The following is a 57671-nucleotide window of genomic DNA, read 5'->3' as shown; positions in this document are numbered from 1 at the left end:
CGAACGACGCGGGCTGCCATTCGGGGTCCGAATAGACCATGTTGCGGAAGAATTCGCCGGCGAAGATGCCGTGCTGGGCCTTGGGGCCGGTGAGCCACAGGTCCCAGGCGCCGGGAACGGCCTCGGCGCCGGGCATGTAGCCGGGGAAGAATTTCCTGCCCTTGGCATCGAAGGTGCCGCGATACAGCGCGCGCGCCGCGGTGACCTGGCCGGCGGTGAGGCAGGAGGGGCCGTCGCCGGCCTTGCACTGGAGCACGGCCGGATCGAATCCGCACTGGCGCGGATCGTCGAGCACGCCGTCCTTCACGCCATCCTTCGCATCGCACTGGGCGAGCGCGGCGTCCTGGAGCAGCTTGAGCTTCGCGTTGGGGATCAGCGTCTCGGGGCGGGCGAACACCGCGCGATCGGTGGCCATGAACGAGGTCATCAGCCGGCTCCAGGCATTGGCCGGCGCACCCGCGACGATCGCGTCATAATCCTCGGGATAGCGCTGCGCCTCCATCAGCGCCTCGCGGCCGCCATCGGAACAACCCTGGAAATAGGACGCCTTGGGCGCATTGCCGTAATAAGCGGCGATGACGGCCTTGCCGACGCCGGAGGCAAGATGGTTGGCGCGGTGGCCGAAATCGACGATCTTCTCGGGCTGGTTCAGCGCCCATTTGGCGTCGGTGTCGGCAGTGCCGACATGGCCCATGTCGGTGCCCACCGTGGCATAGCCCTTGCCCAGCGCACCCTGCATGGTCAGCTGGGGGAGCAGCATCGAGCCGCCATAGCCGCCATTGCCGGCGCCCAGCAGCTTGCCGTTCCAGGCAGTGGGTGCGGGCAGCCACACCTCGACCTTGATCTCGGAGCGCGGGGTGGGGGCGAGCACCGCATAGACGCGGCAGAAGCCGGCCTGGGCGGGGAGACCGGGCGTACCCTCCTTGGTGTTGACCATGCCGCCCTTGGCGACTTCCTCGGCCTTCACGACCTTGCCGTCGGCGAGCGCCAGGCCGGTGAGCGCGGTGCAGGCGCCGGTGGGCGGGGTCGCCGCGACGGGTTCGGGATTGCCGCCCGAGACGAGCAGCGCGGTGGCGACGGCGCCCAGTGCGCCGAAATGGGCTATCCGGTTCATTTGTTGAGCAACCCCTTGGCCTGGAACCATTTCTGCGCGTGCTCGGGCCAGGCGTCCGATGCCTTGCCGCTCTTGGTGATGCCGAAGCCGTGGCCGCCCTTGGGGAAAGTCACCAGGGTCGCGTCGGCGCCCGCCGCCTTCCAGGCATCGACCAGCCGGCCGGCTTCGGGGCGGACGATGGGATCGTCCTCGGCGACCATCGCGAGCAGCGGCGGCGCCTTGGCCGGGACGGTCAGCGGATTGCCGACCAGGCCGGGATACATGGCGACGATGAAGTCCGGGCGGCTGGCCGGCTTCGCGCCGAGCACCGTCCACATCGTCACCGCGCCGCCGGCCGAGAAGCCCATCATGCCGATGCGGTTCTGCTTCACGCCGAACCTGGCCGCATTGGCGCGGACATAGCGCATCGCTTCCTCGCCATCGGCGGTGGCGAGCGGACGGAGCGGGACGATCGCGGCCTCGAGCGACTTGAAGTTCATCAGCCGGCGGATCATCACCATGCCGAAATCGTCGCCAGTGGGAAGCAGGCGGTAGCGCAGCACGAAGGCGGTGATGCCCTGACTGTTGAGCCACCTGGCCACGCCGTCGCCTTCATTGCCGATCGAGAGCAGATGGAAGCCGCCGCCCGGCGCGACGATCACCGCGGTGCCGTTGGCGATCTTCGGATCGGGGCGGAACACCGTGAGCGTCGGCTCGGAGACGTTGCGGGTGATCAAGCCGTACGGCTTCTTGTCGGCGGTGGTCTCCGCCTGCATCGGACCCATCGAGCCCGGCGCGCCGTTCGGCCAGAGCCGGATCGCCTCCTGGGCATGGGCGGTGACGCTGCCGGCGAACAGCGCGAACGGCGCCAGGATCCGGAAGAGGGTACGCATGGACTTCCTCATTTCTGCTTGGCCGTATCGCGGGCGGCGGCGATCGCCATGATCTCGGGCGTGCCGGCGGGCGCGGCGGCACTTCCGTTATTGCTAATCACTAGCATCTGCGCGCCCGGATCGAACCTTGCCCAGCCCGGGTCGCCGGTCTTGGCGAACGCCGCCCAATGGTCCGCGACCAGCCTGGCGGCGGCCATGTCGGCAGGGCTGGGCTTGCCGCCCGCGGCGGCGAGATTGTCGAACTGATAGGGCACGTCGGTGGCGTGCGAGGCGCCGGCGAGCGTGGCGCGCTTCGCCTCGGCGACATAGCCGAAGCGATAGAGCCAGGTCGGGCCGTGGGCGGCCTGCCGCCTGGCGAGCGAGAAGGCCGGCTCGGTGAAGGTATAGTCGCTCGGGATGTGGCGGTCATAGGCCTCGGCCGAGCCATAGGCGGTGCGCACCGCATCGGCGGCGGCACCCAGCTTCTCGGTCGCCTTGGCGACGAAGCCCTTGAGGAACGGCGCGGGGATGAAGCCCAGCTCGTCGCTGTTCGAGCCGACGACATAGCGGATGCCGCGTGCCTTGCCGGCGGCGAGCAGCGCGTCGGTGTCGCCGGTGACGATGCGGCCGTCGGTCATCGGGCCGGAATAATGCGCTTCGTCGCCGTTGAGCAGGTTGATGCCGCCCTGCACCTTGTCCGCCGGCAATGCGCGCAGCGCCGCGAGATCCTCGGCGCCGGCGTGCTTGGCGAAGGCGAGGCCCTTGGCCTCTCCGGCTGCGAGGTCGGGCCAGCTGTCGCGACCGCCGCCCGAGGCGGCGATCGCCTTGGCGAACAGCCCCTTCGCGGCCGGCGAGACCATCAGCCGGCTGACCGATTCCCCGCCCGCGGACTCGCCGAAGATCGTGACATTGGCCGGATCGCCGCCGAACGAAGCGATGTTGCGCTTCACCCATTGCAGCGCCGCGAGCTGGTCCATCAATGCCCAGTTGCCGGTGGGGCCGCCACCGGCCTCACGGGTGAGTGCGGGCGTGGCGAAGAAGCCGAACCGGCCGAGGCGATAGTTGAAGGTGACGACCACCACCCCGCGCGCAGCCAGGCGGCTGCCGTCGAGGATCGCGGCGCTGCCCGATCCGGTGGAGAAGCCGCCGCCATGGATATAGACCATCACCGCCAGCTTCGCGCCGGCACGGGGCCGGGGCGTCCAGACGTTGAGGAACAGGCAGTCCTCGCTCATCGGCAGCGTGGTGTTGGCGAGGTCGCCCGGCATGCGCGCCTGGACGCAGTCATTGCCATAGCCGGCGGCGTCGCGCGTGCCGGTCCAGCCAGGGACCGGCATCGGCGCGTGCCAGCGCAGCGGCCCGACCGGGGCGGCCGCATAGGGAATGCCCTTGAAGCTGGCGACGCCTTCGGCAGTGGCACCGCGCAGGGTCCCGCGGTCGGTGCGGACCTCCTGCGCCTGGGCGGTGCCCGCGAGCAGCAGGGTGAGAGCGAAAAGCGAAGTTCTCATTTCCGTCCCTCGGTCACGAAGGTGAAGCTGCCCGGCCCGGTGGCATAGACGGTAGCGGCATCGGTCTGGCGGAGCAGGGTGGCGCCATGGGGCACTGCGCCGACCATGCCGAAGCGGGCGGGCACCCAGATCTCGCCGGCGGCGTTCATCGGCACCGTGGCGGTGAGCGTGAGGCGACCGTTCTCGACCTGCCATCCGGCCTTGGCCTCGCCCTGCGGCGTCGCCATCGTGGCGGCAGCCGAAGCCAGGCCCTGCGGAATCTCGGGGCGGACCAGGACGATGCGATAGCCCGGCGCGCCCGGGCGCAGTCCCGCGAGGCGCTGGCGCATCCAGTCCGCGATCGAGCCGAAATAATGATGGTCGCGCGAGCGGGCGTTGAGGCCCCAGGATTCGAACATCGTCTTGTGACCGCTCTTCAGCCAGAAGCCCCAGCTCGGCTCCTCGGTGCGGGTGGCGACGCGATAGGCGAGGTCGGCATGGCCGTAGTCGCTGAGGATCTCGAGCAGGTAGCGCGTGCCGAACACCCCGGCGCGCAGGCCCCGGGCCTCGACGTCGGCGGCGATCGTATCGGCGACCTTCTGCGCCTGGCCCTCCGGCACCATGCCGAAGGCGAGCGGCAGGATGTTCTGCGACTGGGTCGGTCCCTTGGTCGCGCCCTTGTCGTCGAGCGTGCGGTACCGGCCGTTCGCCGCGTCCCAGTAGCGTGCGTTGTAGGCGCGGCGGATATCGGCGGCGAGCGCGCCATAGCGGTCCGCATCGGCCGTGTTGCCGATCACTGCGGAGGACTTGGCCAGCAGGTCCGCCTCGTGGAAGAAATAGGCAGTGGTGATCGCGTCGATCCCGCCATTGTTGGTGGCGAAGATGTCGAGCGGGCCCGGCGCGCTCCATTCGCTGAGGCCCCGGTCGTGGCGATAGTCGGGCGCCTTGAAGACGGTGGCGGTATAGTCGACCAGCCGCTTCTGCATGGCGTGCATGCGCGCCAGGATACGGGTGTCGCCCTCGGCCTGGTAGAGTTCCCAGGGCAGGATCATCGCCGCGACGTCCCAGGGCGTCGACGGACCCCAGACGAACGACCAGCCCGGCGTGCCTTCATAGCCGTAGAAGGGCGTGGCCGGAACGATCTCGGGCAGTTCGCCGCTCGGCGCCTGGGCATCCGGATAGTCGTTCAGCCATTTGGTCCAGACGCGGGCGATGCCCAGGCTGCGCGCCGCGGCGCCGGCCGAGGCCTGGGCATCGCCGGTCCAGCCATTCTTCTCATAGGTCGGCGTATCGGTCTGATAGCCGTGCATGTTGTTCAGGATGGTACGGATCGCCGCCTGGTCGATTTCGTTCAGCAGCGGATTGGCGCTGGTGAAGTTGCCCGTTCGGGCGACCGCGCTATGGGCGACCTTGCCGGTGAGCGTGGCCAGGGTCGGCGTGCCGGAATAGCCGCGCAGCTCGACATAGCGGAAGCCGCGATAGCCGAAGCTCGGTTCCCAGCGCTCGGCGCCCGATCCGGCGAGCGTGTAGCGATCGGTCTGGAGCTGCGCGTCGATCAGGCCCGAGGCGGGGACGACCATCCCGTCGTCGCCGATCCGCTCGCTGGCGACGAGCGAGACGGTGGTGCCGCGCGGCCCGCGCACGTCGAGCGTGGTCCAACCCGAGAAGATGCGGCCGAAATCATAGACCCAGACGCCCGGCTTCACCTGAGTGAGCGAGACCGGGGCAAGCTGCTCGACCGGGGCGATCGGCTCGACGTTCGCGGCCTGGAGCAGACCCTTGGGGCCTTCGACCTGCCGGGCGGCGGTCCAGCCCTTGCCGGCGAAGCCGGGCTTGTCCCAGCCGGTCGGGAGCAGCCGCGCGTCATAGCGCTCGCCGCGATGGACGGAATCGTTGCGGGTGGGGCCGGAGACGGTTCGCCAGCTCGCATCGCTGGCGATCGTCTGGCGCGACCCGTCGGCAAAGGTCACTTCGAGCTGCGCCTTGAGCGCCGGCTCGCCGTGCCAGGGCGCCTGGTCGAAATACCATTCGTTCGGGTCGGTCAGCCCATACCAGCCGCGTCCCAGTTCGGCGCCGAGGACGTTCTGCCCCGCGCGAACACGGTCGGTCACGTCATAGGTCTGGTAGAGGACGCGCTTGTCATAGGCGGTGAAGCCGCTGGCCATCGCGCTGGCGCCGACCGTGCCACCGTTGAGATGCATGCGCGGCCAACCCGCGCCCGCGACATAGAGGCGCGCCGCCGCGATCTTCTTCGCCGGCAGGGTGAAGGCCTTGCGGACGAGCGGGGCGGGGGCCTCGATCGGCAGGACGATGTCGATGTTCGGAACGCCGGCGGCGACAGTGAGCCCCTGCGCCTCCACGGTGCCGCCGACAAAGGGATTGTCGTTGGCCGGGAAGCGGGTGGCGAAGGCCGGGCTGCCGGTGCCGGTGACGCTGACCGCATGGATCGTCGCTCCGGCGGCTTCCCGCGACGAGAAGCCGATCGTGCCGTGCGGCTGGGACTGGTCGGTGAGCAGATCGACTTGCTTGCCGTCGATCGCGGTGGCGATGTCCGAACCGCGGGCGGTGATCGTCACCTTGTGGCGTACCCCCTTCAGCGTGATGCCGGTGAGCGGCACGCGCTTGAGCTCGGTGAGCTTGACGCCCGAACTGCTGCCGCCGGGATAATGGCGGACGCGGGCGATCAGCACCGGGCCGGCCTTCTCCTCGGCCAGGGTCCAGACATAGGCCTCGCCATAGGTCTTGCCGGCCGCACGGGCGCGGAAGAGCAGGTCGACCGAGCTGCCGGTGAGCGTCAGGTCGCTTTCGAAGCGCAGGTCGCTCCAGTCATGGTCGCGGCGTGCCGGGCCGGCGATCCACCCCGCCGCCCAGTCGGCCGGGGCGAGCAGGCCCATCTCCCACCAGCCGGGCCGGCTCCAGCCGCTCTCGCGGCCGTCGGCGTCCCAGGTCCTGACCTGCCAGGAATAGCGGGTGCGCGCGGCAAGGGCGGGCCCCGCATAGGGGATTTGCGCATTGTCGGCCGAAGCCACCTTGCCGCTGTCCCAGACGGGCTTGCCCTCGGCCCTGACGCGGATCTGATAGGCTGCCTGGCGCTTCGCCGGGGAATGCCAGGCGAGGCGCGGGGCAGGCTCGTCGATGCCGAGCGCGGCATCGGCATATTCGGCCGTCAGCCGGGTGGGTGCCGGGCCGTCGTCCCGGGCGGACGCGGCCATGGCGGCGAGAAGCGCCATGGCCGCCGTGCCCGAGGCCAACAGGGTACGCATTGTCAGCACAGACGACGGAAGCGACACCCGATCCCCTTCCCTCAGAACTTGGTCCGGATGCCGAACGTGACGAGCCGTCCCAGGGTGCTGCCATTGGTATAGGCGGCGGCACTGTTCAGCCAGGGCGGATCCTGGTCGAAGATGTTGTCGACGTTCAGCGTGAGCATCGCGTTCTTGATGAAGCCGTGCGCGCCCAGGTCATAGGCGAGGAAGGCATCCACCGTCTGGAAAGCGCCCACCCGGGTCTGCGGCGTGACGCCGAGGATCGGGAAGCCGCCCTTGTAGTTGTACGAGGCCGAGGCGATGAACCCGCCCGACTTGCCGCCCAGCGTGGCGACGAAGGAAGTGCGGCCGACGCCGTTCTTCAGGTCGTCGGTGAACGGTCCGCCGGAAACCGCCTGCGACTTGCGGCTGAGCGTGTAGGTGCCGGCAATGCTGGCGTTGATCGCGCCGAAGCCGGTCAGCCGGGTATAGGCCAGGTTGAAGTCGAGCCCTTCGGTGTTGACCGCGCCCAGATTGTTGCGGCGCGCGTCGATCAGCACATAAGGCGTGAGCGGACCGGTATAGAGGCTGGCGATGCTGGGCGCGCCCACCACGTTCAGGTTGCCCACCGCCGCCTGGGCCTGGGCCAGCGTCGGACGGAGGATGTAGAAGTTCGCATAGTTGGTGTTGGTGAACAGCGTCGGCGAGAGGAACGGCGCCAGGCCGATCGCGTCCTTGAACCTCACATTGTAGTAAGTGAGGTTCGCAACCAGGCCCGGGACCGCCTTCGGCGTCCAGTCGAAGCCGGCGGACCAGGTATCGGCGCGCTCGGGCTTCAGGTTCGGGTTGCCGCCTGCGAGCACGATCGTGTTGCGCAGCGGATCCAGGGGGCCGGCGCCCGGCGCGAGGAACGGGCTGTAGGGCAGCACGGTCGCACGCGAGTCCGAGGTGTTCGTCGTGTCGGCGAGGCTCGGCGCATGGAACGAAGTGCCCCAATTGCCCCGGATCGTCAGGTCGGTGAACGGCTTGTAGTTCACGCCGAACTTCGGGTTGGTGGTGCCGCCCTGGTCGCTATAATCGTCATAGCGGACCGACGCCGAGAGCTGGAGCCCGCGCAGGCCGGGGCTGCCGTTGCCGGCGCCGACGATCGGGATCATCAGCTCGCCAAAGGCCGAGCGCACGTCGCGTGCGGCGCGCGAGGTCTTGGTATTGGCATAGGAGCCGACCGCGCCCTGGGCGATGCGCGAGGAAATGTTCTCGTAGTGATACTCGGCGCCGATCGCGAGGCGGACGTCGCCGCCCGCCAGATGCGCCAGCGAACCGTCGAGGATCAACCGGCCCTCGGCCAGTTCCTGGGTGGCGTCGCCGTAATTCTCGTAGTTCCGGATGGCGGCGAGGGCAGCGGGGCTGCTGGACGCCAGGTCATAGGGATTGAGCGCCATGCCGGGGATCAGGCCGGCGAGCGCGAACGACGCGGTGCCGGTGTCGAGCGCGGCTTCGCGCACCAGGCTGGTGCTGCGCCCGAAATTGCTCTCCGCCCGCAGCTGCCACTTGTCGCCGATCGCGAAGGAGAAGCTGGGAGTGACGCCATAGGATTCGAAGCGCTGGCGGCTGGTCAGGCTGTTCCCATAGACGCTGGCGAACGAGAAGCTGGCGGTCTGCGAGGTCAAACCCGCGATCGGGCGGAAGAAGGGATTGAGGGCAGTGATCGTGCCGGAGAGCATGCCCTGGGCCTGGTTCACCACCGTGTCGCGGCGGGCCCAATAGGCAGTCAAGCCGAAGGCGACATTGTCGTCGAGCTGCTGGGTCAGCGAGCCGAAGACCGAGTTGCGCTCCTCGCGCGGGAACAGGTCGGCATAGGCATTCTGGTCGCACTTGTTGACCGTGCCCGGGGTCAGCGCGGGCAGGGCATAGCTGGTCGCGCCGATCTGGATGTTGCCCGGCGCGCAGGTGGTGACGCGGAAATCGCCGCCGCCCTTCGACCGGCGATCGGCCGAGGCATAGTCGCGATCGATGCCGAGGACGTTATCGTGCCAGACATGGGCATAGGAGAGGAACAGCGAGCCGCTGCCCCAGTCCTTGCCGACGGTCAGGTTGCCGTCGACCGTCTTGTACTTGTCGGCAAAGCCGTAGCGCAGATTGGCGGAGATGCCGTCGAAGAGCTTGCGGGTGATGAAGTTCACCACGCCGCCGATCGCGTCCGAGCCGTAGATGGCCGAGCCGCCGTCCGGCACCACTTCGACGCGCTCGAGCACATCGGGGGGCAGGATCGAGGGATCTACGGTGGTCTGCAGGATGCCCGCGCCGACGCCGCGATGGCCATTGATCAGCACCAGCGTGGTGCTGCCGCCCGAAGCGCCGAGGTTGCGGATATTGGGGCGCAGGACCGGCAGGGCGAACGAGGCCGAGCCCACAGGGATCGTGCCGAAATTGCCGACCTGCGGGATCTTCGCGAGCAGATCGTTGGCGGAACTGACGCCGCGCGCGGTGATCGTGTCGCGGGTGACGCCGATCACGTTGGTGCCGGTGGGGGCGACGCCGCGCAGCAGCGTGCCGGTGACGACGATGTTGCCCTGGGCTTCGTCGGTGCCGTCATCGGCCGGCTGGGCCTCGGCCTGCGCGGCATCGGGACCTGCCGGGGCGGTCTGCGCATGCGCTGTACCGGCACAGGCCAGCATGGTGGCGAGGGCCAGCATCGAAAGCCCCGCCTGCTTCGCGAATCCGCGGACGCGCGGCTCCATGATCTCGGTGTTCATATTCCCTCCCCAATTGGTCCTTCGGACTCTCGTTTCCCGCGGGGTCAGCGCCTTGCGCGGGATGGAATCACCCGTCCGAGCGATTTTCCACAATCATTCAATCTCGATCTTTTTCGATCATGTCAATGATCAAATTAGATTGTCGACAGGGGGTCTGGGTCTTGGAAAGCGGCGGGTATCCTGCTCAATCTCAATCGGCAAGGCGGGTACGACGCGGCAAACGCGGGGCGCGCGACAAGCCTCGCCATCCTGCTGGATGGCGCCATGGCCGGAGCACGGGATCGTCCGGAAGCGAAGGGTCAGGCGAAATGGCCAGGCGCACGCACCTGGCACGCCCCATCGTCACGCTGTTGCTGCAATGGTCTTCGCGTCTCGCGCCGAAAGGGTCAGCGCGGCACTTCCGATAATGGGACATGCCGCCAGAATCCGCGGACCTCGTCGTCCTGGCCGGTAAGGTCGTAGCGCAGCAGCGACACCGGCAGGCGGCCGGTGTTCATCAGATAGTCGTGATAGTCGCGGATCGAGAAGGCGTCGCCGAGCTGGCGGCGGCGATCGACCAGCAGCTTCTGGAGCTGCATCGCGCCGATCGTATAGGTCATGCCATAGCCCGGCGGCCGGCGGATATAGATGCCCGCATCGGTGCGCGCGACATTGTCGTCCAGCCAGGGCGTCCATTGCTTCCAGAACCGCATGGTCTCGCCCACGGTCATCTCGTTGCGCTGCATCTTCACGTCGCCGATCGTGCGCGCCGCGCGGAACAGGCCGAAGACGTAGATCAGCTCGCGCGTGCGGGGCCGGTCGTCGAACAGGCCGAGCTGCAGCGCAGTCTCCTCGAGATAGAAGCCCCAGCCTTCGGTGCGGCCGCTGTCGCTCACCCGGCCGCGGATAGGGTCGGTGACGCGCTTGCCGGTCATCCCGTCGAAGCGGTGGCCGGGAAAGGTGGCGTGGAGATGGTCCGGCGAGGCGTCGCGGAACTGGATCTGCTCCCAGAACATCGGCCCGGTGGGGCGCACGATCCAGGGCGCGTTGAAGCCGACTTCCCGATAGCTGCCCGGAATATAGTCCGGGATGGTGATGATCTCCTCGTCCTTCAGCCATTTGCGGATCTTGGCATCGGTGCCGGCGAGCTGCGCCTCATATTCCGCGGCGGACCTGGGCAGCTGCAGTTCGGGGAGCTTGCGGTTGCGGTGCCGCTCGGTGGCATAGTCGGCCCAGAAGCGCGTGAGCTCGCGCTCGGCCAGCGTCACCACTTCGTCCGAAGTGTAGGGCATCAGCCGGACATTGGCGAGGAACCAGTCATAGGCCGGCTTGCCGACTCCGGCACGGGCGGTCATCGCCGGGCGCGCGGCGGCGAGCCAGTCGCGAAAGCCGCGGATCGCGCCTTCCGCCGCCTTGATGTCCGCCAGCAGATCGGGCTGCTGCTTCTGCGCGCGGCCGCGCAGATCGGCGAACCAGCCGATCAGCCCCTCCGGCTCCACGGCGCGATACGGCATGCCATGGCCCACGCCGTCGCCGTGCGAGAGGCCGTGGAGCGCGAGATCGGCATAGTCCGCCGCCACCGAATCCAGGTTGACCCGCGCCTGGGCCAGATAGGCGGGGATCGCCTTCAGCCGGGCGCGGAAGCGCGCGCGCGCTTCGCCCTTCAGCGGCAGGTCGGTATAGGCCAGTCGCTGCAATTCATCGACATACATGCCCGGATCGCGCGCCCAGGGCTTGAGGATGTTCAGGTTGAAATCCTCCAGGTCCATCTGCGCGCGGACGGCGAGATAATCGACCTGCTGATGGCGATCCCAGCGCGCCACGGCGAAATCCGGGAGCTGCGCCTGGAAGCCGCGCAGTTCGGCGCGGCGCCGGTCGACCGCGGCGGGGCTGTAGTCGACCACGCCATCGACCGCGGGCGGCGTGCGCCAGGCATCGAAGGCAGTGAACAGCGTGACCAGATCGGCATGGCCGCGCGCGCCCTGGGGCGGGCCCTCGGGCCGGTTGGCCGCCGGCTGCGCGGTTGCCGGCGCGACGCCGAATGCCGCCGGCGTGGCGCTCCCGGCCAGGAGCATCGCGATCGCCAATCCCCTTGCACGCATGTCCATCTCCTCCCTGTCGTCCGGGTCGCGCAGCGCTTCGATTGCCGCGTTCATTCACAATAAAACTGAAAACATGTGATTTGTAATACGATGATCCCCGGGGCGGCACTGGTCAAGAGGCACCGAATCGGTGTTATCTCGGAGGGATGCGAAGTGCTCCAGGCCAATCCGAAACGGTGCGAATCGGCGGAAATCTGCGCATTTTCGGCCTTTCCCCTGTGACGGCGAGAGCGTTTGGCGCGTTCCGCAGGGCGCGTCCTGCCCAGCATGGGGCACGGAAAAAACCGTGCGCAATCGCGGGTTTCCCGGCAGCTTTGTTACCAGAAAGCGACATTTTTCACATTTTTTCGTTACCCCGAATTGACCCCTTGTTCCTAATATGCTCAAAATCACGCACTTGTTCACGGAAATGGCGCGACGAACGACGCCGGAGCGGAGCGAGGCAGGTGGGCGTATCCATTCGGGGAGACACGGACATGGGCGGTAAGCGGATTGCGGTGATGCGGGCGGGGTTGCGGAGCGGTTCCGCGCTGCTCGCCACCATGATGATGATGGGCACGGCGATGGCGCAGACCGCCGAGCCGGAAGCGCAGGAAGGCGAGGCGATCGTCGTCACCGGTTCGCGCATCCCGCGTCCGGACGTCGATTCGAACAGCCCGGTCAACGTGATCGGCAGCGAGGAAATCCGCCAGACCGGCACGGCCGAGACCGAGCAGCTGCTCAACGCGCTGCCCCAGGCGGTCGCCGGCGCGGGTGCCCAGTCGAATGCGGGCAACGGCTCGGCCACGGTCAACCTGCGCAACCTCGGCGCGGCGCGCACGCTGGTGCTGCAGAACGGCCGCCGCATCGTCGGCGCGAGCCAGGACGGCGTGGTCGACATCAACATGATCCCGCCGTCGCTGATCGAGCGGGTCGAGGTCGTCACCGGCGGCGCCTCGGCGGTCTATGGCTCGGACGCGATGGCCGGCGTGGTCAACTTCGTCACCAAGACCAATTTCCAGGGCCTGGAAGTCAGCGGCCAATACGGCATCAGCGAGCGGGGCGATGCCGAGCGCTACAATATCGACTTCACCGTCGGCGGCAATTTCGGCGATGGCCGCGGCAACATCGTGTTCAACGGCAGCTATTACGACCGTTCGATGGTGAAGGGCGCCGCGCGCGACCATGCCACGCTCTACCTGGTCGACGCCGTGCAGAACGGGAAGGGCGTGCTCGTCCCCGGCGGCAACGGCGTCACGCCGCAAGGCACGATCTTCACGCCGGCGCTGGTCGGCAAGCTGGACCAGTTCGGCAACACGATCGGCACCGCCGGCATCTTCTTCGCGCCCGAGGGCTGGCGCGCCTACAAGACCAGCGACGGCTTCAACGACCGTCCCTATACCAACCTCCAGATGCCGATGAAGCGCTGGTCGGGGGCGATCACCGGCCATTACGACGTGACCGACAACGTCACGGCCTTCTGGGAAGGCAATTACGTCCGCAGCGAGATCAACTCGACGCTGGGCGCGGTGCCGATGAGCAGTTCGGGCTTCCTGCCGAATTTCCAGTTCGACCTGCGCAATCCCTATCTGTCCTCGTCGCTGCGAGAGTTCCTGCGCACCAATCTCGATGGCGATGGCGACAATCTGGTTTCGCTCAACATCAATCGCCGCCTGCTCGACTTCGGCTCGCGCACCGACGATCAGACCCGCGAATTCTCGCGCTTCGTCGTCGGGCTGAAGGGCGCGCTGACCGACAAGCTGAATTGGGAGGCCTTCTACAATCAGGGCCATGTCCGGATCACCGAGGTCCAGGGCGGCGGCGTGCTGATCGACAATTTCGCCAATGCGTTCCTGACCAATCCGAGCAATCCCTATGCGTGCAAGGTGGCCGATCCGCGCTGCGTCACGATCAACCCGTTCGGGCTGATGTCGATGACCAAGCCGATGATCGACTATATCTACACCAACCTGACCAACATCACCGTCGTCGACCAGAAGCAGGCCGGCGCCAGCATCACCGGCACGCTGTTCAAGCTGCCGGCGGGCAATGTCGGCATCTCGGTGGGCGCCGAATATCGCAAGGAAAGCTCCACCTTCACGCCCGACCAGCTCTATATCCAGGGCAAGGCGCTCTCGCGCTCGGCGGGCATCCAGGCGACCGGCGGCAGCTTCGACGTCAAGGAAGTCTATGGCGAGCTCGTCGTGCCGATCCTGGCCGACCTGCCCTTCGTCCATCTGCTCGCGTTCGAGGGCGGCATCCGCTATTCGGACTATTCGACCGCAGGCGGCGTGACGTCGTGGAAGGCGGGCGGCGAGTTCTCGCCAGTGAAGAGCTTCAAGATCCGCGGTCTCTATCAGCGGGCGGTGCGTGCGCCGAACGTGATCGAGCTCTATTCGGGCGCGACCAACACCGCGCCGCAGGCGACCGACTTCTGCAACGCCACCGGGGCCAACCGCACTGCGGCCGAGCGCAGCTTCTGCATCAACTCGCTGGGCGTGCCGGCGAGCGTGATCGACGTGTTCCAGCAGGAGAATGTCCAGATCCGCGCGATCACCGGCGGCAATCCCAACCTGAAGGAGGAGACGTCGGACACCTGGTCGCTCGGCGCGGTGTTCCGTCCGGAGTTCGTGCCGAACCTCCAGCTCACCGTCGACTATTACAACATCAAGATCGACGGCGCGATCGCGGCGTTCGGCGGCGGCCTCCAGTCGGTGATCACCGCCTGCCGCGCCAATCTGTCGATGAGCAACATCTTCTGCCAGCCGCTCAACCACCGCTCGTCGGACGGGCAGCTCTATGACGTGCCGCTGCTCAATGCCAACATCGCCTCGATGAAGACCGCGGGCGTCGATTTCCGCCTCGACTATCGCCACGACATCGGTTCGCTGGGGCGGTTGAGCTATTATCTGGCCGGCAGCTATCTGATCAACAGCATCGTGCAGAGCAGCCCGATCGTCGCGGCGGTGGATTGCGCCGGCTATATCGGCGGCGGCACCTGCGGCAACGCCAACCCGAAATGGCGCTTCACCCAGCGCCTGACCTGGGACGTCTCCGATGCCTTCCAGGTCTCGCTGCGCCACCGGTTCATCGGCTCGGCGAAGGACGGGCGGATCGCGGCGGCCAAGGCCTCGGGCGGGGCGATGCCGCTGCTCGCGGTGCCGGAGACGGGCCAGATCAGCTATTTCGACCTGAGCGCGTCCTACGACATCGACAAGAGCCTGAGCATCTACGGGATGATCGACAATCTGGGCGATCACAACCCGCCGTTCCAGCTCTACGAACGCGATACCTATGATGCGATCGGTCGCCGGTTCACGATCGGCTTCCGCAAGCGGTTCTGAGGCCCCAAGCCCGGCGGCGGCGGTTGATCCCCCGTCGCCGCCGGCAACCGGCTCCGGGGCCGAAGGCGTCGACAGATGGTGAAGGTGTTGGGAAGATGATCAAGTTCAGCGTTTCCGTCCGCGCGATGTCGGCGGCTCTCATGATCGCCTCGCCGGGCGTGGTGGCGCCCGTCTTCGCCCAGCAGGCCCAGGGGCCCGTCCGGGGTACCGCCAGCGTGCCCGGCACCAGCTTCTCGATCGACGAACTCTATCGCTACAAGAGCCTCGTCGGCATCGACCCCCAGGGCTATAGCTGGGCGGCGGATGGCAGCGCGGTGCTGTTCCTGTGGAACGACGAAGGCTATGCGTTCCGCGACATCTGGGCCTGGTCGCCCAGGACCGGGCAGAAGACCCGGCTGACCTTCCTCGGCAAGGACAGCAGGCCGGAGGCGGAAGCGAGGGGCATCGCCCAGGCGGTGTTCCTCGATGATGGCCGCGTCGCCTTCACCCTGGGCGGCCAGCTCCATATCCGCGAGGCCGACGGCAAGATCGTCAAGGTCGAGGGCGACAAGCGCGGCATCCGCAAGCTTGCCGTATCGCCCGATGGCGGCAGGCTCGCCTTCCTCGCGGCCGCGCCGAACGGATCGCCAGTCGCTGCCGGCGGCCAGCTCTGGGTGCGCGACGCCGCGGCGGGGGAGGGCGCCGCCGCCACATGGCTGGCCGGCAGCGACGATCCCAAGCTCTACATCGAGGACTATAAATGGGCCGATAGCGGCAAGGCGATCGCCTTCCAGCAGGCCGACGACCGCGCCATGCCCGAGCGCGACATCTATTACGACGCCAAGGGCAAGCTGCAGAACAACCGCGTGATCCGCGCCTTTCCGGGCGAGGAGACCAGCAAGACGGTGATCGGCGTGGTCGATCTCGCCACGGCCCGGTCGCGCCTGTTCGAGCGCCCCGATCCCAAGCACGACGTGTGGGGCTATGGCCTGTCGCATGACGGCAAGCGGCTGTTCGTCAGCGGCGCCGACATGGAGGCCAAGGAACACACCATCTACCTGTACGACGCCGCCACCGGCACGCGCGAGACCTTCTACCAGCTGCGCGAGCCCAAGCATCTGCGCCCCGACTGGCAAGTCGCCTGGGCGCCGGGCGACGACGGGCTGATTATCCTCACCGATCGCGACGGCTGGCTGCAGCTCTATCACCAGAAGAAGGCGGGCCAGGCGCCGCGCCAGATCACCAGCGGCAAGTGGGAAATCGCTTCGTTCGAAGTCGATGCGAAGAACGGGCAGCTCTATTTCACCGCCAACGAATCCGCCCTGCAGGATCGCCAGCTCTACCGGGTGCCGGTGGCGGGCGGGAAGATCCAGCGGATCAGCGGCCCCGCGGGCGGTACGCACGAGCCGGTATATTCCCCCGATTTCAGCCGCATCGCCGACTGGTACAGCAACGACGACACGCCGCCCGAGCTCTATGTGATCGACACCGCGAAGCCGGGCAAGGCGGCGCAGGTCACCAAGTCGCCCCAGCCGGACTTTTACGGCCAGAGCTGGGCGAGGACGAGCTATGTCCAGTTCCCCAGCCATGTCGACGGGATCAACCTGCTCGGCCGGGTGAGCGTCCCCGCCGATTTCGATCCCGCGAAGAAATATCCCGTGATCGTCGGCTCGGTCTATTCGGACGCGGTGCGCAACCAATGGGGCGGGCGCCGCGCCCATCCGACCTGGGGGCTCGACCAGTATCTGGTCGCGCAGGGCTATATCGTCCTGACGGTCAACATCCGCGGCTCCTGGGGGCAGGGGCGCGAGCACAACCAGACGCAATATGAAAGCTATGGCGAGACGGACATCAACGATCTCGAGAGCGGCGTCCGCTATCTGATCGCCCAGGGCCATGCCGATCCGAAGCGCATCGGCATCTGGGGGTCCAGCTATGGCGGGCTGATGACGATCATGTCGCTGTCGAAGAAGCCGGGCCTCTATGCCGCGGGCATCGCCGGCGCGCCCGCCACCAATGTGTGGCACGCCTTCCCGGCGCAGATGTGGATCATGGGCCCGTCCGAGGGGCCGGACATGCCCGCGCGCTACGAGGCGCAGTCGGCGCTCTACCAGGCCAAGGGGATCCGGGATCCGCTGATGATCATCCACGGCACCCGCGATTCCGTGGTGCTCTATTCGGACACGATGGCGCTGGCCGAGCAGATGGTACAGCGCGAGCAGATGTTCGAGCTGGTCACGCTGCCCGGCGCCAACCATGGCTGGGACGCGGAGAACATCCCGCAGACGCGCTTCTCCTTCAAGAAGATGGTCGAGTTCTTCGATCGCAACGTGAAGAACCGGAAGTAGCATGCGGGCGAGGGGCATCGCGGCCGTGATGGGAGGCGCCGCTCTGCTGGTGGCGCAGGCGGCCGCCGCCCAGCCGGCCGTCCAGCAGCTGGGCGCCGATTTCTGGGCCTGGCGCGGCACGACCCAGCCGGCGAGCAGCGACGACATCCCCCGCATCGTGCGCCCCGCGGGCTGGGTGCCCGACTGGTCGCCCGCCGGCGTCGCCGCCCAGCGCAGGCAGCTTGCCGCGTTCGAAGCGCGCTGGCAGGCGCTGGAGGCCGCCCCCCGCACCGTGGCGGAGAAAGTCGATTACCGGCTGGTCGGCTCGGCGCTGGCTCGGGTCCATTGGGAAATGGACCATGTCGCCGCCTGGCGCCGCCAGCCGCATTTCTACACGGCGCAGGCGCTCAATCCGGTGTTCGAGGTGCTGCTGCCCCCGCCGCCGGTGGCGCGTCCCCGGCTGGAGGAAGTGATCCGCCTGCTGGCCAATGCGCCAGCCATCCTTGCAGCCGGCCGCGCGAACCTCGACGACCTGCGCGGACCCTTTGTCGACGTCGCGCTCAGCCAGCTCGCCGAGGTGCCGGAGAGCCTGCGCGGCATGGCGGCGGGGCTCGATGCCTATGCCGATGCCGGCCAGAAGAAGCGGCTCAAGGCCGTGCTCGACAAGGCGATCGCCGCCTTTGCCGACTATGCCGCCTTCCTGAAATCGAAGCGTGCCGGCCTGTCCGAGCAGACGGCGGTGGGCCGGGAGAGCTATCGCTATTTCCTCGGCAATGTCGGCATCTATCCCTATACGCCCGAGCAACTGGTGGCGATGGGCCGCCAGGAATGGGCGCGCTCGGTGCTGTTCGAGACGCTGGAGCGCAATCGCAATGCCGGGCTGCCCGAGCTGCCGATCGGCCCCTCGATCGGCGCGGTGACCGCGCGGCTCGATGCCGAGGAGCTGAAGGTCCGCCGGTTCCTCACCGAGAAGAACCTGCTGACCGTTCCGGGCTGGGTCGGCCATTACAAGGCCCAGCCTTTCCCGGCCTATCTGGCGCCGATCGGCTGGCTGGGGCGTACCTTCGACTTCACCAGCATCGACCGGACGGGGCAGGACGCGACCGTCTATCTTCCCGATCCCTCGCCCAAGCTCGGCTATTTCAACCTCTCGATCATGCGCGATCCGCGGCCGATCATCGTCCATGAAGGGGTGCCCGGCCATTTCTTCCAGCTCAGCCTCAGCTGGCGGAACCCCGATCCGCTGCGCCGCCGCTATTATGACAGCGGCGCCAACGAAGGCACCGGCTTCTATGCCGAGGAGATGATGCTCCAGGCGGGCTTCTGGGCCGATGCGCCCAAGACGCGCGAGATCATCTACAATTTCGCGCGATTGCGTGCCCTTCGGGTCGAAGTGGACGTGAAGCTGGCGTTAGGTGAATTCACCATCGCCCAGGCCGCCGACTATCTGGAGAGGATGGTCCCGATGGACCGGGCGACGGCGCGCGAGGAAGCCACCTTCTTCGCCGCCGCGCCCGGTCAGGCGATCAGCTACCAGATCGGCAAGATGCAGACGACCGAGTTCCTTGCCGAGGCGCGGGTGCGCGAAGGCAAGTCCTTCGATCTCAAGCGCTTCCACGATTATCTATGGACCAACGGCAATGTGCCGATCGCGCTGCAGAAGGAAGAGTATCTGTCGATGGTTTCGGGCGAATAGGGGCAAACAGGGGGCATGCTTTCGATGGATCTGGTAATTTTCACCGAGCCGAAATCGGGACTGTCGGCGCGCTGCCGCCTGCTTCCCGACGCGGCGCCGCAATCCTGCGATTTCCTGCGCGATCTCGCCACGCGCCGCGCGTCGTTCGAGGCGATGCACGCGATCTGGACGGGGCCGGAGATCTCGGTGCCCATGCCCTCCGCCGCGCTGCCCCAGGGCATGGCCCAGCCGGCGATCCCGGCCGAGAACGCCACTTCCTATCCGGGTGCGGGCGACGTGGTGCTCGCCTATCTCGCGCCGGGCAGCACCCAGGGCCTGCCGCCCGGGCCCTTTTACGACATCGGCATCTTCTACGGCGCCGGCGGCCGGCTGCTGATGCCGTTCGGCTGGATCCAGGCCAATGTCTGCGCCCGCATCCTCCCGGAGGATCTGGACAAGGCCGTGGCCGATTGCCGCACGATCCGCCGGAACGGCGCCTGCACCATCACCGTCGAGCCGGCCTGAGGGGAAGCTGACATGACCTATGCCGATCTGATGTCCGTCCTGGGCCATTGGGTGCTGCCCGGCTCGCTGATCGCGATCATGGCCTCGATGGGCCTGTCGCTCACCGCCGACGATTTTCGCCAGGTGTTCCGCAACAAGCGCGCGCTGATCTTCGGCGTCTGCTCGATGCTGATCGTGCCGCCGCTGATCGGGCTCACCCTGGCGCTCACCGTCGCGCCCACGCCGGCGCTTGCGGTCGGCTTCGTGCTGCTCGCCACCACGCCGGGCGGCATGCTCTCCAATCTGTTCACCGACATGGCCAAGGGCGACCTGGCCCTGTCGATGTCGATGACGCTGCTGCTCAGCATGATCTACATCTTCGTCGTCCCCTTCTATGCGCACTTCGCGCTGAGCCACTTCATGGGGCTGGAGGCGGACGTGGAAGTGCCGCTGGCGTCGTTCTTCTGGGACATCTTCTCGATCACGGTGCTGCCCGCCGCCGCCGGCTTCACGCTGCGCGCGCTGCGCCCGGCCTTCGCGCTCACCTTCAAGAAATATCTCAAGAACGTCGCGATGGTGGTGCTGTTCAGCGCCTTCGGAATGATCCTGTTCGACCAGGTGCCGGTGCTGCGCGAGAATCTGGGCGCGCTGTTCTGGATCACCGTGGCGCTCAACCTGATCATGGTCTGCGTGGTGATGACGATCGTGCGCTTCGCCGGCTTCACCCGGCGCGAGAATATCGCGATCGGGATCGAGCATCTGATGCGGCAGGAAGGCACGGCGATCTTCATTGCGGTGAGCATCGTCGGCAACAACGAGATGTCGCTGCCGATGATCATGAACACGCCGGTGGCGCTCTGCTTCGTGCTGGCCTTCGTCACCATCGCGCGCCGCACCGAGCGCGCCGGGAGAGCCGTGTCCGCCGCCGCCTGACGTCCTTTTGAGAACAACGCCTCTTTCAGGGGCGCGCAAGAACCGCTCCCTCGCGGGGCGAACAGAGAGTTCGATAGTACATGCAAACGTCCCGTATCACGGACGTCGCGGGGGCGCTCTTGTCCCTCGCGCCGGCCTCCAGCCTCATGCTTGTGAAGGCGTGGTGATGCAGCATCAGCCCATTTCCCGCCGCAAGGGAGAAGCGCCGTCGACCATGCCGCTATGGGTCGCCACCGCGGCGCCGGGCCCGGGGCTCGCCCCGCTCGGCGCCGAGATCGAAGCGGACGTTCTCGTGATCGGCGGCGGCATCGCCGGCATGACCACTGCGCTCCATCTGGTCGAGGCCGGCGTCGACACGGCGCTGCTCGAGGCCGGGCAGCCCGGCGACCAGGCGACCGGCTGGAGCGGCGGGCTCGTCGCGCCCGACTATATCCGCCACACGCCCGAGACGATCGGCACGGTGCTCGGCCGCCACCATGGCGAGATGCTGACGCGGATGATCGGCGGATCGGCGCGCGCGGTGTTCGACCTGATCGAACGGCACGCGATCGACTGCGACGCCCGGCAGGACGGCTTCTACACGCCCGCCCATAGCGAGGGGCTCGCGCAGAGCCAGCGCGGCTATGCCGAGCAATGGCAATCGCGCGGCTATGACGTTCGCTTCGTCGAGGCGCGCGAGGCGCGGCACATGTTCGGGGTGGAGCGCTATTGCGGCGCGCTGCGCTTCGGCGAGGGCGGCAGCCTCAATCCGCTCGGCTATGTCCGCGGGCTCGCCCAGGCGGCGCTGAAGCAGGGGGCCAGGCTGTTCGGCGAGAGCCCGGTACAGGCATTGCGGCGCGAAGGCGGCCGGTGGATCGCGCGGACGCCCGGCGGCGCAGTGTCGGCGCGGCGGGTGGTGCTGGCGGCGAATGGCGGCAATGCCCGGCTGCACCCGGCATTGCGGCGCACCGCCCTGCCGCTGCACGTCGTCCAGTTCGCGACTGCGCCGCTGGACGATGTGCAGCGCGCCGCCATCCTGCCCGAGGGCGGGGCCTTCACCGACAAGGTCTCCTATCTCTTCACTGCGCGGCTCGATCCGCAGGGGCATCTGATCTCGGCCTTCCCGATGTCGTTCCTGGTGCGGGGCGACAGGGCGCATCTGCGCGAGGCACGGCGCCGGCTCCGGCAGCATTTCGCCGCGCTGTCCGATCCCCGGATCGACCATGTCTGGGAAGGGCTGGCCTGGGTGAACGCGTCGTTCCTGCCCGAGCTCTACGATCTGGGCGACGGCGCGCTGGCGATCCAGGCGGACAATGGCCGCGGCATCGGCATCAACACGCAGCTGGGCATCGAAGTGGCCGCGGCGATCGCGTCGAACAGCCGCGCGCGGCTCTCGGTCGTGCCGCGCGAGCCGCATCCGATCCGGCTCCATGCCGGCGCGGCGCTGCTGCCCAAGCTGCTGATGACGATGGCCTGGCTGTCCAATTGAGCAGGCGCCCGGCCGATCCTGGAGGAGACCGCGCATGATCCGTGCCCTGCGATTGTTCCTGCTGCCGATCGGCGCCGTGCTGCTGCTCGGGGCGGGATCGCCCGATCTCGATGCGCTGATCGCGCGCTACGAGCATTTCTCGGAGCGCTTTCCGATGGAGGCAGGCCGCTCCGATCCCTCGCATTCTCCGCAAGGCTGGCCGGTCGAGACGCCCGGCGGCATGGCCGCGCGCCGGGCCGAGCTGCTCGCGATCGACAAGGCGCTCGCCGCGCTGCCCGATGGGGCGCTCGCTTCGGAGGACAGGCGGAACCGCGATTTCCTCCGTCATATCATCGGCTGGCGCGTGGAAGGGATCGGTTTCGACGAGCGCCGCTTCGCCTTTGTCGCGCATGAGGGCTTCTACAACACGCCCTATTATGCCGCGCGCGGCGTGGAGGTGCGCAGCGACGCCGATGGCCGGGCCTGGATCGCGCGGCTGCGCGGGGTGCCCGGCTATTTCGCGGAGCAGCGCGCCAATCTGGAGCGCGGCATCGCGACTGGCTGGACCCAGCCGGCGCGGGTGATCGACGTCGCGGTGGCGGTGCTGCGCAAGCAAGTGGAGCGGCCGGCGGCGGAGGATCCGCTGCTCGCGCCGTTGCGGGGGCGGGACGCGCTGCTCGCGGAAGCGCGCGGGGTGATCGAGCGCGAGATCCGCCCCGCCCAGCGCGCGATCCTGGCCTATGTCGACGGCCGCTACCGCGCGCATGCCCGCAAGGGGCTCGGCATTGGCACCATCCGCGGGGGAAGGGGCTATTACGACTTCCTCCTGCGCTATTACACGACCACGGATCTCACCGCCGAACAGGTCCATGCCCTCGGCCTCTCCGAAGTGAAGCGCATCCGCGGCGAGATGGACCGGGCGATCGCGGAGAGCGGCTTCAAGGGCAGCTTCGTCGATTGGCTGCGCTTCCTGCGTACCGATCCGCGCTTCTACGCCCGGAGCCGCGAGGAACTGATCGAGAAATACAGCGCCGCCGCCAAGCGCATCGACGGCGTGCTGCCCCGCTGGTTCGCCACGCTGCCGCGCCAGCCCTTCACGGTCGAGCCGGTGCCGCCGGACCTGGAGGAAGGCTACACCACGGCGCGCTCGGGCGGCGGCGACTTCTCCAGGGGCTTTCCCGGCCGCTTCATCGTCAACACCTCGCACCTCGACCAGCGGCCGCTCTACGAGGTGCCGGCGCTGACGCTGCATGAGGCGGCACCCGGCCACCACACCCATGCCGCGATCGCGCAGGAGCATCCCGAATGGCCGAGCTTCCGCCGCCAGCGCGACCTGCTCGCCTTTCGCGAGGGCTGGGCGCTCTATGCCGAGCGGCTCGGGCACGAGATGGGCGTATATCGCGATCCCTATGAAGCGTTCGGCAGCCTGTCGACCGAGATGTGGCGCGCCTGCCGGATGGTGGTGGATACCGGCATCCATGTGATGGGCTGGAGCTATGAACGGGCGCGGGCCTGCTTCACGGAGAATACTGCGCTGGCCGACATCAACATCGATACGGAGCTGGCGCGCTATATCGGCGCGCCCGGCGGGGCGGTGGCGTACAAGGTGGGCGAGCTGCGGATCGTCGCGCTGCGCCACCGGGCCGAGGCGGCGCTGGGCGACCGCTTCGACATCCGCGCCTTTCACGACCTGATCCTGGCCCAGGGCCAGCTGCCGATGACGATGCTGGAGACGGTGGTGGACGATTGGATCGCGGCGCGGAAATAGCGTTACCCGGCGATATCGTCATCATCGTCCCCGGCGAAGACCGGGATCTCCTGCGGTTCCTCCCCCCGGCGTCACCCCGGCTTTCGCCAGGGTGACGGCCGGTCACGAAGCCAGCGCCGCCCCGAGCGCCGCGCCTTCCTCGTCCGCCAGCGCCGCCTCGCGAAGGCGCCGCAGCCCGGCCGCGTCCAGCCCGCCGGCCCGGTAGCGCTCGACGATGCGGGCATAGTTGCCCAAGCCCCGCTCGAACGTCTCGGCATAGCCCTTGATCAGCCTCTGGCAGCGGACGAGTTCGATCGCGGCATCGGTGTCGCTGGCGCGGATCAGCGACAGCCAGTCCTCGATCCGCGCCTGCTCGACCTGATAGCGCAGCGTGCCCCGTCGCCAGCGCCGCCAGCCGGCGAGCAGCGAAAGCGCCAGGAACCAGCGCAGGCTGGTCGTCTCGACATGGCGGCCCCTGGCGAACAGCGGCGCCAGCCGGCGCGACCAGCGCTTGCTGGCGAGGAGGCGGCCGCCGATGCCGGCGGGCAGCGTTTCGCAGACCTCCTCCAGCCGCGGATGCATATATTCGGTCAGCTGGACGATCTGGTCGTCCTTCGCGCGGACCTCGCCGCGGACGCGGGCGAAACGGCTGGCGCGGACCTTGAGGTCCGCGACGCGGATCGTATCCTCATACGACATCCACAGCGCGAGATGGCGGGCGGCCTCGGCGATGAGCTCGGCATTGCTGCCCAGGCTGTCGAGCCGGTCCAGATAGAGCCGGGCATAGGCGGCGTCCTGATAGTCCATCAGCCGGCGTACTCCCTCCAGCGCCAGGAGCCGCGCCTCGCATGGGAGATCGGCTTCGATCCTTGCGGCCAGGGCGCGGCCGGCGTCGGTGGTGGGGATGATGGTCCGGACGTCCTCATCCTGCGGTTCCGGCTTCCCCTGGGCGGCATCGAATCCCGCGGCGAAACCGCGCAGATTGGCCTCCACTGCCTTGCCGCCGGCGCGGATCGCGTCCTCGAAGGCGATGCGGGGGAAGGGCAGGGCGCCGCTGCCGGCCAGCGCGCCGAACAGCACCGAGCTGATCACGCTGCCCGTGCGTTCGGCGACTGCGTCCATGTCGAAGCCGATGAAGCGCTTCGAGCGCTCTCCGGCGGCCGCCACGATGCGCTCGGCACCGGCGCGGCCGTCGCCCATCGCCGACTTCTCGGCGATGGCGTAGACTCGGTGCGTGGAGCCGATCAGCTCGGTGCGCTTCGTGACGAAGCCCCGAAGGATCGCGCGGCCCGCTTCCATCAGCTCCGAGGCAAGGACGATGTCGACATCCCCGGGGACCGGCGTGAGCGCCAGTACCGGCGGAGCTGCGCCGCCGGCCGGGATCATCTCGATATAGTAGATGGTGGCGCCCGTCCGCTGGGCGACGCCGGGAACCGAGGTGCCCTGCGTCGCATGGCCGCCCCGCTCGCCGAGCTGGACGATCCAGTCGGCAAGCACGCCGCCACCCTGGCCGCCCAGGCCCAGCACCGCGATGGTGATGCGCTCGCGATCCGCCATCAGAAGCTCCTCGCGGCGATTGCGCGCGCCGCGCGGCGCTGGAGCGTGCCGATCGCCCAGCCGCGCAGGCGCTGGCGGAAGCGGTCGCGGCGATCGGGATTGGCGATGATCCGGGCCTTGTAGAAGGAGGGGCACAGCACCGCGGCGTGGCTCACTTCGCCGCACACGCCGCAGCCCACACAGCTGTTCTCGACATGGGCTATCGGATCCTGGCGCAGCGGATCGGGATTGGGCCGGATCGTGAGCGAAGGGCAGCCGGAAAGGCGGATGCAGCTATGGTCCCCGGTGCAGGTGTCGGGATCGACGCCGAAGCGCTCACGCACCACGCGCTCGCCGGCCTTCATTGCCTTGGCCACCTGCGGCTTCAGGCGGCGCTGGCGGTTGAGCTGGCATTCGGACTGGGCGACGAGCACTTTCGGCCCCTTCTCCTCGCTCGTCAGCGCCGCGCGGATCGCGTCGCGCATGCCGGCCACGTCATAGGTGCGCGTCATCGTCCGCGCCCAGCCGATGCCGATGCCGCGCACGGCCTTCTCGATCGGATTGTTGGTCTTGCGGCCCGGCGGCCTGGCGCGGGAGGAAAGGATGTCCTGGCCCCCCGTGGCGGCCGAATAGCCATTGTCGACGATGATCGTCAGATTGTCGTCCTGATTGAAGACCGCGTTGCCGATGCCCGAGGTCAGTCCGTTGTGCCAGAAGCCGCCATCGCCCATGATCGCGATCGCCCGCCTGTCGCGCGGGCGGAAGGCCGAGGCGCCGGCGGTGCCCAGGCCATAGCCCATCGTCGTATTGCCGATATGGAAGGGCGGCAGGATCGAGAACAGGTGGCAGCCGATGTCGGCCGAGACGTGGAAGGCGCCGAGTTCCTTCTGCACCAGCTTCATGGCCGAGAAGATCGGGCGCTCGGGGCAGCCGGTGCAGAAGCCGGCCGGGCGCTGCGGCACCGCGCTCGGCAGCAGGGCGGGGCCGGCGGCTACCGGCGCCTCGGCAGGCGCGCGTTCGGGAGCATGGGCGCGGAGGAACTGCGCCACCCCGTCGCGGATCACTGCGCCGCCATATTCTCCCGCACGGGGCAGGATTTCCTTGCCGACGATCCGCGTGGCGAGCCCGGCACGCCGGACCAGGGTGTTCAGCTCGTGCTCGATGAACTCGGGCTGCCCTTCCTCGATCACCAGCACCGCGCGCTTGCCGGCGCAGAAGTCGCGGATCTCGTCGGGGATCAGCGGATAGGTGACGTTGAGGACATGGATGGGGATCGCCGCATTCCCATAGGCGTCGGACAGGTCGAGCAGCTCCAGTGCGCGATTGAGGGAGTTGAACAGGCCCCCCTGGACGATGATGCCGATCTCGTCCGCCTCGGGCCCGAAATGCTCGTTCAGCCCATGCTCCTGCACGAAGCGGATGGCAGCGGGCCAGCGTTGCTCGATCTTCTCGATTTCGTGGAGGAAATTGGCCGGCGGCAGCACGATCCGGTCGGGATCGCGCACCGGCGCCTCGGCCGCTTCCGCCACGGTGAGCGCAGGGCGCCGATTGTCGCGCGCGACGAAGCTGCCGGTGACGTGGCAGGCCCGCACGCGCAGCTCGAGCATAACCGGCGTGTTCGAGGCTTCGGAGAGCTCGAATCCCTTTTCCACCATGTCGACGATCACCGGCAGGCTGGGCCGCGGATCGAGCAGCCACATCTGCGACTTCATCGCAAAGGCATGGGTGCGCTCCTGCATGATCGACGAGCCCTCGCCATAATCCTCGCCCAGGATGATCAGCGCCCCGCCGGTCACGCCGCCCGAAGCGACGTTGGACAGCGCGTCGGAGGCGACGTTCGTGCCGACCACCGATTTCCACGCGACCGCGCCGCGCAACGGATAGTTGACCGAGGCGGCCAGCATCGCCGCCGCCGTCGCTTCGCTCGCCGAACTCTCGAAATGGACGCCGAGTTCGCCCATGAGTTCGCTCGCGTCGGCGAACACGTCCATCAGATGGCTGATCGGCGAACCTTGATAGCCGCCGACATAGGCCACTCCGGCCTGGAGCAGCGCCTTGGTGACGGCAAGGATGCCCTCGCCATGGAAGGCCTCGCCGTCTCCCAGCCGCAATTGCTCGACTTCCGCCTTGAACGAACGCTCGGCCATCCGCTCAGCCCGCCACCAGCGCCAGGACGCGCAGCGGGCTGCCCGAGCCGCCCCTGATCTTGAGCGGCGTCGCGACGATCACCGCACCGGTCGGCGGCAGCAGGTCGAGATTCTCGAGGCACTGGAGCCCATAGCGCCCAGCCGCGTGGAACAGCGTATGCGCCGGATAGGCCGGATCGAGGAGATGCGCCTGGCCGGCATCGGTGCCGATCGTCTCCACGCCCAGCCCGTGCGCCGCGCGCGCGTCGATCAGGAACCGGACCGCCTCGGCCGAGGGGCCGGGCGTATGCGCCCCGTCTTCGCGGCGATTGACATAGGCATCGACCGCGCGCTTCGACCAGTCGGTGCGCAGCAGGATCCAGCTGCGCGGCGGGATGCGGCCATGCTCGGCTTCCCAGGCTTCGATATCCTCGACAGTGAGGAGATAGTCGGGGTTCTCGGCCGCGCGGGCGGAGATGTCGATCACCACCGCCGGCGCGATGAAGTCGGCGGGCAGCGCCGTGTCGACGGCGTTGTTGGGCAGGTCCTTGCCGGTGATCCAGTGGATGGGCGCATCGAAATGCGTGCCGGTATGCTCGCTGACGGTGAAGTTGTTCCAGTACCAGGCGACGCCGCGTTCGTCATAGCGGGAGATCTCCTCCTGGCTGAACCCGGCGCACTGGCCGAACTCGGGCGGGAGGACGAGCGTGGGCGTGTCGGGGGACAGTGTCTGGGTGAGGTCGATGGTGCGGATCGCACCCGATGCGATGCCGGCGGCGAAACTCTCGAGCGTCTGGCTGGTCATGTCTGTCCTCCCTGGGGCTGGATCCGCGCGGGCCTGGTCATGCCGGCACGATGTCGAAGGCGATGGTGGTGCGGTGGCCGGAATCCTCGAACGGCACCGTCCCGTGGTAGAAATAGGAAGGGAACAGCACGAGCAGGCCCGGCTCGGGCCGGATCATGCGGGCGATCCGTTCGCGTTCCCCCAGGCGAAGCCCGCTCTCGCCGAACTTGAGCCAGCCCTGGCGGTGGTAATCGACCGCCTGGGGCAGGGCGACATAATAGCAGGCGCTGATCCAGCCCTGGGGATGGATGTGGTTCTCGTGGAAGCCGGCGCGGCGCAGCCGCACCGACCAGGAGCCGGAAAAGGCGAACCGGCCGGTGTTGCGGCGAAGGAAAGGGTGCTCCGCGTCTGCGGGCAGTGCGGCTAGCCAGCGGCGGACCTGCGCCTCGATCATCGCGCGCACCGCGGCGATCATCGGATCGGGCAGGGCGAACAGGTCGTCGCTGGTCTGGGTGCCGCCGCGCAGCGTCTGCCCGAGCGGCTGCTGCTGGTCGCGGTGACGCGCGGTGAGCGCCGCGTCGAGCCGCGCGTTGAAGCCGGCGGCGTCGCCATCGGGCGGAGCCAGCCGGCTCGCCGAGACGAGACGTTCGGCATCGTTCAGCCAGGCATCGCGCGGATCGCCGGTGAAGCGCCAGGCGAGGCCCTGAAGCGCGAGCGCCTGCTGGTCGAACGGATCGGCGGCGAGCAGCGGCTCCAGCCGGGCCAGCGCTTCGGCGGGGCGATCGAGGATGATGTGCGATCGGGCAGCTTCGCGCGCGGCGGGGGCGAAACCGGGATCGCGGGCGAGCGCGGCATCGAACTCCAGGAGCGCGGCCTGCGCTTCGCCCAGCGACCAGCGGGCCCGGCCGAACTGGCAGCGCAGTTCCGGTCCGGCGCGATCGGCGTGCGGCGCGAGCAGCGCCGCGGCACCTGCCGCGTCCCCGGCGAGCAGCAGCCGGTCGGCCAGGTCGCAGAGCAGCCCTTCATTGCCCGGAAAGCGGGCCAGCGCGGCGCGATAGCTGGCCAGCCAGGCTGCGCCGCGGCCCTGCCGCCACAACAGGTTGTTGAGCGATTCATGTGCGGCGCGATCGGCGGGGCGCAGGGTGATCGCGCGTTCATAGGAGACGATGGCGGCGTCGACCCGGCCCAGATCCTGCAGGCAATGGCCGAGGACATAGGCGATATCCGGATTGGCCGGATCGATCTCGGCCGCGCGGGCGAGCAGGGGCAAGGCTTCTTCCGGCCAACCGGCAAGGCGCAGCACAACGCCCAGATTGAGCAGCGTTGCGACATGGTCGGGCCGCAATGCGAGCGCGGTGCGGAAGGCGGCGATGGCGTGATCGAGCTCGCCACGCTCCCGCCGGGCCTGGCCGAGCGTGGCCCAGGCGCGTGCGTTGCGCGGATCGCGGCGCAGCAGCGGGGCGAGCGTCTCGCAGGCGGATCGCGGTTCCCCGGCAGCGAGCAGGGCGATCGCCAGGTTCACCCGGGCCTCGTCATAGGCAGGCGCGAGCGCCAGCGCGTCGCGATAGGCTTGCGCCGCGCCGGCGGAGTCGCCCAGGTCGCCAAGGCTGTTCCCGAGATTGTTGTGCACATGGGGCTGGTCCGGAGCGGCCGCGAGCGAGCGGCGGAAGAGCGCTACCGCCGCCTCGTGCCGGCCTGCCCGTCGCGCGATCATGCCGAGCAGCTGAAGCGCGTCGGGATTCTCGGGAGCGAGGTCCAGCACATGCAGGAGAATGGTCTCGGCCGCTCCGGCCTGGCCGCCGCGTGCCAGCCCCATGGCATGCTGCAGGGCTTCGCCAAGCGCCTGCGCGCCGAGACCGTTCGGCTCCGCTGGCGGAGATGCCGGGCCTTGCTGTCGCGGTGCCTGTTCCATCGAACGCGATTCCCATGGCGGGTCTCCTTCCGGGAGCCCGCCGAAGGGGAAAGGTTGCAAATGCCCCTTGTTTCGTCAAGGGAATCACGCTTTAAATCATGTGTAATTGGGAATTATAGGGGTGTCGCCATGAGAGGATCGGGGAAGCGCAGTGCGGTTCGGAAGCAGCTTCTGCGAGGGGCGGCGATCTCGGCGGCGCTGCTGGTCGGGGTGCTGACGCCGCATCTCGCGCATGCGCAGCGCGCGATCCCCGAGACGACGGACGATGTCCGCCGCCTGCCGATCCCCCCGGTCGACCGCAGCCATGAGCCGGTGATCATACTCGCCGGCGGGACCCTGCTCGACGGCCGGGGCGGCGCGCCGATCCCGAACGCGGTGATCGTGCTCCAGGGCGACCGGATACTTGCCGCCGGACCGGCCGGCACCTCCGTGCCCGCCAATGCGGCGCGGACGATCGATGCGCGGGGGCTGTGGATCCTGCCGGGCCTGATCGACCTGCACATCCATTTCACCCAGCAGCGCGGCACCGACATGGGCCGCTATTCGGACAGCCCGGCCGCCGCGGCGATCCGCGGCACCGTGCTGGCCGAGCAGATGGTCACCGCGGGCATCACCGCCGCGCGCGACGTGGGCACGATGGATGACGTGGCGCTGCGCATCAAGGAAGCGGTGGATCGCGGCATGATCCGGGGCCCGCGCGTGCTGTGGAGCGGCAAGCTGATCGCCAGCACGGGCGGCCATGGCGACGAAGTGACCGCTACCGCCACCGGCCGCGAAAAGCCCAATCTCGGCGGCGATCCGCACGGGGTCGACGGGCCGTGGGAATGGCGCAAGGCGGTGCGCGAGCAGGTCCGGCGCCTGTCCGACTGGATCAAGATCAGCGCGCCCGCCGCCAGGGAGGAACTGGCCGCGGCGATCGACGAGGCGCATTCGCTCGGCGTGCCGGTCGCGATCGACAGCTATGGCAAATATACCGACTGGGCGATCGAGGCGGGAGTCGACACGCTCGAGCATCCGCTGCTGCTGAGCGACCAGGCCGTGCCGCTGATGAAGAAGCACGGCACCGCCTTCGTGCCGACGATCGGCGCGTTCGACAATCTGCTGGAGGGCGGCTATCCGACCGCGGGCATCCCCGGCGGCGGCTTCTACTACACGCATTCGCGCCGCTTCGTGATCAACCAGCAGGATCATCTGAAGCGCGTGAACGAGGCATGGCGCGCCGGCGTGCCGATCGGCGTGGGCACCGATATCCCGTTCGAGAATGAATGGCGCTATCCGGACGCCTATTTCCGCGAGCTCGATTATCTCCGCCAGGCAGGCATGACCAATGCCGATGTGCTCGCCTCCGCCACCAGCACCGGCGCGAGGATCCTGCGCATGGGCGACAAGCTGGGCACGATCGAGCCGGGCAAGATCGCCGACATCCTGGTTGTTGGCGCCAATCCGCTGGATTCGCTGAAGAACCTGCGCGACGTCCGCTATGTCGTCGCCGATGGCAAGGTGGTGGTGGAGAACGGGCCCCGTTGAGCGCGCGTCGCCCATCGTCCCCCGGGTGACGGCGCGCGGGAGGAATCCGGCCCGGTCGCCCGGGCCGGGCTTCCCCTCATTCGATCGGCAGCTTGCTCAGGTTCGCGCTGATCTTCTGCAGCGTGCGCAGCAGATGGGCGATGTCGCGGTCGCTCACCCCGTCCATCGCGCGGCTGAACTGGCGGCCGACGATCGGGGTCAGCTTGCGCAGGGTCTGCTGGCCGGCCGGAGTCAGCGTCACTTCGGTGATGCGATTGTCTTCCGGATTGGGCTCGGTGGTGACGAGGCTCTGTTCGACCATCCGGTCGATGATCCGGCTGATCGTAGAGCGCTTGGTCAGCGCCGCTTCGGCGATCGCGCCGATGCTGGCCGGCTGGCGCTCGCGCAGCACCGTCATCACGCGGTAGATCGGCTTGGACACGCCATGCTTGTGCAGCACGATGTCCATGTCCTCGTGATATTTGAAGTCGGCATGCGCCATCAGGTAGAAAGGCGAGTTTTCGAGGCGGAAATTGGGGCTGCTCGGGTCGTAGACGCTGCGATTGTCCATCAGATCCTCTGCCGTTCTTGCCGTTTTCTTCACCGCGCTGGTGGCCATGTTTCCCTCAATCGTTCCGCAGGATCAAGACGTTGCGCCGGGCCGGACGGCGTGCGGCAGGCGAATTAGCCGAAAACATATGTTTCTACACCTATCAATCGTCATTTGCGCCGGATCGGTTGCGTGGCGGCAACGCCATGGGCAGCTCCCACCGCGCGAGAAGGCGGGCCCATGCCGAACAAGCGGCGAAATATCAACGAAAATTGCGTGATTATTGTTCCATTTCCATTGCGGGCCTGTCACGTTCCCGAGGGTGAAACCATGGGAGAACAAGCGTGTCGTCGAAACGCTGCCGCCGTCTGGCCCTGCCGCTCGCCGTCCTGCCGCTGCTCGCGGCGCTGCCTGCCCAGGGGCAGGAAGCGAAGCGGCGCTGGGACCAGATGTGCCAGATCCGCAAGGACAAGCTCGACCTGATCCTGCCCGAGGCGATGCGCGAGAACCGCATCGACATGTGGATCGTCGCCTCGCGCGAGGGGCATGACGATCCCAATGCCGCGCTGCTCGGCGGCGGCTATGTGGGCGATGTCGGCTATCATGTCTTCACCGATCGCACCGGCAGCGGCCGGATCGAGCGCGCGGCGATGGGAATCGGCGGCGCGGCGTTCGACCAATGCCCGCTCTACGATCTGAAGCTCTCGCCCGCCGAGCTGCGCAGGTTTGTCGAGGCGCGCGATCCCAGGCGGATCGGCATCGACGTGGCGACTGAGATCGGCACGGCGGACGGGCTCAGCCATTCGTTGCACGCGAAGCTGGTCGAGACGCTCGGCCCGGCGCTGGCGGAGCGGCTGGTCCCGGCCGAGAAGCTGGTCTCCGATTTCCGTGCCCGCCATTCGATCCATGAAATCGCGGCCTTCGCCAAGGCGGGGGAATATTCGCGCACCATCCTGGAGCGCGCGCTCTCCAACGAAGTGATCGCGCCCGGCCACACCACCACCGGCGACGTCGCCTGGTGGATGATGGAGCAGCTCCACAAGGAGGGGCTGGGCAGCAGCTTCGGGCTGCCCAGCATCTACATCCTGGGACCCGGCGAGCGCGGCCCGGTATCGGGCGACCATGTGATCCAGCCGGGGGACCTGATCACGGTCGACTGGGGAGTGAACTATCTCTTCTACTACACCGACATGAAGCGCATGGCCTATGTGCTCAAGCCCGGCGAGAACGCGCCGCCGCCAGGCGTGCAGCGTGCCTATGACAAGGCGCAGGACATCCGCCGGATGATCCTCGACGTGATCCGCCCGGGCGTGACCGCCGGCGACGCGTTGGCCGCGGTCAACAAGCGCGTGGCGGCGACGCCGGGGCTGGCGCTCGGCCGCTATGACGATCCGAGCAAGGACCCGAAGGTCTCCGACGTGGTGATCGGCAGCCATTCGGTGGGCGATTGGGGGCATGGCTCGGGCCCGTCGATCGCCGATTTCAACCCGCTGCGCATGACCTATACGCTGCGGCCAGGCAATTTCCTGTCGATCGAGCTGTTCCTCTACACGCCGGTGCCCGAATGGGGCGGGCGCAAGATCAAGATTCCGCTGGAGGACAATGGCGTCGTCACCGAGCGCGGCTTCGAATGGGCCTATCCGCCCAACAGCCGGATCCTGCTGGTGAAGTGAGGGAATGGGCGGCCGGCATGGGCCCGGCCGCCCCATTGCCGTCAGAAGGCGGCGATCCCGGTGATCGCGCGGCCCAGGATCAGGGCATGGACGTCGTGCGTGCCCTCATAGGTGTTGACCGTTTCCAGGTTCATCAGGTGGCGCATCACCTGGAACTCGCCCGAGATGCCGTTGCCGCCATGCATGTCGCGGGCGGCCCGGGCGATATCGAGCGCCTTGCCGACATTGTTGCGCTTGACGATCGAGATCATCTCGGGCGCAAACCGGCCGGCGTCGATCAGCCGCCCGACGCGCAGCGATGCCTGGAGGCCGAGCGCGATCTCGGTCTCCATGTCCGCCAGCTTCTTCTGGAAGAGCTGGGTGGCGGCAAGCGGCTTGCCGAACTGGTGCCGGTCGAGGCCATATTGCCGGGCGGCGTGGAAGCAGAATTCGGCGGCGCCGAGCGCACCCCAGCTGATCCCGTAGCGCGCGCGGTTGAGGCAGGAGAAGGGGCCCTTGAGGCCTTCGACTTCGGGCAGCAGCGCGTCTTCGCCCAGTTCGACATCGTCGAGCTGGATCATGCCGGTGATCGAGGCGCGCAGGCTCAGCTTGCCCTCGATCCTGGGCGCGGAGAGGCCCTTCATGCCCTTCTCCAGCACGAAGCCGCGGATCGCGCCGCCATGCGCGTCCGACTTGGCCCAGACGACGAACACGTCGGCGATCGGCGCGTTGGAGATCCAGGTCTTGGTGCCGTTCAGCCGATAGCCGCCATCGATCCTGGTCGCGCGGGTGCGCATGCCGCCGGGGTCGGAGCCGGCATCGGGCTCGGTCAGGCCGAAGCAGCCGATCCATTCGCCGCTGGCGAGCCTGGGCAGGTAGCGCAGCCGCTGCGCCTCCGAGCCGAAGGCATGGATCGGGTACATGACCAGGCTCGACTGCACGCTCATCATCGAGCGATAGCCCGAATCCACCCGCTCCACCTCGCGGGCAATCAGGCCATAGGCGACATAGGAAGCGCCGACGCCGCCATAGGCCTCGGGCACCGTCGGGCCCAGCAGGCCCAGCGCACCCATTTCGCGGAAGATCTCGGGGTCGGTGACTTCGCGGTCGAACGCCTCGATCACGCGCGGTGCGAGCCGTGCCTGCGCATAGTCGCGCGCGGTGTCGCGGATCATCCGCTCCTCATCCTCCAGCTGCGCATCGAGCAGCAGGGGATCGGCCCAGTCGAATTTCTGCATGTCAGGGTTCCTCAGGCGGTGGGGACGATCGCGATCGTCTCGATCTCGACCTTGGCTTCGGCCTCGACCAGCGCGGCGACCTCGACCACGGCCATCGCCGGATAGTTGCGGCCGATCAGCTCGCGATACGCCGCGCCGATCTCGTCCAGGCCGGCGAGATATTCGTCGCGGCTGGTGACGTACCAGGTCATGCGCGCGATATGCTCGGGGCCGGCGCCGCCCTCGGCGAGGATCGCCACCGTGTTGACCAGAACCTGGCGGAACTGGCCGGCGAGATCGGAGGCGACGAAACGCTCCTCCGCGTCCCAGCCGACCACGCCGGCGGTGAACACCATCCGGCCGCTGGCGGAAATGCCGTTGGCATAGCCGCGCGGGCGCTTCCAGCCGGGGGGCAACAGGCTCTGATGCACGGTCATTGGCATTCCATTTCAAGGCGTTGGCGATATTCGGCGGGCCAGGGCTGCGACGTGCCGCCGGCAAGCTCGATCAGCACCTGGGTGAGGCGGACCGAGAAGCGCGGCGTGTCTTCGCAGGTCACATCGACTTCCAGGTCGATCGAGCTGCGTCCCACCCGGGTGAGCTTCACGGCGAAATCGAGCAGGTCGCCCAGCTTGCTCGGTGTGGCGAAGGTGGCGGCCAGGCTGACGGTGGGCAGGCCAAGGCCGCGGCCCATGTGCATCGCCCGCCGGTCGTCGCCCAGCACCGCCGGGGTCCAGTCCTCCACCGCGGCGTCGCACAGCTCGAGGCAGCGCGGATAGAAGGCGATGCCCGCGGGGTCGCAATGCGCGAAGCGCAGCGGATGGGAGACGCGGAACATCAGCCTGCGCTCTGCGCGAGATGCTGGCGGGCGATGACGATCTTCTGCACTTCCGACGCGCCCTCGTAGATGCGCAGCGCCCGCACTTCGCGGTACAGCGCCTCGACCGGGGCGCCGACGGTGACTCCCAGGCCACCGAAGATCTGCACCGCCTTGTCGATCACCTGCTGGGCGCTGTCGGTGGCGTGCAGCTTGGCCAGCGCGGCCTCGCGGGTGTTGCGCTGGCCCTGCACGTCGCGCAGCCAGCCGGCGCGGTAGATGAGCAGGGCGGACGTATCGATGTCGAGCACCATCTCGGCGAGCTTCGACTGGGTCACCGGATTGTCGGCGAGCGTGCCGTCGCCGAGCCGCCGGGTGCGGGCACGGGCGGTCGCCTCGTCGAGCGCGCGGCGGGCGAAGCCGAGCGCGGCGGCGCCCACGGTGGTGCGGAAGATGTCGAGCGTCGCCATCGCCGCCGCGAAGCCGCGCCCGGCCTCGCCGAGCAGCGCGTCGGCCGGCAGCGCCATGTCGGCGAATTCGAGCGTGGCGAGCGGGTGGGGGGCGATCACTTCGATCCGCTCGGTGACGCGCAGGCCCGCCGTGTCGGCATCGACGAGGAAGGCGGAGATGCCCTTGGCGCCGGGCGCCTCGCCGGTGCGGGCGAACAGCACGTAGTAATCGGCGATGCCGCCGTTCGAGATATAGGTCTTGGCGCCGTTCACGCGCCAGCCATTGCCGTCGCGCTCGGCCAGGGTCTCCATCGAGGCGACGTCGGAGCCCGAGCCCGGCTCGGTGAGCGCGAAGGCGGCGATCTTCTCGCCCCGCGCCACGGCGGGGAGATAGGCCTGTTTCTGCGCCTCGGTGCCGAACAGCGAGATCGTGCCCGATCCCAGCCCCTGCATCGCGAAGGCGAAGTCGGCCAGCCCCGAATGGCGCGCCAGCGTCTCGCGGATCAGCGCGAGGGAGCGGATGTCGAGCGTCTCGTGCATGCCGCCCCACGCCGCCGGCACGCAGTAGCGCAGCCAGCCGCCCTCGCCGAGCGCACGGACCAGCCGCCGGCATTCGGCGTCGACATCGGCGCCGTGATGGCCGGAGAGATTGGCGACGCACCAGGCCTCGAGCGCGTCGGCCAGCTTGCGGTGGCCGTCGTCGAGGAAGGGCCAGTCGAGGAAGCTGCGGTCGGCCATCAATTGCCCTCGAACTCGGGGGTGCGTTTGTCGGCGAAGGCTTCGAAGGCGCGGCGGAAGTCCCTGGTCGCCATGCAGATCGCCTGGGCCTGGGCCTCCATCTCGATCGCGGTCTCGATGCTCACCGCCCATTCGGTGTTGAGCTGGGTCTTGGTGATGCCGTGCGCGAAACTGGGGCCGGTGGCGATGCTGCGGGCCAGTGCCTGGGCTTCGTTCAGCAGCGCGTCGGCCGGTACCAGCCGGTTGTGGAAGCCCCAGCGCTCGCCTTCCTCGGCGGACATCATCCGACCGGTGTAGAGCAGGTCGGCGGCGCGGCCCTGGCCGATGATCCGCGGCAGGATCGCGCAGGCGCCCATGTCGCAGCCGGCCAGGCCCACGCGCGTGAACAGGAAGGCGGTCCTGGCGGCGGGGGTGGCGAGGCGCAGGTCCGATGCCATCGCCATGATCGCGCCGGCGCCGACGCAGATGCCGTCGATCGCCGCCACGATCGGCTGGGGGCAGGCGCGCATCGCCTTGACCAGGTCGCCGGTCATCCGAGTGAAGGCGAGCAGTTCGGGCATCGCCATTTCGGTCAGCGGCCCGATGATCTCATGGACGTCCCCGCCCGAGGAGAAATTGCCGCCCGCGCCGGTGAGCACCACTGCCTTGACCTGCGACGTGTAGACGAGGTCGCGAAAGGTATCGCGCAGCTCGGCATAGCTTTCGAAGGTGAGCGGGTTCTTCCGCTCGGGCCGGTCGAGCGTGATCGTCGCCACGCCCTCGGCGAAATGCCAGCCGAAATGCCGGGCCACGAAGCTGGTCGGATCCATGGTCATTCCTTCTCCCCATCGGCAGCGAGCGAGTCCTTGAGCACGCCCAGAAGCTGGTGAAGCTGGCCGCGTTCCTCGCGGCCCAGCCCGGCCAGCATCGCTTCGATCCATGCATGATGCGCCTCGGCGAGCCCGGCGAAGCATTCGCGCCCCAATTGGGTCAGGCGGGCAACCGAGGAGCGGCCGTCGGTGGGCGAGGGCGCGAGGCTCACATAGCGGTCGCGCACCAGCGCCTGGACGACGCCGGTGACATTGCCGTTCGAGACGAGCAGCGCCTGGGAGAGCTGGCCCATCGTCATCCCCTCGGGATGCCGGTCGAGCGCCGCCATCACGTCGAAGCGGGGCAGGGTGATGTCGTATCCGTCGGCAAAGCCGCGCTTCAGCCGCTTCTCGATCACCGTGGTGCAGGTGAGGAGCCGCAGCCACAGCCGCACGCTGCCGCGATCGTCGAGCGCGCCGTCATGCTTTTCGCGCAGGAAGGCGGTGCGAGTCACGTCACTTCTCCCCCGGCGATCGGGATCGCCTGTCCGGTCACCGATCCGCTGGCGGGCAGGCAGAGCCAGACCGCCGCCGCCGCCACTTCCCCGGGCGTGATCAGCCGCTTCTGGGGGTTGTGGCGGGTGAGCTCGGCCAGCGCCTCGGCATGGCTGCGGCCAGTGCGGCCGGCGATGGTCTCGACTGCCCGGGCGACGATATCGGTGTCGGTGAAGCCGGGGCAGAGCGCATTGGCGGTGAGCGGCGTCGCAGCGAACTCGGCGGCGAGCGCGCGCATCAGCCCGATCGCGCCGTGCTTGGAGGCGACATAGGGCGCGGTATAGCCATAGCCCTTCAGCCCGGCGGTGGAGGCGATGGTGACGATCCGCCCGGCCGGTGCCGCGAGCAGGTCCGGCAGCGCGGCCTGGCAGCAATGGAACAGCGCATCGAGATTGGTCGCCATCGTCTCGCGCCACGCCTCGGCGGTCACCCTGGCGAAGGGCGCGCTGGGGGCGATGCCGGCATTGTTGACCAGGATCCCGATCGGGCCGTGCGCGGCGCGGGCGACCTGGAAGGCCGCCTCGATCGACGTCCGGTCGGAGACGTTGGCGGGAACGGTGATCGCGCCGGGGATGGCCGCGGCGACGGTTTCCAGCGGCTCCAGCCGACGCCCGATCAGCGTCAGCCGCGCGCCTTCCTCGGCGAGTGCGCGGGCGATGGCCGCGCCGATGCCCGATCCCCCGCCGGTGACGACCGCATGGATGTCCTTCAGGTGCATATGGGTCAGCTCCGCAGCGCCGCGCCGGTCTCGGCGGCGCGTTGCAGGTTGCGGGCGAGCTGGCTCATCCCGCCCAGATATTGCGGCGGCACGCGCACGCCGCGATAGCCGTGCTGGGCGGCGGCGCGCAGCGTCCACATCGGATCGATCAGGTGCGGCCGTCCGATCGCGACCAGGTCGGCCCGGCCGGCCGCCAGGATCGAATTGGCGTGGTCGGTCTCGAAGATGTTGCCCACTGCCATGGTCGAGACGCGTGCCTCGTTGCGGATCTTGTCGGCAAAGGGCGTCTGGAACATGCGGCCATAGACGGGCTTGCACTCGGCCCAGGTCTGGCCGGCCGAGACGTCGATCAGGTCGGCGCCCGCTTCGTCGAAGGCGCGGGCGATCGCCACCGCCTCGTCGGGGGTGACGCCCCGGTCGCCCATCCAGTCGGTCGCCGAGATGCGGACGGACATCGGCCGCTCGGCGGGCCAGACGGCGCGCATCGCCGCGAACACTTCGAGCGGATAGCGCAGGCGGTTCTCCAGGCTGCCGCCATAGCCGTCGGTGCGCGTGTTCTGGAGCGGGGTGATGAAGCTGGAGAGCAGATAGCCGTGCGCGGCGTGCAGCTCGATCATGTCGAAGCCGGCTTCCACCGCCATGCGCGCGGCGGCGACGAACTGGTCGCGCACCATGTCCATATCCGCGCGGGTCATCGGGCGGGGTGAGGCATTGCCTGCGCTCCACGGCACGTCGGAAGCGGCGATGAGCGGCCAGTTGCCGTCGTCCAGCGGCGCGTCCATCCCCTCCCAGCCGATCTTCGTGGAGCCCTTGGCGCCCGAATGGCCGAGCTGGAGGCAGATCTTCGCGCCGCTGTTCGCATGGGCGAAATCGGTGATCCGCCGCCACGCCGCCACATGCTCGGGCGCGTACATGCCGGGGCAGCCGGGGGTGATCCGGCCCTCGGGCGAGACGCAGGTCATCTCGGTATAGACCAGCCCCGCGCCGCCCTGGGCGCGGGCACCGTAATGGACCAGGTGGAAGTCGTTCGGGGTGCCCTCGACGGCGGAATACATGGCCATGGGCGAAACCACGATACGGTTCGCCAGCGGCATTTCGCGCAATCTGTACGGCGCGAACATCGGCGGGACCGGTTCGTTGCTTCTTCCGCCCGGCGACTGCGACTGGAACCAGCTTTCGACGCCTTCCAGCCACTCTCGATCGCGCAGGCGGAGATTTTCGTGGCTCACCCGCTGCGAGCGCGTGAGCAGCGAATAGGCGAACTGGATCGGCGCGAAGGGCAGATAGCGGTCGAGCGTCTCGAACCACTCCGTCGAGTTGCGCGCGCTGTTCTGCAGCTTGAGCACCTCGACATTGCGCTCGGCCTGATATTCCTCCAGCGCCTGGGCGCGGCCGAGCCCCGGACGATTGAGCACCTCCGCCAGCTTGATCGCATCCTCCAGCGCCAGCTTGGTGCCCGATCCGATCGAGAAATGCGCGGTGTGCGCCGCATCGCCGAGCAGGACGAACTTGTCGTGCGACCAGCGGCCGGTGACGATCCGGCGGAAGTTGAGCCAGGCCTGGGGGCCGGGCAGGTGCGTGGCGTTGGACATCAGGCCATGGCCGCCCAGCTGCTTCGCGAAGATCTTCTCGCACAGCGCGATCGCCTCGGGCTGGTCCATCGCGTCGAGGCCCAGGCCGTGCCAGGTCGCCGGATCCATCTCGACGATGAAGGTCGAGAGATCGTCGTCGAAGCGATAGGCGTGCGCCCAGACCCAGCCCGCCTCTGTCTCCTCGAAGGCGAAGGTGAAGGCGTCGAACACCTTGCTGGTGCCGAACCAGAAGAACTTGTTCCGGCGTACCTGGATGTCGACGTCGAACCGGTCGGCATGCGCGCCCCGGATGCGGCTGTTGGCGCCGTCGGCGGCGATGACGAGATCGTAATCCGCCCAATCGGCCAGGTCCGGCCCCGCCTCGTGCTGGAAATGCAGCACCACGCCCAGTTCGCGGGCGCGCGCCTGCAGGATCGCCAGCAGCCGCTTGCGGCCGATGCCGATGAAGCCGTGCCCAGAGGAACGGATGCACGCGCCATGGATGTGCACGTCGATATCGTCCCAATGGGCGAACTCGCCGCGGATCGTCTCGCCGCTGACGGGATCGTTCGCCATCAGATTCTCGACCGTCTGGTCCGAGAAGACGACGCCCCAGCCGAACGTGTCGTCGGGGCGGTTGCGTTCGAACACATGGATCTCGTGCGCACTGTCGCGCACCTTCATCGAGATGGCGAAATAGAGGCCCGCCGGCCCGCCGCCCACGCATGCGATCTTCATTGACCCGACTCCATCGCGGCGACTCCAGTCCGTCTCAATCTAGCGCCAGGAGCGTAAATGCTTCAAGCCTGAAATTTCAAGCTTGAAATATCATATATCACGCAATTAATCACGGGTATCGGAGTCGTGGGAGGTCTAGGGATGAAGTGGCCGGCACAGCGCCTGACGGGCGGATCGAAGAAGAGCTTCGGCATGTACGACGAAGCGGCGAAGCTGGATGCGGCGGGGGTGGACCTGATCCATCTCGAGTTCGGCCGGCCGCACGCCGACACGCCGGCGCACATCAAGGACGCCGCCAAGGCCGCGCTCGACGCGGGCATCGTCCATTACGGCGATTTCCGCGGCACGCTCTCCTTCCGCCAGGCGCTCGCGGGGAAGCTCGCCGCGTTCAATGGCCTGGATTACGGGGTGGACGAGATACTGGTGTGCAACGGGCTCACCCATGCCTCGTTCGCCGCCTTCATGGCCGCGATCGATCCGGGCGACGAAGTGATCCTGCTCGATCCCTATTACCCCCAGCATATCGGCAAGACCGAGCTGGCCGGCGGCAAGGTGGTGATCGCCGAGCTCGACAAGGCGGACAATTTCGCGATCTCGAAGGAGAAGATCGCCGCCCGGATCACCGACCGCACCCGGATGATCGTGCTGGTCAACCCGGCCAATCCCACCGGCCGCGTCTATAGCCGCGCGGAGCTGCAGCACGTCGCCGACCTGGCGATCGAGCACGACCTGCTGGTGCTGTCCGACGAGGTCTATGAATACATCACCTATGGCAAGGCCGAGCATGTCAGCATCGCCAGCCTGCCCGGCATGCGCGACCGGACGATCACCTGCTTCGCCTTCACCAAGGCCTATTCGATGGACGGCTGGCGGATCGGCTATCTGACCGCCGATGCGAAGCTGATGCCCGCGATCCTGCGCATCACCATGACCGACGTGACTCATGTCAACGTATTCATCCAGGAAGGCGCCCGCGCCGCTGTGGAGGGGCCGCAGGACGCGATGCTGGCGATGGTCGAGGCGGATCGCCGCAAGCGCGACATCGTCGTCCAGGCACTGAACCAGATGCCCGGCGTCACCTGCGCCGAGCCGGAAGGGACCATCTATGCCTTTCCGGATATCCGCGGCACCGGCCGTTCCTCGCAGGATCTTGCCATGGCGATCCTCAGGCAAGCGCATGTCGTGGTCGAATCCGGCAGCTTTTACGGGCCGGGCGGAGAGGGGCATCTGCGCGTCTGCTTCGGATCGGAATCCGAGGCGCGGGTGGCCGAGGCGATGGAGCGGCTCGGCCGGTTCTTCAACGCGCTTTGAGCGCGTCGAGCCATGGAATTCGGGGAGAGAAGAGGATGAAGAAGCGTCTGGGACTTGCCGCCGCCTTGCTGGCCCTGCCGGCGCTTCCCCTCCTGCTGGCCGGGCCCGCCTGCGCCCAGGCCGAGGCGCAGGCCCCGCAGGGCTATGACGCGCTGCTCGCGCTCTACAGGGAGTTCCGCGCCTTCGTGCCGCCGCCGATGGTGAAGGGCGTGCCCGATTATTCGCCCCAGGCAATGGCGCGCCACTATGCCGGGCTCCAGCGCTTCGAGGCACGGCTGGCGGCGATCGACGACAGCGCATGGCCGATCCCGCGGCGCGTCGATTACATGGTGGCGCTTGCCGAGATGCGCGGGCTGGAGTTCCAGCACCGGGTGATGCAGCCCTGGAAGCGCGACCCGGCTTTCTACAGCACCACCAATCTCGGCTTCGGGCCCAAGATGCACGGCGCCATCGCCATCCCCAGGCTGCCGATCGCAAAGGACGAGGCGGCGGCGCTGGCCGCCCGGCTCGACGCCGTGCCCGAGGCGCTGCGCCAGGCACGGGCGAACCTCACCGATGCGCGCGGCGACCTTGCCCGGCTGGCGATCGTGCAGAAGCAGGTGGAAGTGAACGTCTATGGCGCGCTGGCTGCGGACGCGGCGAAGCGCCAGCCATCGCTCGTCGCCCCGGCGAAGCGCGCCCAGGCGGCGGCCGCGGCGTTCAAGGCGTGGCTGGAGGGCATCGAGGCCGGGCTCCCCGCCTATGGCGGCGTGGGGGCGGAGAATTATGCCTGGTATCTCAGGCATGTGCTGCTGCTGCCCTACACGCCGGAGGAGGTCCGGGTGATCGGCGAGCGCGAATATCAGCGCCAGCTCGCCTTTCTGAAGATCGAGGAGCATCGCGACCGCGCGATCCCGATGCCCGAGCCGGTCAAGACCCGCGCCGAGTTCGACGCCAAGCGCAAGCAGGAGGATGAGGACCTGCTCAAGTTCCTGCGCGACGGCCAGTGGGTGACGATCCCGGACTATGTGAAGCATGATCCGGAGGAGGGGCCGTACGAGTTCCCCTTCGAGAAGGATCCATCCAGGCCGGGCCTGTTCGATCCGCCGCAGCATCTCCATTTCTTCTTCCAGGCCGAATTCCGCGACGGCCGGCCGCTGCGCGCGCACAATTTGCCCGGCCATGCCTTTGACGAGCTCCAGGCGGCGCGCGACACGCGCCCGGTGCGCGGGCAGCCGCGGCTGTTCTTCGTCAACGGGCTGCGCAACGAAGGCTGGGCCTTCTATCTTGAGGAGTTCCTGATCCAGTCGGGCATGCTGGAGGACCGGCCCAAGGCGCGCGAGATCGACTATATCCTGGGCGCCAAGCGCGCCGCGCGCATCCTGCCCGAGCTGAAGATGCAGGCGAACGAATGGACCTGGAAACAGGCCAATGCCTCGCTGATCGCGCGCACGCCCAAATGGATGCAGCCGGGCGATGCCGTCGCCCAGTTCGACATCGAGCTGTACCTGCGCCAGCCCGGCTATGGCATCGGCTATTACATGGGCAAGGTGGAGCTGGAGAAGCTGCTCGCCGATGTGGCGATGCGCGAAGGCGACGGGTTCGACATCAAGACGTTCCACGATCGCTTCCGCGCGGCGGGCTCGATCCCGATCTCGCTGATCCGCTGGGAAATGACGGGCCGGGACGACGAGATCCGCACCATGCGATAGGCATGGGGCGGGGATGGGCCCAGGCCCTGGCTTGCTCGTTGCCCCGATTTCCTTCGTCGTCCGGGCGCCTCCCGTCATCCCCGCCTTCGCGGGATGACGGGGGAGAATATGAGCCCTCCGATCCATAGGCTGCCCGGGGCCCGCCCCATGCCCTGGGCAGCGCGCGCGATCAGAAGCGGATGCGGGCGCTCAGGCTGGCGCGGTGGTCCCTGGTGCGCTTGCCGAACTCGCCATCATAGCCGAGCCGCAGTGACAGGTTCTCGTTGCCCACCACGCGCAGCTCCGCGCCGACATGCGCGGCCTGGCGATCCATCAGCGTGGTGATCGTCGCCGGCGCGGCCGAGGCGTTGCCGCCGAGCAGGCGGAACGGCGCCGCGATCCGGTCGGTGGTGTTGAACACGCCGCCGCCCGTGATCGCGAAGGTCGCGCTGGTCGGCCCGTTGCCGGCCAGCCGCACGCCCAGGCTCAGTTCGGGCGCGACGGTGCCGATCCACTGCGTATGGGAGAGGCTCTCGACGCCCAGGCCCTCGAGCCCGCGCTCCGCGAAGCCGCCCTGGCGCAGCGCGGTGACGAAGCCGCGCACCGCCGGCCGGGCGAACACCATGCCCTGGCCGAGCACCCAGGCCGCCTCGGCGCTGCCCTGGAGATAGCCGGTGCCCTGGTTGCCGACGCCCTGGCGCGGATCGAAGATGTTCACGCCGCGGCGCAGCTCGGTCCATTGCCAGCCGCCGCTCACCGAGGCGGCGAACTGCGCGCCGCTCGTCCCCGCATAGCGCGCGCCGATGCCGGCATGGACGCCGTCGCCGTCCGAATTGGCGCGCAGCCCGTCGATCCTGGCATTGCCGAGGCTGTCATAGCCGATCGCGCCGCCGATCATCCAGTCGCCGCCCAGCGGCTTCTCGAAGCCGGCGCGGAAGCGGCCGTCGGTATCGCCGCGGACGCTGGCATGCTCGCCGTCGCCGCTGCGCCGGAAGACATGGCCGCCGGCCTGGCTCCACACGCAGCCATCGCCCGCCGGGCCGGCGGGCGTGCCGCAGCCGAACAGGTTGGACGAGAAGTCGCGCGCCGCGCCGAACTGGGTGAGCGAGGCGATCAGATAGGGTTCGGGGTTCAGCTGATCGAAGATCGCGCGATACTGGGCCTCGCTACCGGCCTGGATGTTGCCGAGCAGGGCGAGCAGGCGGCCGATCCCCGCCGAACTGCCCGCCGTCACCGCGCGGTCCATATAGGCACCGAGCGCGCGCTCGTTGCGGTTGAGGAAGGGCTGGCCGAAATTGGTGTCGAAGGCGAGCTGGATGCCGGCGCTGTTGGCCAGCACGCGATAGTCGACCGCCAGCGTGTCGCGGATGGCGAGCCCGTTGTTGGTCGCCGTGCCTGCCGTGGCGAACAGGGTGACCGGGTTCTTGTCCTGCATCCAGGTGAGGATGACGTCGCCGGTGCCGGCCACGCTGGTATTGCCGCTCACATTGACCCGGTCCGACGCATAGGGGCCGAACGCGACGTCGAAGGCCATGTGGCCGGTTGCGCTCTGGGTGAAATCGCCGTCGAGGTCGACCGTGTTGATGACGCGGGCACCGTAGAGCAGGTTGGTCGCGGGCGTGCCGACGCCGTCCAGGTTGGCGAAGGTGGCGCCGTTCAGCAGGTCGATCGGGGTGCGGCTGGCGGCCAGGCCCATCTGGAAGTCGCCCGCATTGGCGAAGCTGCCGCTCGAACCCGCGCCGTCGCGCAGGTCGATCCGGCTGAAGGCGATGAAGGTGCCGTTCGCGTTGTTGACCAGCGCGTTGGCCCCGCTGCCCAGGTCGACATTGCCGATGATCGTGCCGCTGTTCTCCACCCGGTCGTTGCCCGCGCCGGTGTCGATCGCGAGGCCGGAGACCGCGCTGATCGAGCCGGCGGTGAGCTGGATCAGGTTGGCCGCGCCGCCGGCCAGGCGGATGCCCGCGCCGGTGCCGGCACCGCCGCGCACCAGGTTGTTGGCGGTGACCCGGATATTGCCCGCGCCGGTGCTGCCCTGGCTCTGGGCGAAGATGCCGGTCGCGTTCAGGCCGGCCGCGAAGACCGAGCCCGAAAGGCGCAGGTCGATCGCGCCGCCGGCGCCCGTGCCGGTGCCGTTGCCGGCGAATATCCCCTCGACCCAGCCGCCGCCGCCGCCGAGCGACTGCGCCACCACGCCGACCGAATTGGCGCCGAGCACCGCGATGTTGCCGGTCTGGTCGAAGCGGATCGCGCCGCCATTGCCGGTGTTGGCCGCGTTGAAGGCGATGCTGGCGGAATCGACTGCGCCGAGCACCGCGCCGCCGCCGCCGCCGATCGACTGGAGGAACACGCCGTGCGCATGGTTGCCGGCGGTCTGGACGGCGCCGTTGTTCGACACGGTGACGCTGCCGCCATTGCCGCTCGCGCCGCCGCTGCCGCCCAGGGTGACGCTCGCGCTGCCGCCGGTGAGGCGCACTTCGCCGCCGCCCGCGCCGATCGACTGGACGACCAGCGCCGGCGAATAGTCGCCCAGCGTGGCGAAGCCGCCGGCATAGGCGAGGGTGACCGTACCGCCGTCGAGCCCGGCGCCGCCATTGGCGCCGAGCGTGATGACGGTCGGCGGAACCGCGCGCGGTGCGACCGCCAGCGGATCCGCGCCCGCGCCTGCCAGCCAATAGGCCAGTGCGCGCTGGCTTTCCGGCGAAAGGTTCGCGGTGGGGGCGGTGCCGGACGCGGTGGAGTCGATGTTCAGCACGCTGGGCGCGGCCGCGGTGGCGCCGGTGCCCAGGGCGATCTCGACGATCGCCGAGCCGCCGCCGCCGCCGATCGACTGGACGATCGCGCCGGGGGCGAACTTGCCGGTGGTGCTGATCGCGCCGGTCATGCCGCGCTGGATCGCGCCGCCCGACGCGCCGGTGGTGCCGTCGGCGCCGAGCGTGATCGAGGCGCCGGCGAAGAAGGACGCCAGTTCGGCGGTGACGTCGATGATGCCGCGGCCGCCGCCGCCGCCGATCGACTGGGTCAGTGCGCCGGCGGCACCGTCGCCATTGGTGGTGACGCTGCCCGAATGGCTGCCGGTGATGTCGCCGCCGTCATTGTCGGCGCCGCCCAGGCCGCCCAGCGCCAGCCGGACGCCGATGGGCGCCTGCGGGTCGGTGACCGTCGGGTCGTGGAGCGCGACGATGTCGAGGTCGATGTCGATCGTGCCGCCGCCGCCGCCGATCGCCTGGTTGCTGATGCCGACGCCGTTGCGCCCGCCCGCGCCGATCGTGCCGTTCGAATTCACCGTCACCTTGCCGGCGTTCATGCCGGACGCGCCGTCGGCGCCCGCGCGGGCGACGAGCAGCGGGTTGGGCCGCTGGGTATTGCCGCCGGGGCCGACCACGGGCAGGCCCGGCAGGCCGGTGATGCCGCTGAAGTCGAAACCCAGCGTGCCGCCGCCGCCATTGATGCTCTCGGCGACGATCGCCTGCGAGCCGGCGCCGAGCACGGTGATGTCGCCGGTCTGGTTGACGGTGACCGCGCCGCCGGTGCCGCCGGTGCCGCCGCCGGTGAGGCCGACGATCAGCGCGATCGTGTTCGACAGGGTCAGGCTCGCAGGCTCCGGCGTGAGCGCCACGCCCAGGCCGGCATTGCCGCCGCCGCCGCCGATGCTCTGCGCGACGATGCCGTTCGCCTTGGCGCCGCGGGTGAGGATCGACCCGCTGTTGGTCACGGTGACCGCGCCGCCATTGCCGCCATTGCCGCCCACGCCGCCGATCGCGATCAGCGGCGCCGAAGTGGGGGCGCCGATCAGCAGGCTGCCGGTGAGCGCCATCCCGCCATTGCCGCCGCCGCCGCCGATCGACTGGGCGAGGATGCCGTGGGCGCCTTCGCCCTTGGTCTCGATCGTGCCGGCATTGGTCACGTCGACCACGCCGCCGATATTGCCGCTGCCGCCGACCGCGCCGAAATTGAACCCGAAGGCGACGCTGTCCTTGCCGGAGGAGACGCCGGTCAGCGCCAGGATGGTCGAGCTGTTGCCGCCGCCGCCGCCCAGCGACTGGGCGAAGATGCCATAGGCGCCCTTGCCCTCGGTGAGGATGTCGCCCGAATTGGTGCCGCCGGTGTCGCGGTTGACCACGGTGACCTTGCCGCCCGCGCCGCCGCTGCCGCCATTGCCGCCGATGGTGACGCGGGCGCTGTGGGTCTGCTTGTCCGCACCGGTGGCGCCCACCGCGAGCTGGAGCACCAGGCCCGCATCGCCGCCGCCGCCGCCGATCGAATTGGCGCTGATGCCCGCGGCATCCTCGCCCTTGGTCCAGATCAGGCCCTCGTTGGTGACCGCGACGTCGCCGGCCTTCTCGCCCGTGCCGCCGGCGCCGCCGACATTGACGTTGATCGAGTTGTTGGCGCTCTTGCCCTGGGCACGGAAGTCGATGACCGCACCGCCGATGCCGCCGCCGCCGCCGATCGACTGGGCGCGGATGCCGAAGGCGCGCGCCCCAGTGGTGGCGATCACGCCGGTGTTGGTCACCGTCACCGTGTCGCCCACGCCGGCGGTGCCGCCGGAGCCGCCCACCGCGATGCCCATGGTGTTCGAGGTGTTGCCGCTGCCCTTGTACTGGAGCGCGATGCTTGCCGCGAAGCCGCCGGTGCCGCCGCCGCCGCCGATCGACTGGGCGAGGATGCCGTCCGCATCGTCGCCGCCGGTGACGATCCGCGCGCTGTTGCCGACATCGACCGTCGAGCTCTTCGAGCCGACGCCGCCGGTGCCGCCCACCGCGACCGTGAGCGCCGCCGTGGTGTTGACCATCACGCCGGTGCCGCTGCCGCCCGCGCCGCCCGATCCGCCGATGCTCTGCGCCCAGATGCCGCGCGATTCGACGCCGCGCGTGGTGAGGTTCGCCGCGTTGACGACGGAGACCGCGCCGCCGGTCGCGCCGACGCCGCCGTCCAGGCCGACGCCGACGCTGCCGGCGAAGCTCTGCGCCGAGGTGCCGCTGCCGGTGCCCACCGTGCCGCCGATCTTGAACGAGCCGCTGTTGCCGCCGCCGCCGCCGACCGACTGGGCGAAGATCGCCGAGGAATAGCCGCCGCTGGTGTCGATCGCGCCCTTGGCGTTCACCGTAACCTCGCCGCCGGTGCCGCCGGTGCCGCCGGACTGGCCGAGGCTCAGCGCGAACTGGTTCTTCGCGCCCGGCACCAGGCCGAAATCGAACGAGGCATTGCCGCCGCCGCCGCCGATCGACTGGGCATGGATGCCGATCGAACGCTCGCCGGTGGTGACGATCGTCCCGTCCTGGCTGACTTCGACATCGCCCGCTTCGCCGCCGATGCCGCCGCGTCCGCCGATGCTCAGGTTGAGCTGGTTGGCATCGCGGGTATAGCCGCCAGCCAGGTTGAAGGTGCCGTTGCCGCCGCCCTTGCTGATCGACTGGGCAAGGATGCCGTCGCTCAGCGCGCCGCTGGTGCCGATGTCGCCGCGATGCCGCAGCGTGACGTCGCCGCCCGCGCCCGCGTCGCCGCCCGCGCCGCCGACATTGACCACCGCCGCGAACGGGCTGTTGCCCGCCGGCGCCAGCGTCACGTCGAGCACCAGGTTGAAGCCGGCATTGCCGCCGCCGCCGCCGATCGACTGTACGGTCATGCCGTTCGATTCGTCGCCGAAAGTGCGGATCAGGCCCGGCGTCTCGGTCTCGATGCCGCCGACCATGGTGTAGCCGCGCGTCACCGTCACGTCGCCGGCATTGCCGCCCGCGCCGCCGGTCCCGCCGATGCCGAGCGCGATCGGCGCGCCCTGGCGCGAGACCGCGCCGGCCACGTCGATGCCGCCCTGGCCGCCGCCGCCGCCGACCGACTGGACGAGGATGCCCGGCGCCTTGCCGACATAGTCGGTCGCCGAAAGCGTGACCGCGCCGCCGGCGCCGGTGGTCACCTTGGTGTTGACCAGCACATTGCCGTTGCTGGTGAAAGTGACGTCGCCCGCATCGGCGCCGGTGCCGCCGGTGCCGCCCAGGCCCGCGGCGAGCGCGACGCCGGTGAGCTTCGACTTGCCGGCGCCGGCATTGTTGAGCGCCGCCGAGACGTTTAGCCCGCCATCGCCGCCGCCGCCCGCGACCGACTGGACGATGATGCCGGCGGCTTCATAGCCGTCGACCAACACCTGGCCATTCTGGGTGGCGATCACATCGCCGCTGGCATTGCCCGCGCCGCCGAAGCCGCCGATGCCGAAGACCAGCGTCGGCTCCGTGGCGGTGCTATCGGCGGTGATCCCGCCCGAGATGTTGATGCCGCCGGTGCCGCCGCCGCCGCCGACCGACTGGACGAGCAGGCCGCGCGCCCTGGCGCCCTGGGCGAACAGGTCGGCATCGACATTGGCGGTCACCTTGCGGCCCAGGCCGCCATCGCCGCCGAACCCGCCGATCCCGACGGTGAGCTGGCCGTCGAGCGAGATGCCGCCCGAGACGTTGATCCCGCCGATGCCGCCGCTGCCGCCGAGCGACTGGGCGATCACCGCCGAACGCTCGTCGCCCGACGCGACGACCTGCACCCGGTCGGTGCCCGGCGCCTTGACGGTCAGGTCGACCGTGCCGGCATTGCCGCCATCGCCGCCGAAACCGCCGATGCCCAGCGAGGCGACGCGGCTCGCGCTGCTCGAGCCGGGCGAGGTGAGGGCGATCTGGCCGGTGACGTTGAGCCCGCCCTGGCCGCCGCCGCCGCCCACGCTCTGCGCGATCACGCCGTTCGAACCGTTCGCGATCGTGCGATAGGCGGGGAAGGTGAAGTCGAAGCCGAGGAAGTTGATCGTCTGCGCCGCGTGCGCGACCACGCCGCCATTGCCCGTTGCGAGCACGTTGCCGGTCACGCGCGCGGTGACGTTGCCCGCCTCGCCGCCGCCGCCGCCGAAGCCGCCCAGGCCGAAGCCGAACGCGCCGGTGCTGCCGCTGGTGCTGCCCGCGATGCCGGCGGCCACGTTGATGCCGCCGCGGCCGCCGCCGCCGCCGATGCTCTGCGCGACGACGCCGTCGGAATCGGTGCCGCTGGTCACGGTGTCGCCGATGCGGGTGAGATCGACATCGCCGGCCTTGCCGCCATCGCCGCCAAAGCCGCCGATACCGATCGAGGCGGTGCCCGCGGTGCCGGTGGAGAGGGCGATCGCGCCGGAGACATTGATCCCGCCCGCGCCGCCGCCGCCCGCGATGCTCTGCGCCACCACGCCGGCCGAATCGCCGCCACGGGTCCGATAGTCGCCGGTCACGCTGGCGGTGACCTTCTGGCTGATGCCGCCGTCGCCGCCAAAGCCGCCGATGCCGATCGCGGCGCCGATGGAGGTGTTGTTGCCTGCCGAGATCGAGAGCGAGCCGGTGACGTTGAATGCGCCGTTGCCGCCGCCGCCGCCCAGGCTCTGGATCAGCGCGCCGGCCGATTCCGCGCCGCTGGTGGCGACATTGCCCGAAAGCGTGGCGTCGACCGTGGCCGCGTCGCCGCCATCGCCGCCGAAGCCGCCGATGCCGATACCGAGCGTGCCGGTGCCGCCGCTGGAAAGGGCGATGCTGCCGGTAACGTTGAACCCGCCATTGCCGCCGCCGCCGCCGGCCGACTGGATCAGGATCGCGCCGCTGCGCGCGCCGAGCGTCGCGACGTCGCCGGTGAGCGCGGCGGTGACCGCCTTGGCATTCCCACCGCTGTCACCGAAGCCGCCGACGCCCACGCCCAGCGTGCCCGAGCTGCCATTGCCGGCGCTGAGGCTGAGGCCGCCGGTGACGTTGAACGCGCCATTGCCGCCGCTGCCGCCCAGGCTCTGCACGGTGAGGCCCAGCGAATCGTCGCCGCGGGTGCCGATGTCGCTGGTCAGGGCCGCGTCGACCGTGCCCGCGTCGCCGCCCGCGCCGCCGAACCCGCCGACGCCGACCAGCACGTTGCCGGTGAGTTCCTTCGAGACCGCGATGCCGCCGGAGACGTTGAACCCGCCATTGCCGCCGCCGCCGCCGACCGACTGGATCAGCGCGCCGCCCGAACGCGCGCCGCGCGTGGCGACGTCGCCATTGATGTTGGCGATCACTGCTTCGGCATTGCCTGCGGTGGCGCCGGCGCCGCCGATGCCGACGCCGATATTGCCGGCGCCGCTCTTCGAGCCGGCAATGCCGCCGGTGACGTTGAACGCGCCGTTGCCGCCGCCGCCGCCCAGGCTCTGCGCGACGATGCCGCGGGCGTCGTCGCCCTCGGTGGAGACCGCGACCAGCGTATCGCCGGTGTCGGCAACGCCCTGGTTCACGTTGAGCGTGACGGCCTTGCCGTCGCCGCCGCTGCCGCCCGCGCCGCCCAGGCCGATGCCGAGCGTGCCGGCGCCGTCCTTGGCCACCGCGATGCCGCCCGAGACGTTGAACGCGCCCGCGCCGCCGCCGCCGCCGACGCTCTGCGCCAGGATGCCGTCGCTCTTGTCGCCCGCGGTCGCGGTGGTGCCGGTCACGTCGAGCTTGACGATGCCCGCGTCGCCGCCGCTGCCGCCCGAACCGCCGATGCCGATATTGATCGCACCGGCGATGGTGCCCGAAATGCCGATGCCGCCCGAGACGTTGAAGCCGCCGGTGCCGCCGCCGCCGCCGAGGCTCTGCGCGGTGATCGCGGTCGACTGGTCGCCAAGGGTGACGACATTGCCGGTCACCGTCGCGCCGACGCGCATGGCGTTGCCGCCGCCGCCGCCCGAGCCGCCCAGGCCGACCGAGAGCGCGCCCGCGGCGGTGCCGCCGAAGCTCATCCCGCCTGCGACGTTGAACCCGCCCGCGCCGCCGCCGCCGCCGGCGCTCTGCGCGAGGAAGCCGCCCGACTGGTTGCCCTCGGTCAGGATCGATACGGCGCTCGCATCGACTTCGCCGCCATTGCCGGCCCCGCCGCCGGAACCGCCCAGGCCGATATTGACTGCCGCGCCATAGCTGCCCGAACCGCCGATGCTGCCCGAGACGTTGAATCCGCCGACGCCGCCGCCGCCGCCGTTCGACTGGACCACCACGCCGCGCGACTGGTCGCCGAGCGTGTGGACCGCGCCCAGCGCGGTGCCGGTGGCGTGCAGGGCATTGCCGCCGGTGCCGCCCGCGCCGCCCAGGCCGACGGACAGGCCGCCGCCGAAGGTCGCGCTGCCCGCGATCGATCCGGAGATGTTGAACCCGCCCGAACCGCCGCCGCCGCCCAGGCTCTGGACGAGGAGGCCGTCGGACTGGTCGCCCGAAGTATAGATCGTGCCCGCCGCGGTGCCGGTGACGTCGCCGCCGCCGCCGCCGCCCGCGCCGGCGCCCCCCAGGCCGACCGATATGCCGCCGGCATAGGAGCCGCTGCCCGAGATCGAGCCCGCGATGTTGAACCCGCCATTGCCGCCGCCGCCGCCGGCCGACTGGATCAGCACGCCGGTGGCGCGGTCGCCGGTGGTCTGGACGTTGCCGCCGACGCGGCCGGTCACCTTGCCGCCGTCGCCGCCGCCGCCGCCCGCGCCGCCGATGCCCACCGCGACGCCCACGCTGGTGGTGCCCGCGAAGCTTACCGCGCCCGAGACGTTGAAGCCCCCCGAGCCGCCGGCGCCGCCGACCGACTGGATCACCGCGCCGCCGGCATCGTCGCCGCCGGTGGAGATCGTGCCGTCGAAATCGGTGTCTACCACGCCGCCATTGCCGGCATTGGCGCCCTTGCCGCCGATGCCGACGGCGAAGGAGACCGCGCCGCCGCCGCCCGCCGCGACTGCCGCCGAGACGTTGAACCCGCCATTGCCGCCGCCGCCGCCGACCGACTGGGTGAGCAGGCCGGTCGAGAAATCGCCATCGGTCTGGATCGCGCCGCCCGAATGGACTTCGACCAGGCCGCCATTGCCGCCGGTGCCGCCCGATCCGCCGATGCCGAGCGAGATCGATGCGCCGAGCGCCGGCCCCGCCGCGGCGGCGACCGAGACGGTGAAGCCGCCGGCGCCGCCGCCGCCGCCGACCGACTGGGCGAGGATGCCCTGCGCATTGTCGCCGGTGGTGAGGATCACCGCGTCGCCGTCGAGCGTGACGTGGCCGCCGGTCCCGCCGGTCCCGCCGCTGCCGCCGATCGCCACGCTGGCGCCGCCGAAGAAGCCGCCGGTCGCCTGGACCGCGAAGCCGCCATTGCCGCCGCCGCCGCCGATCGACTGGAGCTGGATGCCCCGCGAGCGGTCGCCGCTGGTCGCGATGAACGGATCGAGTTGAGTCGGCACGCCGCCGATCGTCACCGAGCGGGGGGTGAGGTTGACGTCGACGGTGCCGCCATTGCCGCCCGCCGACCCGGCGCCGCCGATCGCGACGCCGACGAATGCGCTCAGCGACGCGCTCGCGCCGCCATTGCCGCCGCCGCCGCCGATCGACTGGGCGAAGATGCCGTTCGAATCATTGCCGCCGGTGCCGATATTGCCGCTGTGGTTGACGGTGACGATGCCGGCATTGCCGCCGCTCGCGCCCTTGCCGCCGATGGTGAGCAGCACGCCGCCGGTGGTGCCGCCGTCGCCGCCGCCGCCGCCCACCGACTGGGCGAAGATCGCCGTGGCATTGTTGCGCAACGTGGTGACGCTGCCGGTGTTGGTGATGGTCACCGTGCCGCCGGTGCTCGCCGCCGAGCCGTTGCCGCCGATGGTGACCAGGCCGCCGCTGTCGCCGCCCTTGCCGCCGCCGCCGCCCACCGACTGGGCGAAGATGCCGCGGGCGCCGTCGCCTTCGGTGCGGACCGTGCCGGCGTTGCCGACCGTGACCATGCCGCCATTGCCGCCGGTGCCGCCCGTCCCGCCGAGCGCGACCACGCCGCCCGAGCCCGAGCCCGCGCCGCCGCCGCCGCCCACCGATTGCACGAACACTGCGTCGGCGCCCTTGCCGGTGGTGACGACGCTGCCGGTTGCGGCGATGCTGGCCGAGGCGCTGCCCGCCAGGCCGCCGCCGGTGCCGCTGCCGCCGATCGAGACGAGGCCGCCGGTGCCCTCGGCCGAGCCGCCGCCGCCGCCCACGGACTGGACGAACACGCCGCGCGCGTCGACGCCGCCGGTGCGGACCGAGCCGGCGATGGTGGCGCTCGCCGCGCCGCCGGTGCCGCCGGACCCGCCCTTGCCGCCGACCGCGACCGCGCCGCCCGAGGCGCCGCCCGCACCGCCGCCGCCGCCGACCGATTCGACGAACACGCCATGCGCATTGGCGCCGCCGGTGGTGATGGTCGCGCCTGCCTCGACCAGGACCGAAGCGATGCCGCCATTGCCCGCCGTGCTGCCGTCCGATCCGAAGGCGACCAGGCCGCCCGAGCCGCCCGCCGAGCCGCCGCCGCCGCCGATCGACTGGGCGAAGACGCCATAGGCGCCGCTCTTGGTGGTGGTGACTTCGGCTCCGGCGCGCACGTTGATCGTGGCGTTGCCGCCATTGCCGCCATTGCCGGCGGTGCCGCCGAACGTGGCGATGCCGCCGGTGCCGCCGACATTGCCGCCGGTGCCGCCGATCGACTGGGCCTGGATGCCGATCGCGTCGACGCCCGAGGTACGGACGATGCCGCTATGCTCGACGGTGACGTTGCCGCCGTCGCCGCCAACGCTGCCCGAACCGGGATTGCCGACGATGCCGTAGCTGCCGCCGCTGGTGCCGGCATTGCCGCCCAGGCTCTGCGCCAGAATGCCGATCGCGCCGGTGTTGGTGGTCTGGATCTGGCCGGAATTGTTGACGGTGACGGTGCCGCCCTGCGCCGCCGGGCCCGAGGCGCCGCCGCCCGAGAACAGATAGCCGGTGCCGCCGGTGCCGCCGCGCCCGGCGACGCTCTGCGCGAGGATGCCGTAGCTGCGCACGCCCGAGGTGCTCACGGTCACGCTCGAGGTCAGGCTGACATTGCCGCCGCGGCCCGCGCCGCCGCCGGCGCCGCCACGGACATTGCCGGCGCCGTCGCCGCCATTGCCGCCATTGCCGCCCGCGCTGATCGCCGCGATGCCCGGGAGGTTGTCCGAGATGGTGGTGATGTTGCCGTTGTTGGCGGGAGTCACCGTCGCGGTGATGTCCGGCCCGTTGGCGCCGGCGCCGCCGGCCGAGGCATTGGCGCCGATGGTGAAGCAGCCGCCGAAGATGCAGATCCGGACGCCGGCACCGAAGCTGCCATTGCCGCCGTTCGCGCCGCGCTGGACGTTCGAATATTGATGGACGTCGCCCGCCGCGGCCGGGAAGGTGAAGCCCGAGCTCGTCGTTCCGGTCGATCCGTTGCCCTGCGGTGGCGGCGCCGAGCCGACGCCCGCGCTGACATCGGTGACGATCGGCGTGGTGACCGTGCCGCCGCCGCTCTTGTCGAGCGTGACGCCGGTGACCTGGCCCGATGTCAGCTGAACCGCGCTCACCGTATAGGTGATGTTGGTGTTGGTGTCGGTGAAGGTCTGGCCCACGGTGTTGGCGAGCAGGATCGTGTTGTTCTGGTCGGTGCGGACCAGCGCGGCGTTGATCACTTCGACGACGCGTTCGTCGGCATCGGTCACCGGGTTGTGCACCAGGTCGCCCACCGCGACGACGGGCAGGGGAGGCGGCGTGGGCATCGGCGCCATCATCGCCTTGGTGAGCGCCATGCGCGACACGCTGGTATTGGCGGCGGCGGTGGTCGCCCAGGCGGCGGTGCCCATGGCGAGCAGCAGGCCGATGCGCTTCAGGTGCCGGGCGAGCGTGCCGAACAGCTTGCGGTCGGCCTGGCGCGGACGGCGCGGGGCGCCGGCACCGGCAATGCGATCCCGCAGCCGCTCGAGCGCATGCGACAGCGCCGCCGATCGATCGGCGAGCAGCGAGAGGACGGCGCCGATTTCCGAAATGAAGTCCGATCGCTGGATGCGGGTCAGCCGATCGGCATCGACTGCGTCGCCCGTCGCATCCACCAGCGCCGCGAGCCGCGCGAGCCGCACAGCATCCGTTCGCCGAACCATCGTAATTCCCCCGAAATACCTGTGAGTCGAACTTGGACCATATCATGCTGAACAAGTAATTACCCTTGTTCGGACATGGTTTCCGTAGCGGCATCTGTCCCGTATCCGAGCAGTCGAAGCATGGCACGTAGACCGTGATCGGCCGGTTTCACGAGCGGCGATGGACGCATGTGTCCGATTTGTTTCACAAACGGCCGGCGCAGTTGGGGGCGTGGCGGCCGTTGCTCCTGGCCCGTGCCGGGGACTGTGCTTCATCTGGGAAGGGGGCGGGGAAGGCGAGGGGCGCTCCCTCCCGGCGAAGGGTGCCTTCGCTCCGTTCGCAGCGGCGATCCGGGGCGGAAGCCGCGGGCCGAACCGAAAAAATGCGAAGATCGGAAAAAAGTGCATTTTTCGGGTTGACGGGAATCGGTCGGGCACATAGATGGCGCCCTCCCGGCAACGAGGCGCTCGCCTCTCTGCTCCAACCGGTCCTCCGGTTCGGGACGTTCACAAATCGGTTGCGGCACTTCGGTGCTGCCGACTGGGGCCCTTCAAGGGATGTTCGAAGCGCCGCTTCGAGCAGGAACGCGCTCTTTGACATAGTGATTTAGATGAAGGGACATGTGGGCGGCGGCCCTGGGTTCTGGCGGCTTCTAGGCGTCGGATACTCAGATAAAGACA

31 protein-coding genes (1 of these 31 running past the window's edge) are annotated in these 57671 nt (G+C 69.3%); 11 read left to right on the top strand and 20 right to left on the bottom strand.

All coding sequences use genetic code 11. From position 1 onward, the window contains the following. From BGP17_RS05670 to BGP17_RS05645, 6 genes are all read right to left on the bottom strand, one after another. Positions 1 to 1114: the 5' portion of a tannase/feruloyl esterase family alpha/beta hydrolase gene (locus tag BGP17_RS05670; RefSeq protein ID WP_286711300.1), read on the bottom strand. The gene continues 488 nt to the left of window position 1, outside the view; the window shows 1114 of its 1602 coding nt (coding positions 1-1114); it begins with the start codon at positions 1112 to 1114; its stop codon lies beyond the left edge, outside the window. Next, a complete protein-coding gene (locus BGP17_RS05665) occupies positions 1111 to 1986 on the bottom strand; it encodes an alpha/beta hydrolase (protein WP_167300585.1) in 876 nt (291 codons plus the stop codon). The genes BGP17_RS05670 and BGP17_RS05665 overlap by 4 nt, the downstream gene beginning before the upstream one ends. 8 nt (positions 1987 to 1994) lie before the next feature. Then, positions 1995 to 3473, bottom strand: a complete 1479-nt coding sequence (locus BGP17_RS05660; protein ID WP_286711299.1) for a carboxylesterase/lipase family protein — start codon at positions 3471 to 3473, stop codon at positions 1995 to 1997. Beyond that, complete coding sequence (locus BGP17_RS05655) at positions 3470 to 6715, bottom strand: alpha-L-rhamnosidase (protein WP_286711298.1); 3246 nt, start codon at positions 6713 to 6715, stop codon at positions 3470 to 3472. Before BGP17_RS05655 ends, BGP17_RS05660 begins: the two co-directional genes overlap by 4 nt. A gap of 41 nt (positions 6716 to 6756) precedes the next feature. Further along, a complete protein-coding gene (locus BGP17_RS05650; protein ID WP_286711297.1) occupies positions 6757 to 9453 on the bottom strand; it encodes a TonB-dependent receptor domain-containing protein in 2697 nt (898 codons plus the stop codon). Positions 9454 to 9839: 386 nt separating this feature from the next. Then, on the bottom strand, positions 9840 to 11588 hold the full coding sequence (locus BGP17_RS05645; protein WP_286711296.1) for a DUF885 family protein: 1749 nt from the start codon (positions 11586 to 11588) through the stop codon (positions 9840 to 9842). 422 nt (positions 11589 to 12010) lie between these two features. Here BGP17_RS05645 and BGP17_RS05640 point away from each other — a divergent pair, with 422 nt between their 5' ends. From BGP17_RS05640 to BGP17_RS05610, 7 genes are all read left to right on the top strand, one after another. Continuing rightward, on the top strand, positions 12011 to 14857 hold the full coding sequence (locus BGP17_RS05640; RefSeq protein WP_167300580.1) for a TonB-dependent receptor plug domain-containing protein: 2847 nt from the start codon (positions 12011 to 12013) through the stop codon (positions 14855 to 14857). A gap of 95 nt (positions 14858 to 14952) precedes the next feature. After that, positions 14953 to 17184, top strand: a complete 2232-nt coding sequence (locus BGP17_RS05635) for a S9 family peptidase (protein ID WP_286711295.1) — start codon at positions 14953 to 14955, stop codon at positions 17182 to 17184. Between the two features lies 1 nt (position 17185). Continuing rightward, positions 17186 to 18859, top strand: a complete 1674-nt coding sequence (locus tag BGP17_RS05630; RefSeq protein ID WP_286711294.1) for a DUF885 family protein — start codon at positions 17186 to 17188, stop codon at positions 18857 to 18859. 15 nt (positions 18860 to 18874) lie between these two features. Further along, positions 18875 to 19363, top strand: coding sequence for a DUF3830 family protein (locus BGP17_RS05625; protein WP_286711293.1), 489 nt, complete (start codon positions 18875 to 18877; stop codon positions 19361 to 19363). 12 nt (positions 19364 to 19375) lie between these two features. Further along, the gene (locus tag BGP17_RS05620; protein ID WP_167300576.1) at positions 19376 to 20275 is read left to right on the top strand and encodes a bile acid:sodium symporter family protein; all 900 of its coding nucleotides are present in this window, start codon (positions 19376 to 19378) and stop codon (positions 20273 to 20275) included. A 166-nt stretch (positions 20276 to 20441) separates the two neighbouring features. Next, positions 20442 to 21743: an NAD(P)/FAD-dependent oxidoreductase gene (locus BGP17_RS05615; RefSeq protein ID WP_286711292.1), complete on the top strand. Its 1302-nt coding sequence runs from the start codon at positions 20442 to 20444 to the stop codon at positions 21741 to 21743. Between the two features lie 34 nt (positions 21744 to 21777). Beyond that, positions 21778 to 23490 (top strand): DUF885 domain-containing protein, encoded by a 1713-nt coding sequence (locus tag BGP17_RS05610; protein WP_286711291.1) that lies wholly within the window; start codon positions 21778 to 21780, stop codon positions 23488 to 23490. Between the two features lie 102 nt (positions 23491 to 23592). Here the strand turns inward: BGP17_RS05610 and BGP17_RS05605 are convergent, their stop codons facing one another. From BGP17_RS05605 to BGP17_RS05590, 4 genes are read right to left on the bottom strand one after another with little or no spacing between them, the layout of a single operon-like run. Beyond that, a complete protein-coding gene (locus tag BGP17_RS05605; protein ID WP_286711290.1) occupies positions 23593 to 25026 on the bottom strand; it encodes an indolepyruvate oxidoreductase subunit beta family protein in 1434 nt (477 codons plus the stop codon). After that, positions 25026 to 27152, bottom strand: coding sequence for a ferredoxin family protein (locus tag BGP17_RS05600; protein ID WP_286711289.1), 2127 nt, complete (start codon positions 27150 to 27152; stop codon positions 25026 to 25028). The genes BGP17_RS05605 and BGP17_RS05600 overlap by 1 nt, the downstream gene beginning before the upstream one ends. Positions 27153 to 27156: 4 nt before the next feature. Beyond that, on the bottom strand, positions 27157 to 27936 hold the full coding sequence (locus BGP17_RS05595) for a cyclase family protein (RefSeq protein ID WP_286711288.1): 780 nt from the start codon (positions 27934 to 27936) through the stop codon (positions 27157 to 27159). 37 nt (positions 27937 to 27973) lie between these two features. Continuing rightward, positions 27974 to 29827, bottom strand: a complete 1854-nt coding sequence (locus tag BGP17_RS05590; protein WP_286711287.1) for a tetratricopeptide repeat protein — start codon at positions 29825 to 29827, stop codon at positions 27974 to 27976. Between the two features lie 129 nt (positions 29828 to 29956). Here BGP17_RS05590 and BGP17_RS05585 point away from each other — a divergent pair, with 129 nt between their 5' ends. Beyond that, complete coding sequence (locus tag BGP17_RS05585; protein WP_286711286.1) at positions 29957 to 31354, top strand: amidohydrolase family protein; 1398 nt, start codon at positions 29957 to 29959, stop codon at positions 31352 to 31354. 76 nt (positions 31355 to 31430) lie between these two features. Here the strand turns inward: BGP17_RS05585 and BGP17_RS05580 are convergent, their stop codons facing one another. Then, positions 31431 to 31952 (bottom strand): MarR family winged helix-turn-helix transcriptional regulator, encoded by a 522-nt coding sequence (locus BGP17_RS05580; RefSeq protein WP_286711285.1) that lies wholly within the window; start codon positions 31950 to 31952, stop codon positions 31431 to 31433. Positions 31953 to 32227: 275 nt separating this feature from the next. On the opposite strand from BGP17_RS05580, the gene BGP17_RS05575 reads away from it, so the two are divergent. Next, on the top strand, positions 32228 to 33556 hold the full coding sequence (locus BGP17_RS05575; RefSeq protein ID WP_286711284.1) for a M24 family metallopeptidase: 1329 nt from the start codon (positions 32228 to 32230) through the stop codon (positions 33554 to 33556). 41 nt (positions 33557 to 33597) lie between these two features. Here the strand turns inward: BGP17_RS05575 and BGP17_RS05570 are convergent, their stop codons facing one another. The 8 genes from BGP17_RS05570 to BGP17_RS05535 are packed head-to-tail and all read right to left on the bottom strand — an operon-like array spanning position 33598 to position 41126. Next, complete coding sequence (locus BGP17_RS05570; RefSeq protein ID WP_167300568.1) at positions 33598 to 34773, bottom strand: acyl-CoA dehydrogenase; 1176 nt, start codon at positions 34771 to 34773, stop codon at positions 33598 to 33600. A gap of 11 nt (positions 34774 to 34784) precedes the next feature. After that, positions 34785 to 35189 (bottom strand): RidA family protein, encoded by a 405-nt coding sequence (locus BGP17_RS05565; RefSeq protein WP_167300567.1) that lies wholly within the window; start codon positions 35187 to 35189, stop codon positions 34785 to 34787. Beyond that, a complete protein-coding gene (locus tag BGP17_RS05560; RefSeq protein WP_286711283.1) occupies positions 35186 to 35590 on the bottom strand; it encodes an acyl-CoA thioesterase in 405 nt (134 codons plus the stop codon). Before BGP17_RS05560 ends, BGP17_RS05565 begins: the two co-directional genes overlap by 4 nt. Continuing rightward, positions 35590 to 36756, bottom strand: a complete 1167-nt coding sequence (locus BGP17_RS05555; RefSeq protein ID WP_286711282.1) for an acyl-CoA dehydrogenase family protein — start codon at positions 36754 to 36756, stop codon at positions 35590 to 35592. The genes BGP17_RS05560 and BGP17_RS05555 overlap by 1 nt, the downstream gene beginning before the upstream one ends. After that, complete coding sequence (locus tag BGP17_RS05550) at positions 36756 to 37571, bottom strand: enoyl-CoA hydratase family protein (protein ID WP_167300564.1); 816 nt, start codon at positions 37569 to 37571, stop codon at positions 36756 to 36758. The genes BGP17_RS05555 and BGP17_RS05550 overlap by 1 nt, the downstream gene beginning before the upstream one ends. Further along, the gene (locus BGP17_RS05545; protein WP_286711281.1) at positions 37568 to 38059 is read right to left on the bottom strand and encodes a MarR family winged helix-turn-helix transcriptional regulator; all 492 of its coding nucleotides are present in this window, start codon (positions 38057 to 38059) and stop codon (positions 37568 to 37570) included. The genes BGP17_RS05550 and BGP17_RS05545 overlap by 4 nt, the downstream gene beginning before the upstream one ends. Further along, positions 38056 to 38817: an SDR family NAD(P)-dependent oxidoreductase gene (locus BGP17_RS05540; protein WP_286711280.1), complete on the bottom strand. Its 762-nt coding sequence runs from the start codon at positions 38815 to 38817 to the stop codon at positions 38056 to 38058. The genes BGP17_RS05545 and BGP17_RS05540 overlap by 4 nt, the downstream gene beginning before the upstream one ends. A 5-nt stretch (positions 38818 to 38822) precedes the next feature. Next, the gene (locus BGP17_RS05535; protein WP_286711279.1) at positions 38823 to 41126 is read right to left on the bottom strand and encodes a bifunctional salicylyl-CoA 5-hydroxylase/oxidoreductase; all 2304 of its coding nucleotides are present in this window, start codon (positions 41124 to 41126) and stop codon (positions 38823 to 38825) included. A 141-nt stretch (positions 41127 to 41267) separates the two neighbouring features. On the opposite strand from BGP17_RS05535, the gene BGP17_RS05530 reads away from it, so the two are divergent. Continuing rightward, on the top strand, positions 41268 to 42437 hold the full coding sequence (locus BGP17_RS05530) for a pyridoxal phosphate-dependent aminotransferase (protein ID WP_167300561.1): 1170 nt from the start codon (positions 41268 to 41270) through the stop codon (positions 42435 to 42437). Between the two features lie 35 nt (positions 42438 to 42472). Beyond that, complete coding sequence (locus BGP17_RS05525; protein WP_286711278.1) at positions 42473 to 44128, top strand: DUF885 family protein; 1656 nt, start codon at positions 42473 to 42475, stop codon at positions 44126 to 44128. Between the two features lie 169 nt (positions 44129 to 44297). On the opposite strand, the gene BGP17_RS05520 is transcribed toward BGP17_RS05525, so the two are convergent. Further along, positions 44298 to 57011 carry an autotransporter outer membrane beta-barrel domain-containing protein gene (locus BGP17_RS05520; RefSeq protein WP_286711277.1) on the bottom strand — a complete coding sequence of 4238 codons (12714 nt, stop codon included), beginning with the start codon at positions 57009 to 57011 and terminating at the stop codon, positions 44298 to 44300. Positions 57012 to 57671: the final 660 nt, after the last annotated feature.

The organism is Sphingomonas sp. 67-41, from assembly GCF_001899725.1.
Lineage (GTDB): Bacteria > Pseudomonadota > Alphaproteobacteria > Sphingomonadales > Sphingomonadaceae > Sphingomonas > Sphingomonas leidyi.
Note: the sequence above shows the minus strand (reverse complement) of the source record. Positions and strands in the feature narration are given on the sequence as shown.

Excerpts from the sequence above, each read along its gene's own strand:
- BGP17_RS05665 (WP_167300585.1), bottom strand. The coding sequence starts at position 1,986 with ATGCGTACCCTCTTCCGGATCCTGGCGCCGTTCGCGCTGTTCGCCGGC.
- BGP17_RS05660 (WP_286711299.1), bottom strand. The coding sequence starts at position 3,473 with ATGAGAACTTCGCTTTTCGCTCTCACCCTGCTGCTCGCGGGCACCGCC.
- BGP17_RS05655 (WP_286711298.1), bottom strand. The coding sequence starts at position 6,715 with ATGCGTACCCTGTTGGCCTCGGGCACGGCGGCCATGGCGCTTCTCGCC.
- BGP17_RS05650 (WP_286711297.1), bottom strand. The coding sequence starts at position 9,453 with ATGAACACCGAGATCATGGAGCCGCGCGTCCGCGGATTCGCGAAGCAG.
- BGP17_RS05645 (WP_286711296.1), bottom strand. The coding sequence starts at position 11,588 with ATGAACGCGGCAATCGAAGCGCTGCGCGACCCGGACGACAGGGAGGAG.
- BGP17_RS05640 (WP_167300580.1), top strand. The coding sequence starts at position 12,011 with ATGGGCGGTAAGCGGATTGCGGTGATGCGGGCGGGGTTGCGGAGCGGT.
- BGP17_RS05635 (WP_286711295.1), top strand. The coding sequence starts at position 14,953 with ATGATCAAGTTCAGCGTTTCCGTCCGCGCGATGTCGGCGGCTCTCATG.
- BGP17_RS05630 (WP_286711294.1), top strand. The coding sequence starts at position 17,186 with ATGCGGGCGAGGGGCATCGCGGCCGTGATGGGAGGCGCCGCTCTGCTG.
- BGP17_RS05625 (WP_286711293.1), top strand. The coding sequence starts at position 18,875 with ATGCTTTCGATGGATCTGGTAATTTTCACCGAGCCGAAATCGGGACTG.
- BGP17_RS05620 (WP_167300576.1), top strand. The coding sequence starts at position 19,376 with ATGACCTATGCCGATCTGATGTCCGTCCTGGGCCATTGGGTGCTGCCC.
- BGP17_RS05615 (WP_286711292.1), top strand. The coding sequence starts at position 20,442 with ATGCAGCATCAGCCCATTTCCCGCCGCAAGGGAGAAGCGCCGTCGACC.
- BGP17_RS05610 (WP_286711291.1), top strand. The coding sequence starts at position 21,778 with ATGATCCGTGCCCTGCGATTGTTCCTGCTGCCGATCGGCGCCGTGCTG.
- BGP17_RS05605 (WP_286711290.1), bottom strand. The coding sequence starts at position 25,026 with ATGGCGGATCGCGAGCGCATCACCATCGCGGTGCTGGGCCTGGGCGGC.
- BGP17_RS05600 (WP_286711289.1), bottom strand. The coding sequence starts at position 27,152 with ATGGCCGAGCGTTCGTTCAAGGCGGAAGTCGAGCAATTGCGGCTGGGA.
- BGP17_RS05595 (WP_286711288.1), bottom strand. The coding sequence starts at position 27,936 with ATGACCAGCCAGACGCTCGAGAGTTTCGCCGCCGGCATCGCATCGGGT.
- BGP17_RS05590 (WP_286711287.1), bottom strand. The coding sequence starts at position 29,827 with ATGGAACAGGCACCGCGACAGCAAGGCCCGGCATCTCCGCCAGCGGAG.
- BGP17_RS05585 (WP_286711286.1), top strand. The coding sequence starts at position 29,957 with ATGAGAGGATCGGGGAAGCGCAGTGCGGTTCGGAAGCAGCTTCTGCGA.
- BGP17_RS05580 (WP_286711285.1), bottom strand. The coding sequence starts at position 31,952 with ATGGCCACCAGCGCGGTGAAGAAAACGGCAAGAACGGCAGAGGATCTG.
- BGP17_RS05570 (WP_167300568.1), bottom strand. The coding sequence starts at position 34,773 with ATGCAGAAATTCGACTGGGCCGATCCCCTGCTGCTCGATGCGCAGCTG.
- BGP17_RS05565 (WP_167300567.1), bottom strand. The coding sequence starts at position 35,189 with ATGACCGTGCATCAGAGCCTGTTGCCCCCCGGCTGGAAGCGCCCGCGC.
- BGP17_RS05560 (WP_286711283.1), bottom strand. The coding sequence starts at position 35,590 with ATGTTCCGCGTCTCCCATCCGCTGCGCTTCGCGCATTGCGACCCCGCG.
- BGP17_RS05555 (WP_286711282.1), bottom strand. The coding sequence starts at position 36,756 with ATGGCCGACCGCAGCTTCCTCGACTGGCCCTTCCTCGACGACGGCCAC.
- BGP17_RS05550 (WP_167300564.1), bottom strand. The coding sequence starts at position 37,571 with ATGACCATGGATCCGACCAGCTTCGTGGCCCGGCATTTCGGCTGGCAT.
- BGP17_RS05540 (WP_286711280.1), bottom strand. The coding sequence starts at position 38,817 with ATGCACCTGAAGGACATCCATGCGGTCGTCACCGGCGGGGGATCGGGC.
- BGP17_RS05535 (WP_286711279.1), bottom strand. The coding sequence starts at position 41,126 with ATGAAGATCGCATGCGTGGGCGGCGGGCCGGCGGGCCTCTATTTCGCC.
- BGP17_RS05530 (WP_167300561.1), top strand. The coding sequence starts at position 41,268 with ATGAAGTGGCCGGCACAGCGCCTGACGGGCGGATCGAAGAAGAGCTTC.
- BGP17_RS05525 (WP_286711278.1), top strand. The coding sequence starts at position 42,473 with ATGAAGAAGCGTCTGGGACTTGCCGCCGCCTTGCTGGCCCTGCCGGCG.
- BGP17_RS05520 (WP_286711277.1), bottom strand. The coding sequence starts at position 57,011 with ATGGTTCGGCGAACGGATGCTGTGCGGCTCGCGCGGCTCGCGGCGCTG.